The 49,002-nt window shown below is 50.0% G+C and carries 55 protein-coding genes (1 of these 55 running past the window's edge); all 55 read right to left on the bottom strand.

The genetic code is table 11. The annotated features are described in order from the left end of the window. Positions 1-53: 53 nt before the first annotated feature. Positions 54-266, bottom strand: coding sequence for a hypothetical protein (locus D5270_RS12095; protein ID WP_166544345.1), 213 nt, complete (start codon positions 264-266; stop codon positions 54-56). Beyond that, positions 263-1,966, bottom strand: a complete 1,704-nt coding sequence (locus D5270_RS12090) for a recombinase family protein (protein ID WP_166544344.1) — start codon at positions 1,964-1,966, stop codon at positions 263-265. The genes D5270_RS12095 and D5270_RS12090 overlap by 4 nt, the downstream gene beginning before the upstream one ends. 1 nt (position 1,967) lies before the next feature. Next, positions 1,968-3,629, bottom strand: coding sequence for a recombinase family protein (locus tag D5270_RS12085; RefSeq protein WP_166544343.1), 1,662 nt, complete (start codon positions 3,627-3,629; stop codon positions 1,968-1,970). A 159-nt stretch (positions 3,630-3,788) separates the two neighbouring features. Further along, positions 3,789-4,016, bottom strand: a complete 228-nt coding sequence (locus D5270_RS12080) for a DUF6870 family protein (RefSeq protein WP_166544342.1) — start codon at positions 4,014-4,016, stop codon at positions 3,789-3,791. Positions 4,017-4,465: 449 nt separating this feature from the next. Then, positions 4,466-4,660, bottom strand: a complete 195-nt coding sequence (locus tag D5270_RS12075; protein WP_166544341.1) for a helix-turn-helix domain-containing protein — start codon at positions 4,658-4,660, stop codon at positions 4,466-4,468. Beyond that, positions 4,660-5,052, bottom strand: coding sequence for a sigma-70 family RNA polymerase sigma factor (locus tag D5270_RS12070; RefSeq protein WP_166544340.1), 393 nt, complete (start codon positions 5,050-5,052; stop codon positions 4,660-4,662). The genes D5270_RS12075 and D5270_RS12070 overlap by 1 nt, the downstream gene beginning before the upstream one ends. 272 nt (positions 5,053-5,324) lie before the next feature. Further along, positions 5,325-5,672 (bottom strand): hypothetical protein, encoded by a 348-nt coding sequence (locus D5270_RS12065; protein ID WP_166544339.1) that lies wholly within the window; start codon positions 5,670-5,672, stop codon positions 5,325-5,327. 3 nt (positions 5,673-5,675) lie between these two features. Further along, entirely contained in the window at positions 5,676-6,593 is a 918-nt protein-coding gene (locus tag D5270_RS12060; protein WP_166544338.1) for a ParM/StbA family protein, read from the bottom strand. A gap of 117 nt (positions 6,594-6,710) precedes the next feature. After that, on the bottom strand, positions 6,711-7,772 hold the full coding sequence (locus D5270_RS12055; RefSeq protein ID WP_166544337.1) for a DUF3854 domain-containing protein: 1,062 nt from the start codon (positions 7,770-7,772) through the stop codon (positions 6,711-6,713). A 14-nt stretch (positions 7,773-7,786) separates the two neighbouring features. Continuing rightward, entirely contained in the window at positions 7,787-8,455 is a 669-nt protein-coding gene (locus tag D5270_RS12050; protein WP_166544336.1) for a hypothetical protein, read from the bottom strand. Further along, entirely contained in the window at positions 8,452-8,916 is a 465-nt protein-coding gene (locus tag D5270_RS12045; protein ID WP_166544335.1) for a hypothetical protein, read from the bottom strand. Before D5270_RS12045 ends, D5270_RS12050 begins: the two co-directional genes overlap by 4 nt. A gap of 12 nt (positions 8,917-8,928) precedes the next feature. Continuing rightward, positions 8,929-11,085 (bottom strand): SF1B family DNA helicase RecD2, encoded by a 2,157-nt coding sequence (recD2, locus tag D5270_RS12040; RefSeq protein ID WP_166544334.1) that lies wholly within the window; start codon positions 11,083-11,085, stop codon positions 8,929-8,931. A gap of 9 nt (positions 11,086-11,094) precedes the next feature. Beyond that, the gene (locus D5270_RS12035; RefSeq protein ID WP_166544333.1) at positions 11,095-12,129 is read right to left on the bottom strand and encodes a YqaJ viral recombinase family nuclease; all 1,035 of its coding nucleotides are present in this window, start codon (positions 12,127-12,129) and stop codon (positions 11,095-11,097) included. Further along, positions 12,129-13,265: a hypothetical protein gene (locus tag D5270_RS12030; protein WP_166544332.1), complete on the bottom strand. Its 1,137-nt coding sequence runs from the start codon at positions 13,263-13,265 to the stop codon at positions 12,129-12,131. Before D5270_RS12030 ends, D5270_RS12035 begins: the two co-directional genes overlap by 1 nt. A gap of 201 nt (positions 13,266-13,466) precedes the next feature. Beyond that, positions 13,467-13,841, bottom strand: a complete 375-nt coding sequence (locus D5270_RS12025) for a helix-turn-helix domain-containing protein (RefSeq protein WP_166544331.1) — start codon at positions 13,839-13,841, stop codon at positions 13,467-13,469. Positions 13,842-14,027: 186 nt separating this feature from the next. After that, entirely contained in the window at positions 14,028-14,609 is a 582-nt protein-coding gene (locus D5270_RS12020) for a Uma2 family endonuclease (protein WP_166544330.1), read from the bottom strand. Between the two features lie 128 nt (positions 14,610-14,737). Next, positions 14,738-15,289 (bottom strand): hypothetical protein, encoded by a 552-nt coding sequence (locus D5270_RS12015; RefSeq protein WP_166544329.1) that lies wholly within the window; start codon positions 15,287-15,289, stop codon positions 14,738-14,740. Positions 15,290-15,301: 12 nt separating this feature from the next. Further along, positions 15,302-17,536, bottom strand: a complete 2,235-nt coding sequence (locus D5270_RS12010) for a cobaltochelatase CobT-related protein (RefSeq protein WP_166544328.1) — start codon at positions 17,534-17,536, stop codon at positions 15,302-15,304. 54 nt (positions 17,537-17,590) lie between these two features. Next, complete coding sequence (locus D5270_RS12005; RefSeq protein ID WP_166544327.1) at positions 17,591-18,145, bottom strand: helix-turn-helix domain-containing protein; 555 nt, start codon at positions 18,143-18,145, stop codon at positions 17,591-17,593. A 20-nt stretch (positions 18,146-18,165) separates the two neighbouring features. Further along, the gene (locus D5270_RS12000) at positions 18,166-20,034 is read right to left on the bottom strand and encodes an ATP-binding protein (protein ID WP_166544326.1); all 1,869 of its coding nucleotides are present in this window, start codon (positions 20,032-20,034) and stop codon (positions 18,166-18,168) included. Further along, positions 20,015-20,752: a hypothetical protein gene (locus D5270_RS11995; RefSeq protein WP_166544325.1), complete on the bottom strand. Its 738-nt coding sequence runs from the start codon at positions 20,750-20,752 to the stop codon at positions 20,015-20,017. Before D5270_RS11995 ends, D5270_RS12000 begins: the two co-directional genes overlap by 20 nt. 88 nt (positions 20,753-20,840) lie before the next feature. Next, positions 20,841-21,305, bottom strand: a complete 465-nt coding sequence (locus D5270_RS11990; RefSeq protein ID WP_166544324.1) for a single-stranded DNA-binding protein — start codon at positions 21,303-21,305, stop codon at positions 20,841-20,843. A 187-nt stretch (positions 21,306-21,492) separates the two neighbouring features. Next, positions 21,493-21,951 (bottom strand): hypothetical protein, encoded by a 459-nt coding sequence (locus D5270_RS11985; protein WP_166544323.1) that lies wholly within the window; start codon positions 21,949-21,951, stop codon positions 21,493-21,495. Further along, the gene (locus D5270_RS11980; protein ID WP_166544322.1) at positions 21,948-22,505 is read right to left on the bottom strand and encodes a hypothetical protein; all 558 of its coding nucleotides are present in this window, start codon (positions 22,503-22,505) and stop codon (positions 21,948-21,950) included. The genes D5270_RS11985 and D5270_RS11980 overlap by 4 nt, the downstream gene beginning before the upstream one ends. Before the next feature lie 61 nt (positions 22,506-22,566). Further along, entirely contained in the window at positions 22,567-22,926 is a 360-nt protein-coding gene (locus D5270_RS11975) for a zinc ribbon domain-containing protein (protein WP_166544321.1), read from the bottom strand. Positions 22,927-23,084: 158 nt separating this feature from the next. Continuing rightward, positions 23,085-23,513, bottom strand: a complete 429-nt coding sequence (locus D5270_RS11970) for a PIN domain-containing protein (RefSeq protein ID WP_166544320.1) — start codon at positions 23,511-23,513, stop codon at positions 23,085-23,087. Beyond that, a complete protein-coding gene (locus tag D5270_RS11965; RefSeq protein ID WP_166544319.1) occupies positions 23,497-23,739 on the bottom strand; it encodes a hypothetical protein in 243 nt (80 codons plus the stop codon). Before D5270_RS11965 ends, D5270_RS11970 begins: the two co-directional genes overlap by 17 nt. 35 nt (positions 23,740-23,774) lie before the next feature. Further along, positions 23,775-24,344: a Uma2 family endonuclease gene (locus D5270_RS11960; protein WP_166544318.1), complete on the bottom strand. Its 570-nt coding sequence runs from the start codon at positions 24,342-24,344 to the stop codon at positions 23,775-23,777. Between the two features lie 119 nt (positions 24,345-24,463). Then, positions 24,464-25,153 (bottom strand): hypothetical protein, encoded by a 690-nt coding sequence (locus D5270_RS11955; protein WP_166544317.1) that lies wholly within the window; start codon positions 25,151-25,153, stop codon positions 24,464-24,466. Further along, positions 25,143-25,832 (bottom strand): YkgJ family cysteine cluster protein, encoded by a 690-nt coding sequence (locus D5270_RS11950; RefSeq protein ID WP_166544316.1) that lies wholly within the window; start codon positions 25,830-25,832, stop codon positions 25,143-25,145. The genes D5270_RS11955 and D5270_RS11950 overlap by 11 nt, the downstream gene beginning before the upstream one ends. After that, entirely contained in the window at positions 25,829-26,614 is a 786-nt protein-coding gene (locus D5270_RS11945; RefSeq protein WP_166544315.1) for a hypothetical protein, read from the bottom strand. The genes D5270_RS11950 and D5270_RS11945 overlap by 4 nt, the downstream gene beginning before the upstream one ends. After that, positions 26,611-26,835: a hypothetical protein gene (locus D5270_RS11940; protein WP_166544314.1), complete on the bottom strand. Its 225-nt coding sequence runs from the start codon at positions 26,833-26,835 to the stop codon at positions 26,611-26,613. The genes D5270_RS11945 and D5270_RS11940 overlap by 4 nt, the downstream gene beginning before the upstream one ends. Before the next feature lie 19 nt (positions 26,836-26,854). Beyond that, positions 26,855-27,475 (bottom strand): hypothetical protein, encoded by a 621-nt coding sequence (locus D5270_RS11935; protein ID WP_166544313.1) that lies wholly within the window; start codon positions 27,473-27,475, stop codon positions 26,855-26,857. A gap of 154 nt (positions 27,476-27,629) precedes the next feature. Next, the gene (ligA, locus tag D5270_RS11930; RefSeq protein ID WP_166544312.1) at positions 27,630-29,594 is read right to left on the bottom strand and encodes an NAD-dependent DNA ligase LigA; all 1,965 of its coding nucleotides are present in this window, start codon (positions 29,592-29,594) and stop codon (positions 27,630-27,632) included. A 349-nt stretch (positions 29,595-29,943) separates the two neighbouring features. Further along, positions 29,944-30,345, bottom strand: a complete 402-nt coding sequence (vapC, locus tag D5270_RS11925; protein ID WP_166544311.1) for a type II toxin-antitoxin system tRNA(fMet)-specific endonuclease VapC — start codon at positions 30,343-30,345, stop codon at positions 29,944-29,946. Further along, positions 30,342-30,572, bottom strand: coding sequence for a type II toxin-antitoxin system antitoxin VapB (vapB, locus tag D5270_RS11920; RefSeq protein ID WP_166544310.1), 231 nt, complete (start codon positions 30,570-30,572; stop codon positions 30,342-30,344). Before vapB ends, vapC begins: the two co-directional genes overlap by 4 nt. 67 nt (positions 30,573-30,639) lie before the next feature. Beyond that, positions 30,640-31,386, bottom strand: a complete 747-nt coding sequence (locus D5270_RS11915; protein ID WP_166544309.1) for a Fic family protein — start codon at positions 31,384-31,386, stop codon at positions 30,640-30,642. Between the two features lie 68 nt (positions 31,387-31,454). Beyond that, positions 31,455-33,389, bottom strand: a complete 1,935-nt coding sequence (locus D5270_RS17145; protein ID WP_166544308.1) for a PcfJ domain-containing protein — start codon at positions 33,387-33,389, stop codon at positions 31,455-31,457. Between the two features lie 12 nt (positions 33,390-33,401). After that, on the bottom strand, positions 33,402-33,887 hold the full coding sequence (locus tag D5270_RS11905; RefSeq protein ID WP_166544307.1) for a Cas9 inhibitor AcrIIA9 family protein: 486 nt from the start codon (positions 33,885-33,887) through the stop codon (positions 33,402-33,404). A gap of 43 nt (positions 33,888-33,930) precedes the next feature. Then, a complete protein-coding gene (locus tag D5270_RS11900; protein WP_207709377.1) occupies positions 33,931-34,227 on the bottom strand; it encodes a hypothetical protein in 297 nt (98 codons plus the stop codon). 327 nt (positions 34,228-34,554) lie between these two features. Next, positions 34,555-35,433 (bottom strand): phosphoadenosine phosphosulfate reductase family protein, encoded by an 879-nt coding sequence (locus D5270_RS11895; RefSeq protein WP_243150348.1) that lies wholly within the window; start codon positions 35,431-35,433, stop codon positions 34,555-34,557. A gap of 152 nt (positions 35,434-35,585) precedes the next feature. Then, positions 35,586-35,795 carry a DUF3791 domain-containing protein gene (locus tag D5270_RS11890; RefSeq protein WP_166544305.1) on the bottom strand — a complete coding sequence of 70 codons (210 nt, stop codon included), beginning with the start codon at positions 35,793-35,795 and terminating at the stop codon, positions 35,586-35,588. A gap of 2 nt (positions 35,796-35,797) precedes the next feature. After that, positions 35,798-36,037, bottom strand: a complete 240-nt coding sequence (locus tag D5270_RS11885) for a hypothetical protein (RefSeq protein ID WP_166544304.1) — start codon at positions 36,035-36,037, stop codon at positions 35,798-35,800. Further along, positions 36,030-36,533 carry a DUF3990 domain-containing protein gene (locus tag D5270_RS11880; RefSeq protein WP_166544303.1) on the bottom strand — a complete coding sequence of 168 codons (504 nt, stop codon included), beginning with the start codon at positions 36,531-36,533 and terminating at the stop codon, positions 36,030-36,032. Before D5270_RS11880 ends, D5270_RS11885 begins: the two co-directional genes overlap by 8 nt. A gap of 60 nt (positions 36,534-36,593) precedes the next feature. After that, entirely contained in the window at positions 36,594-39,065 is a 2,472-nt protein-coding gene (locus tag D5270_RS11875; RefSeq protein ID WP_166544302.1) for a hypothetical protein, read from the bottom strand. Next, positions 39,037-41,160, bottom strand: coding sequence for a hypothetical protein (locus D5270_RS11870; protein WP_166544301.1), 2,124 nt, complete (start codon positions 41,158-41,160; stop codon positions 39,037-39,039). Before D5270_RS11870 ends, D5270_RS11875 begins: the two co-directional genes overlap by 29 nt. Before the next feature lie 136 nt (positions 41,161-41,296). Continuing rightward, on the bottom strand, positions 41,297-41,743 hold the full coding sequence (locus D5270_RS11865) for an LPD11 domain-containing protein (RefSeq protein WP_166544300.1): 447 nt from the start codon (positions 41,741-41,743) through the stop codon (positions 41,297-41,299). Between the two features lie 406 nt (positions 41,744-42,149). Then, on the bottom strand, positions 42,150-42,956 hold the full coding sequence (gene srtB, locus D5270_RS11860; RefSeq protein ID WP_166544299.1) for a class B sortase: 807 nt from the start codon (positions 42,954-42,956) through the stop codon (positions 42,150-42,152). Positions 42,957-42,963: 7 nt separating this feature from the next. Continuing rightward, the gene (locus D5270_RS11855) at positions 42,964-43,794 is read right to left on the bottom strand and encodes a tyrosine-type recombinase/integrase (RefSeq protein ID WP_166544298.1); all 831 of its coding nucleotides are present in this window, start codon (positions 43,792-43,794) and stop codon (positions 42,964-42,966) included. Positions 43,795-43,847: 53 nt separating this feature from the next. Further along, positions 43,848-44,732 (bottom strand): hypothetical protein, encoded by an 885-nt coding sequence (locus tag D5270_RS11850; RefSeq protein ID WP_243150346.1) that lies wholly within the window; start codon positions 44,730-44,732, stop codon positions 43,848-43,850. A gap of 850 nt (positions 44,733-45,582) precedes the next feature. Further along, entirely contained in the window at positions 45,583-46,563 is a 981-nt protein-coding gene (locus D5270_RS11845; protein ID WP_166544297.1) for a hypothetical protein, read from the bottom strand. Further along, positions 46,560-46,721, bottom strand: coding sequence for a phosphopantetheine-binding protein (locus tag D5270_RS11840; protein WP_166544296.1), 162 nt, complete (start codon positions 46,719-46,721; stop codon positions 46,560-46,562). Before D5270_RS11840 ends, D5270_RS11845 begins: the two co-directional genes overlap by 4 nt. A gap of 203 nt (positions 46,722-46,924) precedes the next feature. Then, on the bottom strand, positions 46,925-47,920 hold the full coding sequence (locus D5270_RS11835; protein ID WP_166544295.1) for an ABC transporter ATP-binding protein: 996 nt from the start codon (positions 47,918-47,920) through the stop codon (positions 46,925-46,927). 19 nt (positions 47,921-47,939) lie between these two features. Next, positions 47,940-48,752: an ABC transporter permease gene (locus D5270_RS11830; RefSeq protein ID WP_166544294.1), complete on the bottom strand. Its 813-nt coding sequence runs from the start codon at positions 48,750-48,752 to the stop codon at positions 47,940-47,942. 10 nt (positions 48,753-48,762) lie between these two features. Next, positions 48,763-49,002 carry the final stretch of an ABC transporter permease gene (locus tag D5270_RS11825; RefSeq protein WP_166544293.1) on the bottom strand. It continues 567 nt past the right edge of the window, so the window shows 240 of its 807 coding nt (coding positions 568-807); the start codon falls outside the window, past its right edge; it ends in the stop codon at positions 48,763-48,765.

Raw genomic sequence — 49,002 nt, 5'->3', positions numbered from 1 at the left:
TCTAACATACATCAAAAAGAGGTAAGATAACACCCTCTGCAAAAAAGGTTACGTTATCTTACCTCAACAAAGTTGGTGCCAGTATAGCCGTCATCGCAAAACTCCCAGGACGGCATGTTGTTCAGCTCGGGCGATTCCTCCACATACTTTCGGATTATCAGCCGCTGGCTGTGGATACCGTTGCTCTCGTCTTTCAGGCTATTGGATTTGACATCTACGTCCTCCCGGGAAAGACGCAGATAGATTGCCAAATGTTTTTCCATCATGCAGCCTCCTCCTTCAGTTTTCTGCAGGCGTCCACTATTTTCTCAAACTCATCCACATACAGGAACTCAATGGAAATGCTGTTGTCTGCATAGAGAGTAATGCTCTTAATCATAGCCTCCACCATCTCTTTTGTAACTGTAATGGCATTGCAATACTTTTTGATAAGCCGCGCCCAGTGATGCTCCCCCTTTACCATCTTCTCCGCTTTTCTGCGGACACTTTTCAGCTCTGACAGATCTTGGCTCATACTCTCTATTTCAGCCTGGTATTTCCGCTTGGCATACACATACTCATCCTTGGTAAGAACACCGTCCTTATAGTCGGTGTAGAGCTCGGTAATCTGCTTCGTGCGGCGATTGATGACCTGCTGAATATTCTTCATCTTGCTCTCAGCAGCCCTTAAAGCTGCATTCACCTTTGCCGACTCCATACACTTCTTCAAAACTTTCTGTGTGTCCATGAACACATCCATCTGGGCACGCATAGTAGCGAGAACCGCCGCATCCAGCTCTGCTGCCCGGATACTCTTTTTAGGACAAGCGGCGTCACCCAGCTCGATATTATTGGGACATTTATAGTTAAAATAGACATGTGTACCGTCCTTGTTGTATGAATGTACCTGCTTGATGACACGACCGCAGTCTCCGCAGCACATACGCGCTCCATAAGGGTTTTCCCGTTTTGGTAGGTGGATGTACTTATCATAATGATCTTTGCTTGCCTGTTTGCTCCGGTTATTGACATCCTGTACCTGCTTCCACAAAGTCATATCAATAATGGGCTCGTGGGTGTTCTCCACAAAGTCCCAAGCAGATTCTTCCACCTTGTGATAGGGTATTCCACGGCATAAAGCGCTGGAGCTGCGTCCCTGAGCCAAGTGGCCGATATAGACCACATTTTTGAGAATATCGGAAAGCACATGGCGGTTCCATGGAAGGTCTTTCCCCTTCTTGTTGTTATTGGTAATGATTCCCCGTTCAAAACGCAACCGGCCAGGAGAGGGAATGTCTCTCTCATTCAGGATACGGGTCAGGCTGCCGATGCCCGTACCCTCTGCCCGCAGCCGGAATATCTCACGGACCGTATCGGCCACTTTAGGGTCAGGTATCAGATGGTTTTTGTCTGCCGGGTCTTTTAAGTAGCCGTAAGGGGCATAGCTGCCAGTGTACTCTCCCCTTTGGCGCTTGGCTTTCAGCGCCGTGCCAGACTTGCGGGAGATATCCTTGGCGTACACATCGTTAATCAGGTTTTTCAGCGATACTCCCAGCTCATCACTGGAATTTTGTGCCCCGCTGTCGTAGTTGTCATTGACGGCTATAAACCGAACCCCCAGGAACGGGAAAACCTTTTCCAGGTATTCCCCGGTTTCCACATAGTTCCGGCCGAGCCGGGACAAATCCTTGACAACAATACAGTTGATTTTCCCAGCCTGCACATCAACCAGCATCCTGTGAAAAGCCGGGCGGTCAAAGTCTGTGCCAGTGCAGCCGTTGTCGGTGTAAATCTCCGTTAGGCTGAGATAGGGCCGCTGTGCAATATACTCCCGTAGCAGAGCCTCCTGGTTTTCCAAAGAATCCGCGTCTTTCTTGCCGTTATCCTCTACAGAAAGGCGTAAATAAGCAGCCGTGCAGAATACGCCCGGAACCTCCTGCCGGGCAAAGATTTCCTGTCTTTCGCTTTTTCTTGATACTCGTGCCATATCAGCCCACCTCCCTTACCAGCTGCCTGTGTTCTGCCAGGAAATTCATAATGCTTTCAAATTGATCTGCTTGCCGGAACACCACCTCAATCTCCGCACCCTCATAAATGTTCACCCGCTCTATCAGGTTCACCACCACCAGCCTGCTGATTTCTGTGATATTCCTATACTGCTTAAACTGGGCAAGCCACCCTTGCTGCTGGCTCATGCCATGCTGGATATTACCCTTGTCCACATTAAGCTGCGCTATGATACCTTGTGCCTCATCGATGCGAGCGGTAAATTCCTCCTTCATAGAGAGAAACTCATCTTTTGTGAGTATACCGTCATGCAAATCCTCATAAATACCCAATCGGAGGGCGTTATTTTTCTCAATGATCTGATCCTGGTAACGGATACCCGCCTCAATTTTAGCCACCTCTGATGTTTCCCATGAGAGAGCGTCGATTTCGCTCATAGCTTTTTCCATCTCCAGGATAACCTCAATTTGCCGCTGCACAGTGGCAAGCACAGTTTCATCCAGCACGTTCTCTCGAATACTGTGCTTGCTGCACTGGGATTTATCTTGTTTGTTGGCGCTACACACATAGTAAACATATCGTTTTTTGCCGGTATTTACTGTCTTTCGGAACATCGGGCTGCCGCAGTCGCCGCAAAAAATCCTCCCGCAAAAGGGTTGGACAGCCCCTCCTCCTGCACTGGCCCGGGTATCCTCTGTCATCAACTGCTGTACAAGGTCAAATTGGGGGCGTGATATGATTGCTTCATGGGTATTCTCAATACGCACCCACTCGCTGGAGTCCCGGAGAATTGTCTTTTTCGTCTTGTAGGTAGGGGCCATACGCTTGCCCTGCACCAGAACACCGATATAAATCTCATTGGTGAGAATCCGCCGTACTGAGACATGGCTCCAGTACGCCTTAGCTCCAGACTGAAATGAAGTGGCAAAGCGGATACCTGCCGCCCGTTTGTATTCCGCTGGGGACAAGATACCCATTGTATTCAGTTTTTCTGCTATCTGTTCTGGGCTAAACCCTTCAACCTTCCACTTAAAAATATCTCGCACCACTTTGGCAGCATCTTCATCAATCAGCAGACTGTTTTTGTTAGATGGATCCTTGCGGTACCCATACGGCGCATAGTTGCCAATATAGTCGCCCTGCCTTCGCTTCACATCCAAATTCGTGCGAACTTTGATGGATATATCCCGGCTGTAGGAATCGTTTATAAGATTCTTAAACGGCACGATGATGTTATCTGAGCTGCTGCTCACCGCGGTGTCAAAATGGTCATTCAGCGAAATGAACCGAACCCCCAGCCGTGGAAACACCTTCTCAATATATTTTCCGCAGTCAATGTAGTCTCGGCCAAACCGTGAGAGGTCTTTTACCAGAACGCAGTTCACCTCTCCCCGCCGTATACTCTCCAGCATACGTTGGAAATCCGGGCGGTCAAAGTTGGTGCCGGTATAGCCGTCATCTTTAAATTCGTCATACAGATCCATTTCCGGGTGATTGCTGATATACTCCATCAAGAGTTCTCGCTGGTTATGGATGCTGTTGCTCTCCGATTTACCATTTTCAGAAAGCGAAAGGTCGCCATCATCCTTCGATAAACGCAGGTAGATGGCGACCTTAAACTTCTGTTCAAGCCGCTTGCTCATTGCGCTTCTCCTCTCTGTTTTCCCTGAAACCCGAGATAAACAAGAGGTACACCTAGGGCCTGCTAAGCAAGCACTGGCGTTCCTCTAAGGAGTCGCTGATTTTGTCCACTCTCATTATACTACGGGCCTCTGTAAAAGTCCACAGGAAAAATCTACCAGTTACAGGGAACCTAGCATGGTGCTGAAACTATCATTTAGTGTTTTGTCCTTACCCGCATAGGAAACGCGTACCTTTACATTACCTACACGGAAACAGTATGGGTCTTTGACCTGTTCCACATAGGAGCGGACGCGCTCCTCTAAAGGGAGGCTGTGGTCAACATGGACATTGCGGATGTCTACCAGTTCGTCCAGGGGCTTCGTTGCTATTCTTTCGTTTCCTTCCATTATTGATTGGCTCCTTTCTTTTCCTAATATTGCCAGTTTTGTGAGAGAATATGCGCATATTGGGACGTTGTTCCCATACCAAATACGCTATTATCACACTCACTTCTTACTAATTTTGCAACTTAAAAAGCAAAAATATCTTCCCCGGCGCTCAAGGCAACTGAGCCATAGGTCCAAGAGCAGCAAACTGCTCTCCCTCCCCGCCTTCATCATGGCCGGGCCGCGAATTACGGAAGTATCATTATCCCACCATGGGGTCATCGCGTTATGCAGGGGCCGCCTGCATATATGTACTCATGTCCAGTCTGTCAGACTGGGGATAGCCGCTCGTCCACAGGGAATGTACCGGGTTAGACTGTGAAATTATCAAGGTGCGGGCATTGGGGATGCCTTTCACTATATAAAAAGCAACTCCAAACCTCAAATCTCGAAAGAATTTCAAAAATTTTTCAATTTATTTTGAAATCTGAGATATGCACGGCAATGTGGATGAGCAAATGTTGCCGCAAATCTTCGTCAATATGGCCGTCAACACGGCTATATCGGTCAAACAGTGGTGTGTAGAGTTCGAGAATTTGTTCCAATGCATCTATATCTTTAGAAACTGCCCGCTGGAGCAAATCATGAAAATCTTTAGGTGTCATCAATTTTCACCACCTCCCTGCAATTCCTTGCGGAGCGCTTTCAGAGCCTGATACCGCTGGTCATAAATCTGTTGCGGTGTACAGTGCAGCAACTGTGCCACGTCAGCCGGTTTTCGTTCCTGTGCAATCAGCATGGTCAAAATGGCCTGTTTCCGAGGTGACAGCCGTGAAAACGCATTGGATAGGCGTTCCTCCTGGAAGTCAAAGCTGTCCATTCCTATCCTCTCATCAGTATTGGAGGCGATAGCTTCTACCAGGATCTCGTCTAGTGGGATCGTGGGGATATAGCTGTCTATTTTAGCTAAGTAATGTTTTCTGGCCCGAAATAGTGTTACCTCCATCCACCTGGTAAATCTTGCTTTTAGTTCGTCCTTTTCGTTCGGTTGATACATGGTATACCCCTTTCCGCCAGGGCATACCATCACGGACAGGGTACAAAAAATCCAGACACACCGGGATGGTATGCCTGGACAAATGGATTTGCTGTTAATCGATTACCATTTCTGGAATAAAAGCCGTGGCGAGCCAAAGTAAACCGATGCCTCGCCTACTTACCAAAAATCATGTAATTATAAACATTATATAACAATACGCAGCCGATTAGAAGGGCCTTTAAAGGCGAGAAGTATCCTTTAAGGTATAGTTTTTGAAAAAATCAGCGTTATCACTGAAATATCTCTACATTATCCAACATTTCCGACACGTTTACTTCAGTTTCTGTGCCATCAGGTTTACTGTCTGTTTGCAGTTCAATGCTTTCAAGCCGCTCCCGGACCAGATTTTCCACCAGCTCCTCTATCTGGGCTTTAGAAAAGGTCTGTGTTGTATTGACTGCAATCTTTCCCTCTGCATGGAGCAACTCCGGGTGGGCCGATAAAAACTCATACAAAGCCTGCACCACCACAGCACTTTTCCGATTCCCCAGCTTTTCCAGCAGCTCCCCCGCTTGGATCTGCTCCTCCGTTTCAGCCGGGAATTGTAAGGAAAAACGATACTTCCCATTCTTTTTCATAGCCTACCTGCCGAGCCGGGCCAACTGTTTTTCGCCCAGCATTTCATAGCCTAGTGCATTAGCGTTGGGGGAATCAATAAACTCTGCCTTGCCCGCCAGCGAGGATTCACTGAGGTAAGGCTGCAGGAGAATACTGCCCCCGCCGATGAAAATAGCCGGGTTGGTGCGCAAATCAACCTGCAGCTCCCGGAGCTGGCTTAGAATATCGTTGGCGTGGAGCTGGGCAGCGTTGAAAATTTCTGCTTTGACTTCCTCCGGCAAGTAGACCTCTTTGCCTTGCAGCACCGCAGAAATGTGCTCATCGTCGATCAGCATATCGTACTGAGCACTCACCTTGCGGATGACTTCATTGTTCATAGTGATGACGCCAGTTTCCAGCGAACGGCAGAACTGCAGATTGGGCTTGCCGTTTTGTAGGAGCAGGACGTCGGTGGTATAACCGCCGATGTCAATGATAAACAGCCGCAGCGTGTTCAGCACCATGCCGCTCTTGGGCACCACCGCCGCAAACGCCTGAGGGAAGACCATCACCTGGTCGATTTGGACAGAGTAGGGCTTGTCCCGGTAGGTGAATTTCACAACTCCGGGGCGCTTGAAATAGGCCGCAAACTTCTCCTTCAAGCTGCCAAAATGTTCTGGTGGCAGCCCCACTGCCAGATGAATACGCTCCATGGGGGAATACTGGCCTTTGCGCTCCAACTCCTTGGATATGGCGAACAGCGTCAGAATGAAGAAGCGGTCGTCCTGGGTCTTGTCACGCATATAGGGCAGACGCTTGGTGGCAAGCGTCCAGAATTTGCCGCCGTACTCTAAAATCTCGTCCGTCATGGGCGGCTTGACGGAGTGTTCGGTCAGCCCAGACACGAAGGTGAAGCGGGGTGTCTTTATGGCATAGTTGCCGTGGTCAATAGCTATTAACATGATAAGTACCTCCTGAATTTTGATTTACAGGCATTACACCTGTTACTCTGCGCATTTACAACTGAAATACGCATAAAATTTGAAAGAAAAAGGACGGTAATACCGCCCTTTCCCTTTTCAGCCAACTTTGGCGATCTCCTTTCGGAGCCGCGCCCAGATGTAGTCATCCAGGCCCTTGTACCGCGGGTCCCAGACGTAGGTTCCATAGCGGAACCCCATCCGGCCCAGCAGCTCCATAAGCTGCTCATACCCGCGCTGGACGTGCCAGTTTATGGCATAGTCCATGTCAAAGGCGGTCTTGATTTCTTCCAGCCCCTGCTCCCGGAGGAGTTTTAAGCTGTTTTCGAGCTTTGTCAGCGCGTTTACTCCTGGTACTGCCAGGACAGGCAGCCCGGTCAAGGCATGGATAACGTCAGCTTTCATGGGGCCCTCCGTCAGCACAATACGCTTTGACGGCGCTCCTGCTAAGTGCGTCCATGCCGGGGAGCCGGTGCCAGAGTGCAGGCCGGAGCTGGATATCCAACGGAACTTGCGCTTTTCCATGTTGTCCAGACGGAGTTGCAAGCCCTGGATCTGGCACAGTGCATTTCTGACAGGAATAAGTATCCCAGACTGCTGGTGTACAAACGACCACCAGCCCGCTTTGGTGCGGAAGAAACCCGGTACCCCGCGCACGTCGATATTGCTGTTTGTAAGCCGCCGTGTCATGTCAGAATTATGCTCCATAGGCATAGACCTATAACCCAGCTTGGCAATATCCCGGTCATTCAGCCCGCGGTTATGTAGATTTTCCCGGTGTGAATCGGACAGCGACAGCATGGAAAGGAGCGCAGAGTAGGTGTGGTGACGAACTGCTATGTCAGCGATGGGTGTTTCCACAGGCTGCTGAACCTCCCGCTGCTGGGGCAGCACAAGATGTTCGTTGAGGTGCAGCCGCTCTGTCAGCTCCCGCCGGACATTCTGCCGGTGGGCACCTGTGAATAGACAGTACAGGTCGAAAATCCCGCCAGCCACTCCGCACCGGGCGCACCGGAACACCTCTTTTCGGAAGTTGATGTTCAGGTGCCGCTCCTTCCCCTCGTCACAGCAGGGGCAGTGGACATAGTACGAAACCCGGCCGGTTTCTGGATGGGGAAGCCCCAGCAGTCCCACAACGTCTGTCATGCGTATCCGTTCCATGCGTTTCACTCCTTTTAGGCAGTTGTCTGTGCCAAGGCATAGTCCCTGATGTACTGGGCCGCCGCCTTGATCTCCTCACCGCCCGTGAATTTCTCCGCGATCCATTTAATAGCCCCCGGGTCAAGGCGAAGGACATCGCCAAGACTTTTGCCCTTGAATTTGACTATAGGACAAGGTACACTCATGGCCTGCTCCAGCTTTTCTTCCGGGGTCGGCTCAGGAGTGGCGGGCTCGATCACGGTATAGAACTCAGTTTCAGCGGTTGTTTCTGTCGGCAATTCCTCCTGAGCATTGGCCGGAAACTCGTCCCCGGCCATGGAGAATTGCAGGCCAAAACCGGCGTTTCTCAGCGCTATACCCACCGCCGCCGTCTGCGCCCACTCTCTGGGAGAAACGGACGGTTTTTCTTCAAGGAAGCTCCTGGAAGCCGTAGCTTCTGCCAGATAGCAGTCTGCCGGGTCTTTGTAGCTTGGATAGACCCTGGCCGTGGCAACAAAGCACTCCTTGCCTGGGCTGACCTGTACGGCTATGCGCCCCTCCGGGTACTTGAGCCGGAACCAGGCCATCTGGGCCATAACAGGCAGGCGCTTGCGTGTTTCGCCGGTGGTAAGGTCAGTGTAGTCTACTGCGTATTGTGCGGGATCAAAGCCTTCTATCTGATTGATTTTTTCGATTGCACTCATGATTTTTCCTCCTTCTTGGGCGTCAGGTTGATGTAGGTGTCCCGGTACTGCACCCACAACGGCATGATGGTGTTGATGTACTTGCTCACCGTTTCACTGTACTGCTCGGGCCGGCTGGGCTTGAAGCTTGAGAAGCGCTTGCGGCCGTCACTGACGGCCTTGCCCAGAGAGTTCAGAGCGGTTTCCCGGCGCTTCTTGCCGTTTTCGTCTGCCTTTGGGCCAAACTTGTGCTCTGTCAGGATGAACCCAACGCTGGCGTCCACCAACTGATAATGGTATGTTAATGGTTTCGGGTCCAGCGCCATGGGCGCGCCCTTGACGAACGCCTGGAACGTCTCCAGCACACCTATGCGATAGTTCAGCTCCTGCATGGCCAGGGAATCCTGGGGCAGCAGCGTGTGGGAAGCGATCTTGGCATTGAGCTCGGCCTGTTTTTTCTTATAAATCTGTAAAGCACTCATTCTGGAACCTCCTTATACTTTTTGTATGCGCTGGGCCAGACAAGTCCCGCGCTTTTCGGTGTCTGTACGGTTTATGGCTGTGTGCAGCGCCCGCTTTTCGCCCACGATTATCACCTTGTTTTTACCTCGGGTGATGGCCGTATAGACCAGCGGGCGGGTCAGCATGATATAGTGGGCCCGCTGAAGATTGATGATGACCGACTGGTACTCCGAGCCCTGGGACTTGTGGACGGTGGAGGCATACCCCCAGTCCAGCATGGAGAGCTGGGAGGAATCGTACTCTACCTCCCTGCCGTCACCGAAGTCAATTTTAACAGTGGTGCCGTCCTCCGACTTGAAAATGTCGGTAATATACCCCATGTCGCCGTTGCTGATGTCGTCCAGGTTCTTGGTCTGCATGACCTTGTCGCCCACACGGAATGTGCGTTTGCCGTGGGTGACCTCAAACTTGCCGGGAGCCGGCGGGTTCACCATATCCCGCAAGCGGAGGTTGAGGGCGTTTGCGCCGGTTTCCGTCTTTTTGCGGTAAGGGGTGAGCAGGGCCACGTTGTCCGGGCCGTACTTGGCAGCTTCAGCCATATACAGATCCACAATTTTGTCGGCGGAGGTTTCTGTATCGGGTGAATCCACGAACTGGAAATCCTCACCGTGCTCCAAATTGTGGCTGCCCTCGCGTATGGCCTTGGCGTTCACCGCAATCCGGCTGCCCGCTTCCTGTCGGAACACTTTATTTAGCTTTGTCACCGGCACCTTGCCGCTGGCGATTATCTCGCTGAGTACCGCGCCGGGCCCAACAGACGGGAGCTGGTCAGAATCTCCGATCAGCACAAGCTGCGCGCCCAGGTTTACGGCGTTCATCAAGTACCCCGCAAGGTACACATCCAGCATAGATACCTCGTCCACCAGGATCAGGTCTGCATCAAGGATTTCCGGCTCCGCATAGTTTCCATCTTCATCTGCTCTAAGGTTCAAAGCCTTATGAATCGTAGAAGCCGGACAGCCGGTAGACTGCTCCATTCTGCGGGCTGCACGCCCGGTGGGAGCGCAGCAGCAGATATTGCCGTTCGGGTTCTGGCGGCGGTATATGTTCAGGATAGCTCTCTGGATCATGGTTTTCCCTGTGCCTGGGCCGCCGGTAATTACCGACAGCTTGCTGCTCAGAGCCATCTTAACGGCCTGCCGCTGTTCCGGGGCAAAGCGGAGCTTTAGCTTTTCTTCTGCCCTGTCCAGCTCCATCTCAAGATTGGTGCAGGCACTGGCTGTCAAGCGAAGGAATTGCTTGATACGCTTGGCCAGCATATTTTCCGCATGGGCTGTCCTTGTGCGGTAAACGTAACGACCATAGCTCACAAGCTGTCCGCTGTCCACCAGCCGGGCAGCACGGTTCGCCGCCATGTCAAAGGACAGGTCCGGCGTGTCCAGCAGCCTGAGCGCCGCCCTTATGAAGTCGTGCTTTTCCATACACAGATGCCCGCTGCCCTCGGCGTCAGTCAGGGTGTAGAGCAAACCCTCGTCCACCCGCTCGGTGGAGAGCCGGTCAAATCCCATGCTGGCGGCGATTTTGTCGGCGGTCAGGAACCCGACCCCGGCCATCTCGCAGAGCCGGTAGGGGTGGTTTTTCACCACATTCATGGTTTCGTTGCCGTATTCTACATAAAATTTCATGGCCTGACGGGGCATTATCCCATGAGGTGCTAAAAATGCAATCACATCCCTGGCGCCCCGATTCATGGTGTAGGATTCCACGATTTTCTTCAGCTTGGCCTCGGAAATGCCTTTGATTTGGAGCAGCCGTCTGGGATCCTTGTCCAGCATTTCAAGGGTTTTCAGCCCGAAAGCGTCATAAATACGCTCGGCGGTCTTTTTTCCGATACCTTTGATTTGCCCAGAGGATAGGTAAGCGATCACGCCCTCCTTTGTGGGCACCAGAACCTCATTGTAGCTCTCCATTTTGAACTGGTAACCGTACTTGGCGTTCTTCACCCACTGCCCCTGCATATCAAACCGGAGCTTCTCCGCTGTCGGCAGGCAGTAGCCCACCGCCGTGATCTGGCTAAGTATGTCCCCTGACTGTGTCTTGATTTTTTCACAGGGGCGGTACTGAGCCACCATGTAGCTGCCGGGGCTGGGTTCGTGGGGGTAGATGAGCCGCGTAAATTCACAAAGCATTTTAACCTCCTATTTTGGCTGCACTGTCACTTTCACCTTCCGGCTCTCAGACGCTTTCAGCACCTCCGCGTACACGGCAGGATACTTTTCCTTCAGCGCCTTGGAATCCGGGCGGCGGGTGGTTCTCGTTGCAAAGTCGATGAGCAGCTTGTCGCTGGTGGTTTCCAGAACCCCGCGCTCATGCTGTTTCATCAGTTCTGCGATTTTCACAGAGTGGGCGGCAACCTCTTTTTCGTAAGTTTTCTTCTCAGCGTCACATTCCCGGATTTTGTCCTGCAGCACGGCAATGCGCCGCAGGGCTGGCTCATATTTGCTGCCGAACTCGATAGAAGGCAGAGCTTTCTGGCTGGGACCGTAGATTTTCGCTAACGATTCCAGCGCCAACGTGGGAGCAACATCCGCCATGGTGGGCGGCTGGTCGTGTTCCAGGCTCCATATCCACTGTTCTAAGCGCTCGAAAATCATGTCCTCCTTTGCCTTGTCCCGGGTGATTTCCGGCATTGCCATGTCGTAATCCGGGTTGTTGCCCCAGATCGCCGAGAACGCTCCCAGTTCCACGTCTGCAACCGCCATGTAGTACCGCAGCTGCAGCTCGTAGTAGACGGGGATAGCGTCATCTGCCCAATCCTGAGCTTTGTGGTAGGTGCAAGATTTACACTCTAAGATACCCGGTTCACCTGTAGGTTTCACAAAGCGCCGGTCGAAGTTCGCCAAAGCATAGGGGTGGTCGGCGTGCTGGTAGAGGTTGGTGTCGTCTATGACGGTGCTGCCGGTTTTCTTGCCGTACCAGTGGGCAGCTACCGGTTCCAGCAGGTGGCCCATCTCCATTTGTCCAGCGTTGGCGCTGACAGTGGGAGCCATCTGCCCTTTCTTGATTTTCCAAAGCTCCAGCGGCGTCACCCAGGGCGAAAGCCCGAAGATCGCCGCCACATCACTTCCGCCCACTGTGTAGGGAATGTCCCCTTTGGGGCCGTGCATACGGGCAGCCTGCCACTCTTTTTCAGTCATGCCAGCTGTGTTACAGAGAATAATCGGTTTTGCCATTACCAGTTCACCCCTTTCGCTAAGTCATAGTCTGACCAGCGCAGGGTCAGCGCCCGGGCCATGCTCTCCTGCACGGACAGCAGCTTGCTCTCCGGCGTGCCCTGGGTTTTGAGGATAAATGGGATCTCCTGCATGGCAAAGTAGACGTCGTGGGCCGTAGCCGGGCCGCTGCAGGCTGTCTCAAACATGGCGATAGCTTCAAGAGCTGCTTTCTTCGGCAAACCGAGCTTTTGACACACCCGGGTCATTGCGTTGACTGGGTAATCCAGGTCGATCTCCAGCAGCTTTTCCAGTTTGGCTACCAGGCTGCCAAACTGGGCAAAGAGCTGGTCGAGAGTCTTCTCAAAATCCTCCACAGTATGTCCTTTGCGGTGGTCTACGGCAACGCACTCCCCGATGAGGATGGGGAACTCCCCGCCCTCCAACAGTGCACTGACTTTTGCGGACGCCATGCCGGTGTCGGAGGTCATGAACCGTATACCGGGCGTGAGCTTCGCCGCAAGATGGGCTTTTCCTTGTGCCGCAAGCAGCTTGGAATAAGTACCCAACAAGTCCTCCTTTTGGTCGGGCATAAGCCATGCCGCACTGACAAGGGAGTGGTCGCAGTACCCTCCCTTGAACTCGTTACCCGGGAACCGGCTGTCCAGATTGTCATGGAGTACCATGAGCAACTTGTCCACAGGCAGGACAGCGTAATCTGTCGCGCCACCGGAGTGGACTGCGGAAACTTTTTCGTCCCGGATGAGCAGCAGCGCCTCCTCACCGTAGAGCTTCAGGCAGGCATTGAGGACGTTTGCCAGCACGTCACGCTTCAGTTTGGGGAGGGCGGTGCCGTTGATCCTGGCTCGGCCCAACAGGCTTTTGTAGGCGGTGTCACGGACGGGGTAGTAGCTGCCGTCCATCTTCATGGCAAGGCCCAGGTTGTGGGCGGTGTCCTGTACTGCCTCCGAGGTCACGCCAGGCGCGAACATAGTCAGATCGCTGTACAGAGGGGCGTCCTTGTCCAGAGGCTCAATGCGCAGATCTTTGACCCGGCGGCGCCTCCACTGGCTGTTTTGGCTTTGGCTCTCGTGATACCCGAGCATGGCCGGGTAGTCTGAGAAGGTGGTGAAATAGTTGTCCTTGCAGGTTGTCATGTTGATTCTTCCTTTCCTGATGAAATAGAAAAAGGCAGCTATCCCAAAGGATGCTGCCTTTTTGCCAGTATCGGCCGGATTCGGTTGTAAAGGGAAACAAAAAAGTGCCATTTGTAATCGCATAGCGCGACGCAAATGACACTCTGTAACTCTGCTACTTTGTCCGTTTTCCGAACCTGATACTAATATATATATATTCTATCAGGTTTTGGGTGTGTTGTCAATCCGTTCAGCCTCTGTTTTCTTTTGGCTATCGTGGTATTGCCGGATCATCACTTCCACCACTTCAAGAATGTTTGCCCTTACCTCTATTGGCAGGCCGTCCAAATTTTCCATCACTTTCGAGGAGTGATGATCCATGGATGCCTCCACCACATCACAGAACACTTCATCTGCGGAAATCCCCAGGCCATTCATCAAGATGACCAGTTTATCAAAGCGTGGGAAAGTTACTCCCTGCTCCACCTTAGAGATATAACCGACCGGCAGATTCGTAATATCTGATAGCTGCTGTTGTGTATACCCCTTCATTTTCCGACATTCCTTGAATCGGTAAGCAAACCTCAAATCCGGCATTTTGTAACCCCTGTTAAACAATTATATCTTACAGAGGTTAGTATATCCTGCTAAGAGCTATAAGACCAGACCTGTAAAGGGCTGATATATCCATTAAAGGGTTAGTTTACTCAAGAAAATTTTCCCATAGGAAAGGTTATCGGCAAACCAATATTACTAAGCGAGCGCTGGATTTTTTCATATTCTTTATTGGAATACTTTTCCCACCTCAATAAAGCATCCATCAAGGCTGTTGACCTTAGCAATGTCATTCGTTCCATAGTCCTCATATGGCTGGAACACCCCGCCTTTCAGTAGGAAAACCTGGATAGCCCGGTTAGCTGGGTCAACCAGCCACAGCTCCCCAACACCTGCCCGCTGGTACAGATCCATCTTCACCAACCGGTCATGACGCAGACTTCCCGGGGAAAGTATCTCGATGACCATATCCGGTGCGCCCTTGCATCCGCGCTCATCCAGCTTTGCTCTGTCACAGACAACTGTAATGTCGGGCTGGACTACCGTATCAACATCTTCCGGGGCGTCGTTGTCCTTTTCAAACAGCCTGACGTCGAAGGGCGCGGCAAATGCTTCGCAATTTTTGCCCTCCAGAAAGTTTGCCAACTGCCGGCTTATTTCCATGCTTATCCGCTGATGTGAGGTACTTGGCGCGGCCAGGAGCACAGTTTCGCCCTCAATGAGTTCGCATCGTTCTGCAGCGTTCCACTGAAGGTAATCTGCATATGAGTACCGTTCACAGTCCTTTTCCTGCGCGATGGGTGTTGTCATAAAAATGCCCCTCCTTGTGCTTACTGTAAGTTTATTATACCGCGCAGCGGCCTCAAAATCAACTGCAAGGTAAATGGAGGGCCTGAAAAAGCAAAGAGTGCCGGAATACGGCACTCCTCTTAACAAAACTAAATGTGATAGTCGAACAGAACCAGCGCCCACTCAGATGGTGCGGCATTTACTTTTTCCAGGGTCTGTTCTGTAATCCGTGCAGTATTGGCACAGGTGTCGTAGAAACACGAGTCAAAGGTATATTCCCCATACACCAGCTTGCCAATTTTGAGAAACATATATGGTGCCAGGTACTCCGAAAGGTTGTCCGGCGTTGAGTCGGCCCTTATGTTCCACAGATTATGGGCCATCTGCGGCACGTTTCCATTTTGCCAGGCAGCCAAACTTTGGATGCTCTCCTCCAGCTCATTTTTCTGAGCCTCTGCCGCCTCCAGCAGTTCTCGTTCAATCATACTTGTTCCTTCACTGCCCAGCAGGACATTTTCTGGGAAAATTTGGCTCCATCTTCCGGCGGTATCAGTCTCCCGCCAGTCAAAAACATAGCCTTGGTAGCCCTCGGTCATGTTAGCCGCATAGTCGCGGATATTCAGCACCATGTCTGCCCGGGAGCAGGCGATGTCCATAGGGACTTCTGGCACATAAACCAGTATTTTATGTAGTGCGTGCATAGTTTCAGCTCCTCATATTCTGATGTGCTTTTTAACCATAGCCGTCAGCTTGACCGGCAGCTGCTCCAAATCGGTTATATCCAGGAAAGAATCACCGTATATCCGCTGGATGCTGGGCTTATCATCGCCAATAGCCGCCGCCACAAAAGCGATACCCTTTCGCTGATATTCCTGCTTTATCCCCCGCAGGTCTTCCTCGGCGGCTGTGCCGTCATAGCCGCAATCTGCAGGCTGGCCGTCTGACACCAGGATCAGCAGTTTGACCTCCTCCGGGCGCTTGGATAATTGTTCTGCCACAAAGCGCAAAGCAGCGCCGTCACGGTTATTTCTCCTGGCGCTGACATCCATGAGCCGGAACCTGTCGTCCTGGTCGAAAGCGTCAAACTCGGCGTAAGAATACAACTCTACCGTGGGACCCCGACTTGATGAACCGGTAGAATGTCCATACACCATAACAGGAATTTCCAGGGCGTCACAAAAGTCGTGAAGTATGATCGCCGCCGCCCGGGCATAGGTGCAACGGTCAGAGCAGCCCATGGAGCCGGATTCGTCCAGCAGCAATCCCACCGCCAGCTCAGGAATATCTGTAGGCAGGGAATTTTTGTAGAACACCTTGCCGTCGTTGCGGCACAGGGCATGGGAATCCATGCGGCGGCCCATCATCAGGCCGGTCTGCTTACCGCCCTGGCGGTGCTCCTTTAACTGCTTGATGATACTTCGCTGTAACTGTTTTGAAATTGCCACCAGCCGGGGAGCAATATTATCGTACTGTTCCACAAGGTCGGGATCAACGTCCGTTATCCTTTTAATGGAGATATTCACACCCTTGTGAATGTCCCCGTAGGCGATGTTGTTGGCAACCTCGTTCAGCTCGGACAAGCGCTCATTCTCAAGCTGCCCACAGGCCGCCTTCTCCGCCATCTTGTCAAGAATACGGTCGATGTCAGAAGCGGCCTTGTCATACCGCTCTCGCTTATACTCCTCATCACGCTCCACCGTGCCGCCAACCGGCTCAGACACAGAATCAGTCTGGTGGTAGGGGATACGTCCGTCCTCGCCCTCACTGACTGGCTGCTTACCTTCATTACCAGCGGAGCCGGTGAGGAATCCTGTGCTGTCTTCGCCGTTATTACTGTCACTTTCCAGCTTCTCTTGTTCCTCATCATCACCCGCTGGTTCATCGTCTTCCTTTTCAGACTCCTCGTTTTCAGCATCATCCGAAGCTTCTGCGTGGCTGACAGCAGAAACGCTCCCTGAACCGCTGCCGGCAACCGGCGTACCACCAGTACCGGCGGCGGTCGTGCCAGCCATGCTCCCTAATGCCTTCCCGATACTTTCAGCCAGGGCCTCTGCCTCCTCCGTGCGTTTCTTCAGCAGTTCGCAGAATTCCTGGATATACTCCCAGCAGCGCACCAAAATGAGGTTGACTGTGTCCAGCCTGGTCTTAACTGAATAGTCGCTGACCGCCTGGTCAAGCTCCCGGATCAGGTCAAATGTGGTCTTTATCCGCAGGTCGCTCAGCGGCTCATCACCGTATTTGACCTCCCGGAACTTCACATAGGAAAGCATGACCTGCAGAATACTCTGGAAAACGGTGCTTTGCCCATCGTCTTCCAGCTCCTTTAGCCTAGTGACCGTGTGCATCTCATCCAACTGCTTTTTCCGTATGGTTTCCAGGCTGTAGCCCAGGGTTCCTGGAAAGTCAGCCAGCACACGGTTCTCGATGTAGCCGTCCTCCAACAGATTTCCAATGTAATCCGCTACTGTTCGGACAGCCTTTAGATTTCTCGGGTCAGCCTTGGTGTATGCCCACAGAGCCTTCTCGTTGGCAAAGTCGCTGCTGGTGCGCAACGCGGGCGGGGCCGGGTACCAGATACCCCGCTCCAGATTGTTGAGATGGGTCTGGGATGTCAGGAAATCGGTGTACAGCACATGGCCCAGCTCGTGGGCGAACAGCCCGCACACCATCCAGTAGCGGTTCTGGCGGCCCCGCTCATCCGTCACATATGGATTGCCCGTGTTGATGTAGATTTTCTGGTTGTCCGTATAGGCGGCCTCCTCGGACTTCGGGTTCCAGTCCAGCTGCACCCGCACCCGGCGGTCATACTTATAACGCCTGGTTTGGGCAGCCGCCATGTCCTCGAAGTGGCCCGCCAGCATACGGCTGGTGAAGAATTGCCGGTCAGTGATGTGGCTGCGCTTTTCATTCATCAGGCGCTTGACCAGTTTGTGATTCGCTCTTGCCATATTGTCCTCCTTATAGTTGAAAAGCCGAGCGTTTGCCCGGCTTTCCCTTTTGTTTTATCCCTCAAATCCGAACCCGGCGTCCGTCATGGCTTCCACAGAGCAGAAGGTGATGCGCACCCCTTTGGGCACATCGGTCATTCCTCTGTTGGAAGCAGCCCGAGCCAGGCTCAGCAAGTGGTACCGCATAGCGATGTTGACGTGCGTGCGCAGGCTGGCTCCCATCGTAGGGTCATAGGTTTCAATAGCCAGCAGCGCCCGCAGAAGCAGCTCCTGGGTCAAATCCTCAACCTCCATGTGGGTTCCGGCTACCAGGGGCCAGTTCTCCCGGATGATGTAACCGGGCAGATCCATGACCTTTTTCAGCAGCTCGTTGCGCTCGCCGACAGGTGTGCGCCTGGGCGGCTCGGTGGGGTAATCTTCCGCGTCAAGACCCAGCGCCCGGGCAATTTTGCCCAGCCTGTAGGCTGACGGCTTGTGCCGTCCCTGTTCGTAGTCCTTGATGGAATAATGGGAAATACCTGACCTCCTGCCAAGCTCACGCTGGGTCAAGCCCTGCTCGATTCGTGCCTGCCGCATTGGCTGATAATAATTCTGATTTATAGTAATCACGTTTTACACTCCTTTTTGTGTTAAGATGCTTTACGTTTTGGGGCGAAGATCGGCTCCAGAACAGAGCTGATAAGCGCCTCCCTGTCGTTCTCGTCGGCGGTTGCCTTGCTGATTATGGTATACAGCGCCGACTGGTACACATTGCCCGTTATCTGCGAGCTGACGATCCAGTCAATCAGGCTGCGCATACCATACGAACCGTCTGATATACTGTTTTTGCGGCAATACTCCGCCAGGTCGTTGACCACCTGCACCATCTGGCCTACCTTGTACTCGTCCGTTTCACCGGTGACGGCCATAGCTCTCTGCACCATTACCTCCGGGGTCGGAAGTTCCACGTCCCGGACAAGGCTCATTCTGTCAAGCACGGATTGATTCATGCCCCGACACCCCTCATAGCTGGTGTTGGTGGTGACCACCACAACAGCGTCCGGGTGACGGTGGATCACCTCGCCGGTGGGCAGTGTAATGCTGCCGGACTGCTCCAGCAGGGAGTTCAGTCCTACAAGTACACCTGGCTGGACGATGGTAGAGGGTTCTTGGATCTCTATCAGGTAGCCGTTTTTCAGCGCTTTGATGAAGTCTGTGTCCACATAGCGGTAGGTTTGACCGTGGGACTGACTTTCCTCTGTGCGTTTGGAGAGGGCCTGCACTTTGGCGGTCACCTTCTCCATGACGATAGCCATGCACTCCTGTGCGCTGGCAGTATCTTTTTCAAGGCCGGTCAGAGCATGGTAGACTCCGGCAGGGTCATAGTCCATGTCCTCTATGTCAGGCAGCCCCATGATTTTTGATACGTTTTCATAGGTAATACCACCCATCTGCTCAAGCTCCGCTTTCTCCCGGTCAAGGTCTGCGTCCCCGGTGGAGCCGCCCTCAGAGTCCGGGAAAATCATTCCAACAAAGTCAAAGATCTCCGTGTTGGCGGAGCAGGTGTATTTCATGTAGGGCAAGTGCAAGCCAGCGGCGATCGCTTTTGCCCCCATGGTCTTGCCGGTTCCGGCGGGGCCTCGCAGAAGGAAATTGCGCATAGGCACCGCCATCTCAGTGGTGGCCTGAGCGTGTTTGCACACGTCAACCACCTCGGGTGGGATGATGTACCAATCCGGCAGCTCTGGAATGAGCGCCTGCTCCTGCGTGTTGTACGAACGCAGATGAAGCTCATACTTGTCTACAAAGTCATCATGCTCCACCACAGTGCTGGCCTTTTTGATGGTCGCTGGGCCGGTGTTGGCAAAGATGGTAAACTCGCCAGCTGTTACGCTATGTGGCGTAAACGCTCCAGAATCCAGAGTGGTCTGGGTAATGCGCATCAGGTTGCCGGATTTTTCCACGTTTGCCTTGATATGCACCGGACAAGTTGTGTCTTTTACCCGGCGGTACACGTTGTCGCAGAGCACTGCCATGACGTTCGTGGCTGTGGGGACGTCTGTGAAGCCTACGGTGTACTGGTCGTAGTAGGTCTGGAAATTCTCCGCAAACTCCTTATCTTGACTGAGAAACGGGTACATGGCCATCATCACCGCGGCACCGTCCCGATTCGCGCTGTTAAGAACGTAGCTCTCAGAAGTCTCAGTGCTTTTGTCATACACCGAGGCGAGGATATTGCCGGTGGAATTGTCGTACACCACCAGATGGTAGGCGTTAGGCCCAACCGCTGACTTATACTCCGCAACGCTTCTATGGTCGATGACCCCCACGGCTCCCTCGCCGGTGCCATTCATACACCCGCACACGGCGTTGAGCCCTTTGATGACCGTTGCGCACAACGTAGCCTGGGTGCCATCACCATACATTGAGGAGAGTGGCATTTTTTTGTTGGCAAGCGTATCGAAGGGCGGCGGCAAAGTCCGGCCGAAATTGAACAGATTATTCAAGGCTGTCGCCATCGTCTTCATCTCCTGTCAAAATAATTTTTATGCCTTCCGCAAGACATTGAGTGTGGTTATAGCCGATGCCGGCGAGCTGCTTGCAGATATCCGGCCAGCTTTCGGGTGCAGGCAGCTCCGTTTCTGTCAGGATCAGCTCGGTGAGGTTGTTTTGCAGGGCCTCCCTGCACCTGTCGCTCAGGTCAGACTGGTGGGCATCGACCCACTGGAACGCCAAAAGCTCGTAGTTGTCCTGGGGTTCTTCGGGAACTGGCTGTTCGTCTGTTTCTACATTTTTGTCAACGGCAGTTTCATACGAAAGCCCTATGACCTGCAAATTCCGAACGTGCACCTGCGCCCGGCGGTAGCCGCCGGCACGGTTAAGGAGGATAAACAGCTTATCCCCATGGCAGAGCCGTGACCAGGTATCCGGGGTTTCCCACACCCAACGGGCTCCGGGGTGATCCTTCAAAACCTGTGCGTTCACTTTCTGGCACATTACCGAATAGGCAAGGCTTTCCAGGTCCTGCGAAGTCGGTGCTTGATTGGGTTCCAGCTCGGGAGGAGCTTGTTCTTCTTGCTCATTTTTCTTCTGAACTGCGTTCTGAACGATTTTGACAATGCCATAGCCGATTATGAAAATCAGCAGGGGCCAGAACCGGCAGACATAGCACGCCGCGATTAGTAGGCCAATGATTTTCAGGCTGTCCTCTAAGGGCAGCTTTTTTGTTTCCTGCATGGAGAACTCCTTTCTCATGGGCGCAAAAAAGCGCACAATAAGTATGAATACTCATTGTGCGCTCATAACGCCAGATTTCATTTTTGCCTCAGTCGAAGAATGAATCTCCGCCGAAACACTCGTACCCGGTAAACTCACCGGGGGCCTCCTCGGGCGGCGGGGCTGCCGGCGCTGTGAAAGCCCCATAGGCAGCCTGCTCGCCGCTGTCATTCTCCTTTTGCTTGCCGCCGCCTGCATACTCGATGTCCTCAGCAACGACCACCAGGGCTCTCCTGGTTTCGCCGTTCTTGGTCTCCCAGACATCCTCGTCCAGCCGGCCGCGAATGTTGATGAAAGACTTTTCCTTGAGCTGCATCTTTTCCACACGGCCCGGGATATCCCCGAAGCCCTTGACGGAAATGTTGATCCAGCGCTGCTTGTTTTCGGCATTGGGGTCGTACACCTTTTTGCCGATCTTGAAAAAGGCCGCTTTGCCTGAATCCGCGAACCGGATGGCGGGTTCGTCTTGATACCCTGGGGACACACAGGCCCCGGTGATGAGAACTGCTAACATTGTGATTGCTCCCTTCTGGCGTTTTGCCATAAAAATTTTAAGCCCCATGGCTTTCCCGGAAACAAAAAAGTGCCATTTGCAGGCTCGCTTAATGCAAGCGCAAATGACACTTTGTAACTCTGATACTATGATTCCAGGGGAAACCATGAAACTTATGCTTATAATATATCACAGTTTCTTCCTGCCGTCAATGATTTTTTGTGGGGCGCTCGATAGCAAGGCAGGCGAATATGCGGTAAGTGCCTTCCTGCTCATAAATTGGAGTTGCGGGTGAGAGGTATAGAGTGAGATGGTCGCCCTCTGTTATGTTCTCTATCCTCTGAGTAATGGGGAACTGCACCGTCCTGCCCTCAACCGCCAGACATAGACTCTTAGGCTTTTTCCGTATGCTGGTAAGTTCAACCGTTGTCACCATGCCGGTAATGCGGATATAACTGTCTGAAAGACAGCGCAACCCAAGTAAGATGCCACTGACTAAAAGGAAGGCCGTCAGAGCAAGTCCTGGCAGAGCTAATATGACTTCTCCGGTTATGATCCATAATATGATAGAAAGCAACAATATAACCGTTCCCAGGCCACAGCGTATTGTCACTTGCCGCCGCAGCACATCCGGCAGCTGCTTAAATTTTCCCCAAATGCCTTTCATATTAGCACAAGCCTCTTTTTCTTCAGCAAGCTCTCCACTGTTTCCACCACCAGATCCCGGCATGGTACTGATTCCATCTGCTGCTCCAATAGGTTGTCCGCGATGTTCCAGGGGTGATAGATCTTTTCTACAAGTGCCTGACGGTTCCCCGCCCTGAGCAGGTCGCGGGTGGGCTTTATTCCCTCGCTTTGCAAATATATCAGTTCCGCCACCGTAATGCGAAGCCCGGCTTTCTTCAGCCAGCAGAGTATCGTTTTCTCTTCGGGAGTCAGACGGGGAAGGGGAAATGACCGCGCCGGACAGAGGGTGCAGTAGGTCAGCATCCAGTATCTGACTGCTGGAGCGTCTGCTTTTTCGGTTTCTATCAGACCAAGCCGGGTCAAGTCCTGCAGGGCAAGCTCCTCATCTTTTGTGCCAGTCGTTGCAAATCCAGACTGCCCACGCCGCCACAGTTCTGCGCGGAGGCCCGAGAGGTGGACGGCCTTCCCGCAGCGGGCCACGGTAAGCCCTCCTTTGAAGTTTCGTTTGCGAATGCCTTTGGATATATAGATCATGATGCATCTCCTTTACTTTATGATTTCTACTTATTACACAGCCGGTATTTGCTCATTGCAACTAAATGACATATAAAATCGCAAGGCAAGCGCCGATCACTACCATAAGGCACAGTACAAGCACCGCCACTTTCTTGATGATCCCCTTGTCCATTCCTTCCCGCCGGTGCCCCTCGTCTATGGGGAGGCGGTCATCGTAGTAGCCGTCATAGTCGTCCACAGGAGGCGGGTCGGAAGTTTCTTTCTTCTGGGAGGGCCTGGGCTTTTGGGGTTTCTTCTTTTTGGCGGGCCTCCTCTCTTTGACCGGGGTTTTTTCTTTTTGCTTGGGTGTCGTGTCAATTTGCAGGCTTTCCCCACATTCAGGGCAAAATGAAACGGTGCCTTCCGGCAGGGAGGCACCACAGTAGGGGCAATATTTCATCTTTCAGCAACCTTTCTATAATATAATAGAAAAGCTGGCCTCACGCTCTGGGGCCAACTTTTCACGCTACTATTATAGCAGGTTCGTTTTCGTATGTCATCGGCGCTTACTATGCCATTTTTGTGCCATTTTATGGGCATTGCTAAAAACTTGCCCAATTATGTTGCAAAATTGCGAAAATACGTTTCCAACAAATCCTCCGGCAGCCAAATATTGACGCCTGCATATTTATAATCATCGGGGTTTCTGGTCACGATACCATCCATCTCACCGGCTTGGGAAACGGCATATTGTACGGAATCCTCAAAATCAAGCCAGTCCAAATCTAAAGCGCACTTTATTTCCTGTTCCGTTACGGCGGCGATGGATACTACCTTGAGCAGCCGGCCCAGCAGATCTTTCACAACAGCCCGGTCTTTTATTTGCCGGCTGGCAATATAGTATATATCTGTTATTGTTGACGCAGATACATACTCCATTATATTCCCCTGTTCCACCAGGCGCAAAACATCTGCTGCGGCGGTGTAGAACGGGGCGCGTTTCAGCAGCACGTCCAGCACTACATTCGTATCAATCAGCAGTTTCATACCTTTTCAGCCTCTCCTCACGCAGCTCCTCCAGGGATAATTCTGTGCCGGGGATCGCCCCCACCAGCGAATCTATGATACCGCTGACCTCATGGGCCTGGTACTGCTTCTCCGGTGCGTCCGTAGGGAACACCAGGACTTCCAATGTGCGGTTTCTAAAAGTTTCCGGCAGGGACATGACGCTCATCAGGCTTTCTGCGTCAACAAATTTGCGTACCATTTCCATTCAAACCGCCTCCTTCGTTTATTAAATTTGGAGTATTAGTCAGAAAACACCTTGGACAAATCAATAAAGCAGCCATTCAAAGCATGAACACGCATGATAGAATCTTTCGTCCCCAGCTCTTTTATGACATACACTCCATTTTCCAGCGCAAAGGACTGGATGACCTGGTTTGCCGGGTCGGCGATCCAGTATTCCTTTACTCCTGCCCGCTGGTATAAATTGAATTTCACCATGCGGTCATGACGCTGGCTGGACGGCGAAAGGACCTCGACCACCAAATCGGGCGCGCCCTTGCACCCCAGGTCGTCCAGCTTATCCGGGTCGCACACTACGGAAACATCCGGCTCCACCATGGTTCCTGCTGCTTCTGGGCTGTCATTATCTTTTTCAAAGAGCCGGACAGCAAAGGGTGCGGGATATACCCGGCATTTTTTGCCTTCCAGGTAATTCCCGAACTGGCGGGTCAGTTCCGAAACGATCTCCTGATGGACTCTTGAGGGCGTAGCCAGCATGACCGCCTCGCCGTCCAACAGCTCATACCGTTCGGGCCCGTCCCAGCCCAGCACATCCGCAAACGTATAACGGACATTTTCCGCTAATGGCATCGTATCACATCCATTCTGCACATCTCTAAATTATTATATCAAAAGTTCCGGCGGTTAGCAACCCCATACACAAGAAAAGCGGCGCAGCCCGAAAGCCACACCGCCATAAAAATGTTGTTTTAGAATGGGGACATCACCGCATATTCCGGCTGGGCGAAATGCTCCGGTTCCGCCACATTCTGCTGAGGTTGTGCCTGCACACGCTCCAGCTTAGGCTGACAGCCTTTCTTGGGCCGCTCAATCTGCTCCCCATACCAAGCCGCCAGCCATGCCTCATAGTGTGCCTTGGTCGTAAGCATAAGCCCTGAGAAAGCCTCCCAAGTCATGCTTACCGAGACATGATTCTCCGGCTGATTGCCAAATCTCGGCACTATAAGCCCAGTCTTGTTGGTCTCTCCGGGGCCGCTGTTGGCTACGAACAGGAAGTTGCCGTTCTTCCCGCACACCAGGTCTGCTGTGCGGGACAGGCTCTTGCCATCTGGGCGAGTCCTTCCCAGGCGCTGCAGCTTTTCCGCTGACGTGCCACCCAGGTATTTATAGAGTGCGGACTTGTCATTCTGCTCTGCTCTCTGGCGCATCATGTGCCGCAGCTCACCTGTCACCAGCTTCTGGCAAAGCTCCAGGAACTCGTCCACCGCTATGTAAATGTGGACGGAATCTGTCTGCCGCTGGCCCGCCGGGCGCTTCATGTCGTAGCTGGCAAAACAGAAATGTACCTTGCCATGCTCGAAGAAGTCGCTCAGAGTCTCTACGAAACAGTTGCGGGCATCTTTGCGGATGATTTGGTGGATGTTGCGTTCATCGTCCATTTTGTCCCTCCGTTCCTGCCAACCTTTGCAGTTGGCTTATCAGAGATGAGATGTTTTTTCGGTACTGCTCCAGGAATGGCTTTCCCAGGTCATAATCGGAGAACTTGTACCACAGGTACATGATAATGGCCCGCTTCCGCTCTGCGTCAGGGACTTTTCCCAACAGCAGCGCAATTATCGGTGCAAAGCTCATGTCCATCCGCATAAACTCTCTGTCTTCTGGGAGAAAGTTATGCTTCATCCAACGCCCGCTCTGGACTTGTCCTCCCTTGAAATGATGGCCTCTTTCCAGGCTCAACAGGTACTTATAACGGCCATCCGGTGTAGGCTCTACCGAAAACGGATATAACCGGCACGCTCTTGGCTTGGCCTGCTGGATCGTACAGCGGTTGTCTTTGAGAAAAATACAGGCATCATCCGGGCCAGTGGACTTGAGCATGAACATAGAGAAGCCAGACTCATGCAGTATGACCGGCTCGGCATATTTGGCGAACACCGTATCCAGATTGTCAATAGGTTCGCCGCGCCCGCGAAGGTATTTCGCCAGCCGCCATGCGTCCAGGGTGTCCAGGGGGACGGTCTCACGCACATGGCGGCAGCAGGCCCCGCAGCATTTGCAGTGGAAGTTTACCCGCTCAGATGAGGAAACCGGCCTGGTGTTGGGAAGTTGAAAACTCATGTTACTTCCCCCTCTTTCTTGTTCAGATATGCCGTCATATCACTGACCGCCCACATCAGCTCCTCGGAAAAGAGCTTCCATTCTTTCATAAGCTCCATCAGCTCAGCTGACGTCATCAGGTGCGCGCCCTCCAACGAGAAAAACTCATAGTTTTCCCCATCGAAGCCATCATAAGGCAAGCTCAGCACGCCTTCCTTGACCAGTACCAGGAACCGCCCCAAATGTTTGCCTTCGGCAAGCGTATATGGCCAGCACAGGTCGTTTTCATACCGTCTTTTGTAGCCCTCGCAGAACTCCATGAGGGTGGCATGGTCGCAAGCACCCTCTTTGAAGAAATCTAACAGATCATCCTTGGATCTCAGGTCGGCAAAGCACAGGTTTGTGCCGCCAATAGACACGGTTTCATTTGTGGTTTCCTGCCCTTCGCTCACATCCAGCAGCCATAAGCCGTCACGGGCAGTCAGACGGTGCGCCCAAGTGATTTGCAGGTTCCGGCGCAGCAGCGCCTCGCCTAATTCCCAGCTTATATCGCCTATCTCGGTTCCCCCCTCATCGGGCAGAGCCGCCTCCCATTCCTCTACAGAGGAATGGACAGCTTGCAGAACTACACAGAGCTCCACCAGAGTTATGGGGTCAGCAAATTCACCGCCCCAATAATCAATGTCCTCCGGCTTGGTGACGCACCGCACTGAGCGGCCCAGTATAGAGCTGATCTCCTCATTGATGATCGCCCCAACCTGCGGCCAGGTCAGCATATAGCAGTTTTTTTGCGTGTACTTCATCTTTTTACCGCCTCCATAAAATTGTTGTGAACAGGCGCCACCCTCAGCACATACTTGGTGTTCCTGGTTTCAAACCGAATCTCGCTGGCAGACATCCGCCGCACGTCGATCACAGGCGTAGTGTGGCGAAAGCCGTCTGCCTGTCGAATGATCGCCCGCTCACCGATAGTGATATTTCCCACCGGGCTGCCGGTGATTATTTTGCTGATTTTTGTTTTCATCCATACAGCCTCCATTCTATTAGCATCCATGACACTCATCACAATCTATCTGGCACCATAATTCCTCGCCATCCTGGTAGCACCAGCTTTCGCCCCAACAGCGAGCATAGTTTGCGAGGGCAGCGCTGGAACCAGTCTCATGATAGTTTGTGATAGTTTCGCCATTGCCTTCGTACCTTGCATACCCGCTGTTGGCTCCACAATTCTCGTCTGCCCACCAGTGCTCAATGACAGCGTCAGGGTACATCGCAGCTAACTGTGAAACAACTGGTTCAGGGGCGTTCCATGCAGTTTCAAAAGATATAGTATCCTCATCCTGTTCCTCATAAGAATAGGAGTTCCATTTGGAGCCCCAGTTCATAATGCACCAGTAATACCAGCTTGTCGCGCCATAAAGAACTTTGTTGGTAATATAGGCAAGTCCCAGCTTGCATAGTTCATCCTCTGACATGGCATTGTTTTCAATGCAGCGCTGGTACACATCATCTCTCATGTTAGGCGTAATACATGAACGCAGTGGGGCGCTCTGAGGGGATGCCAGCTTGCGCAGTACAACCTCAACGGCAAGATTCTCTATAGAGCCGGATTCCATTTGCAGCGTCTCCGGCATGGGAATGATTTTATTGAAATCAAAAAACATTTCGCCATCTTTGTGTGAAAACAACGGTAGCTTGGTTATACCCTTCATTTTCAAGATATTCTTAACATGGTTCGGCATATTTTTCTCCTTCCACATATTGCATTTAATGTAGAAAAATAGCGGAGCAGTTTCCTGCCCCGCCACTTGTGCCGGTTTAGCCAGCCATTTCCTCAAACTCCTCCTCGGTCAGCGTAGGGATGCCCAGAGCGTGAGCCTTGACCAGCTTGCTACCGGCCTTCTCGCCAACGATAAGGTAGTCGGTATTCTTTGTCACCGATGATGCCGGCTTAGCTCCCAGCTCCAGGAGCCTGGTCTGGATTTCGTCACGGGTATAGTTCACCAGCTTGCCGGTGGCTACCACGGTCTTGCCTGCGAAGGGGTTGTTAGGGTTTGTCATAGTTGCATTCTCCTCTGTTTTAATAAATGTAATGTGGTCGAGCAGCGGACGCCAGAGCTTTTCTTCCTCTTTGTCCGCATACCATTTGTAGATGTTATCGTGCATTGTCTCACCGAAATCGTGGAGGATGGTAAAATCGAAGCCGTCTTTAATTGCATTTTCAAAAAGCTCCCAGGAACCTTTACTGGCGCGGTCAATGATACGCCCAGCGTGGCGGCCCACCATGGGGATACCCAGCCCGGCAATGAATTTTGCCAGAGTACAGGTTCGGCTCCTGTCGATGGACGCCTGCAGGCGCTCGTAGGATTTTACGCCAAAGCCCTCGGTGTTGATGATCTCATCCCGGTGCTTGTCCAGCGTGTATAGATCGCCGAAGTTGCGGATCCAGCCGTGGCCGATGAATTTCTCCAAGGTGGTATCGGAAAGCCCCTCAATGTTCATGCGGGTCTTTTCGCAGAAATGAGCAAACTTCTGCACCAGCTTGGCAGCACAGTGTGGATTCTTACAGTAGAGCTGCCGGGTGCCACCAGAGGTTTCCTCCACCACCAACGGTTCGCCGCAGCAAGGGCAGGTGTCGGGCAGCCGGAACGTGCCGCTCCTTGTGAGATTTTCGGCAATCTGTGGGATAATCATGTTGGCCTTGTAGACCTGGATGGTATCTCCCACACCGAACTGGAACTTCTCGAAGATGTCATAGTTGTGCAGGTAAGCCCGGCTGACGGTTGCGCCGTCCATCTCTACCGGCTCGAACAGGCCGGTGATACTCACCATGCCGGTACGAGTGGTGGCAAGCTCCACGCCGAGGAACTTTGTCTCAAACAGCTCGTCTTTCCACTTGAGGGCAATCAATCGGTTCTCATGGTGGCCGGTCGCGCCCAAGCTCTTGCCGTAGGCGACATCGTTGTACTCCATGATGAGGCCGTCCACCGGGTAGCTGAACTTACCAGGGTTCATCTCTTGCACCGCTAGGTCAACCTCCCGGTGATTGGGAGACAACAGCAGAAGGTGGGGAACAACGTCAAAGCCATTTTCAGCCAGAAAGTCCATCTGCTCAGTCTTTAGGGTGTAGGGGAACTCCGTCACCAAGTCAAAGGCTATGAACTCCAGCAACCGCTTTTTCGATTCTTCAGAATCCAGCTTGCGGACGCTGCCCGCCGCCAGGTTGCGTGGGTGGGTGTAAGGTTCGTCCAGCGCGTCGTTGATTTTCTGGAAATTCTCCCAGGAGATAACGCCCTCGCCACGAACCTCGAAGGGCTCTTTGGTGGGGACGGTCAGCGGCACATTGAGGAACGTGCGTACTGTGTGGGTCACATCCTCGCCGATGATCCCCTCACGGCCACGGGTGATAGCTTGTTGCAGCTTGCCGTCACTGTAGCGCAGTACCAGGGTCAGGCCGTCTAATTTCCAGGACAGCACCACGTCCCGGCCGCCGGCGAAGCGCACCAGGTCGTCCATAGACTTGGTCTTGTCAGCAGACAGCATGGGTCTGGTGTGGCGGACTTCGGCAAGGCTCTCCAAAATTTCTCCCGGCACCGTTTGGGTTGGGGAATCGGAGAGAATGACGCCGGTTTTCTCCTCCAGCTTTTTGAGGCAGTCCACCGCTGCATCATAGTCCCGGTCGGACATGATGGGCCTGTCGTCCCGGTAGTAGGCGACGTCTGCCCGCTTGATGGTGTCAATCAGGCCGCGCATCTGGTGAATTTGTTCGTTCTGATTTTCCATGTTTGAACTCCTTTCGGGTTTGATTATATGAATGGGGAAGCTCCCCAGGAATAAAGTTATTGGAGCCATTGACTCCGATATATATGAAAAAAGCGGGCAAAGATTTCTCTCTGCTCGCTTTTGTTGCCAGAGCTGAACCGCATGGGTCAACTCATAGGGCCAGATATTCACTTGTAGCCGGATTGTCCGGCAGAAACGCAAAAAGCGCCTGGGAACAGTGGTGTTCTCAGGCGCTTTGATAACTCGGATAACTGTGTTTGCATAAGGCAAACTTGATACTATGGTGCTATTATAGCAGGTTTTGGTTGGGAACGCAAGGGAAAATAAAAGGAAAATCTATTTTCCCACTCTATTCAGCCCAATTTTCCACTTTCAACTCCGGCACCCTGGCAAATTCACGCACATTGTTCGTTACCAGAACAAGCCCTTCTGACCGGGCGTGTCCGGCTATGAGTGCATCTGCGGTTCCGATTGGAGTACCATTTTTCTGGAGATAGGCTTGGATTTTTCCATATTCCACAGCAGCTACGTCGTCAAATGGGAGCACTTCAATGATAGTCAGGAACTTTAACAACGCCTCTGTGTTCTGAGCTATGCGCTGGCTTTTTTGGACTCCATGCTCCAGTTCAGCCAGCGTAATGGCGGAAATGCACAGGCCATCATCCATCCTTTCCCGTATAGCCTGCTCAACTTGTGGTGGATGATTTTTCATCGCGTATACGCAGATATTGGTGTCTAGCATATACGTCATAGTTCTTCCCTCACAGACGGCAGCTCAGGTTCACGTCCGTTCTCCATAAAATCATCGGAAAACCCATGCAGACCCTCAAGAAATGTCTTCCATGCCGAATCTTTCGGTACGAGTACAACCGCATCCCCAAGACGCTGAACCAGCACCTCGCTGCCCTCAAACCGATACTTCTTGGGCAGCCGTACAGCTTGGCTTCTGCCGTTTTCAAAAATCTTTGCTACTTCCACAGCGGTCACCTCCCACTACTTAATATATACCACGATATCTATTCTGTGTCAATGCCTTTTTGAATATTCAATTCATTTTTGCAATTTGCTTTTCCCACGTCTTTTCAGTCTGAGCCATGAGAAACGCCCGCAGCGCCTCCAATTCCTGTTGACTATCCCACGCCTCCAATGCGTTGTAGTAATCCCGCCTGTCCTCCTCGTGAATGACGATAGGCGGGTGGTTGTTGAGCACCAGCAGGTAATTCATGGCCAGCCGGCCAACTCGCCCATTCCCGTCAGCAAAAGGGTAGATATTCTCAAACTTAGCGTGAAAATATGCTGCCGCCGTCAGGGCTTTCTCAGGTACAACGTCCTGTAGCTCTTCCAGCAGTTCTGCCATCTCAGCGGCAACGTCTTCCGGGGCGGCACCCACCTCACTTTGACCTGTCACATAATCGTGATGCTTATACTCGCCCGGACGTTCTCCCAACTGCCATCTGCGGGGATCGTAGGTGTTCTGGGTCAGCGCATATTGCATCTCCACGATAAGCGTTTCATCCAGAGGACGCTTATCCCGAAAGGTACACAGGAACAGCTCATATGCGTCTTTTGCGTTGCGTATCTCGAACAATGTGCGCAGGTCGCCGGTATACCCGGTCACGCCATCATGCTCGAATATCTCCCGAGTGTCGTGGTAGGTAATATGCTCATTTTCAATTTTCCCGGAGTGGTACGCAAACGCGATGCTGTGGCTGCTCAGGGCCTCTGCCAGCTCGGCGTCAGTCTGGATATTTTTGCGCCGCCAAAGCTCCAGCGCCTTTTCGTAGTTCGTCATAGGCGGCCTCCTTTGTGAAGTCTTTTATCAATATTATAGCACGCTTTGGCTAAATGTACAACGTGGTTTTAGCTGGCAAGCGTCTGTACATTTCTCCACCGGCACACAGACTTTACGAAACCTTCTACAAACGCCCTCACCTCTTTCGGCGCGGAGCAGTCGCCAAAGCCGTACAACTGACGGATGCGCCCACTTTCCACGTCAATTTCAGCAGTAAAATAGGGCTTATTCGGTTGGCCGGTCCTGCGGATAAAGAACACCATCTGCTGGCCTTTGAGGTGCCGCTCATAGTATCCATAGTTACCCACGCAGTGGTTCAAACACTGCCCTTCCGTGAGAAAGTCCAGGCGTTTTTGCGGATATACCACCGTAAAGTCCTGGTTCGCATATGCCTGCGCCCACCAATATACGCTTTGGTCGATGGGCTTGTTTAACTCTTTTTGCCGTTCTTCTTCCTTTTGTTCGTTGACCCTTGCGGTCAACAGGTCGTGCTGGAACTTCAGATCCTTGGGTTCAAGAACACCTCGCTTTTTCATATCGCTTTTGAGTTCGCTGGCGCAGTTAAGGTAGTCGCGGTATAGCGTAACAAAATAATCTTTTTTTCGTTTCTTCAGAGCACCGGCAGCCTGTGCATACTGTTTATTCAAATATCGCAGGACTCGACCAAGCGAGTTATACTGCGTGGTTTCACTCAATGTATGTAGGGTATAGCTGTCCATGTTCCGTGCACAAAGCTGCCTGACAGTATCCTCCGGCACCCAGCGCCCTGCTGCTGAGATAACATCGATTTCCAGCGCATTGGCTTGCGTTTCCCGCAGTATGGGCAGATATTGTTTGCTGACCCCAAACAGTTCTGTAAAAGTATTTCCAGACTTATTACGCAAGCTGGGCTCTGCTGCCAGAATTGGCAGCCCCGTCTTGAACAGGTACTCCGCCTGTGGAGAAGCCCGTAGGTTGTCCAATAGATTCCGGAATTTCAGCAAGCGGTGGATCCCCTTCAAGCCAGCGGCCAGGTCAACATTGCAATACTGGCTCCCGAAAACCCGCCGCAGATTTCTTGTGTAAACGTGGGTTGTATCATAACATTCCTCACCATTTTTCAGTCGGCTCCAGCCCCTCACATAGTATGGCCACCAGTAATAATAGTAGGCGTAGCACTTCCCGCTTGGGGTTCCGGCAGGATAAATGTTGAGGAAGTAGTCAGAGAACTCATAGTCAGGTCTGACACTGTCTGCTGAAATCGTCCGCACTATGTCTACATAGCGAAGGATCAGCTGCCCCTTCGCCTTTTGTGCGATGCAGATTTTCGCCTTGTGCGTGATCTCGCCCTTGACCCACTGGCCACGGAACAGCACCGGTGTGCCGCATTTGGGGCATACACCGACGCTGCCTGTTTTTGTGGAGCGGTCAAGAGGAAAGCACTTTCCACAGTGTCGGCAGCTTCCCCAGCGCTTGCCCTTTTCCAACTTGGAAATATACACAACAGAGTCGGTGAACACATTGTACTCGCAATATTTTTCCAGGTCAGCCGGGTATTTCGGGAGCATGGCAAGATGTTTTTCCATCAGTGCCATTTTTGCCTCCCATGTTTTCCTCTTTTTCTCCCATGCTATATCAGAAATGAAGCTACAGACTGTGTTGATAATGAAGCTGTCGTCCCGGGTCGATATTGAAGCTGCTTTGATAACCGAACGCACGATATCCTCAGCTCCAGACTTAATTGCAACTCCTGTATGCAGCGCCGGGAACGAAAGGAATGGGTTCCGCCGAGTCCAACTGCCAGGTTCCAGCCCCATGTCGAGCTGTCCGACCAGCGTGATATAGTTTTTGCCATCGGTGAAAAAGCGGAACTGGAGCTTGCTTTTTTCATACACATCAATGGCAAGGATTTCCCCGCAGCGTTTTGGTGTGAACGTTGCTACGCCAGCTGTAAAGCTGCATTTCTTTTTGGCTTTTGGGCCTGGGGTCAAGGGAAGATTCTTCAATTCGTTTTTAATAAGCACAACGCCACCTCCTTAAAACAGCGAAAGCTGAATGATTTCAGGCTGGGCAGGCGGCGCGGGCTTCTTGGGTTCGGCCGTCTTTCGAGCTGTCTTCGCTGCCATCGGTTTAGAGGCCGGCTTTTTAGGTTCTTTCGCCATCTCCTCCTCACTGGGTGCGCTGCCGTTGATGGATATGTTCATCAGAAACTCCACATCGGCGTTGGGAAAGTAAGCCTTTACAAGACCGCGGTACACATCAATGTCTGAGATAGACGTCCCACAGCCTTTGAGCACCTCGGCACAGCAGTCTGAGAGGGTGCGCTTTGTTTTGTAGACTACCTCGGCAAATACCGGTGATTCCTCGCAGAAGTGGGTCACCTGGGCTGCGGCAGACTTTGAGATACATACTTCCTTTTGACCGCCTGCAAAGTTTTTCAGCTCGGCGGCAATTTTTTCTACAGCTTGGGCCTGGTAGTTTTCGGGCTGGTAGTCGTTAAGGGTTATGATTTTTTCTGGCATATTATTTTCTCCTTAAATTAAATTATCAGCGTTCTGAAGAATGTCAATAGCCGATGGGTCTGCCCGGATCTGGCGACCACAGCTGTTTTGCATTGTCATCTCGGTAAGCCCGGCAGAGGTAGCCATAGTAATCCAGCTCAAACTCGTACTGTGGCAGCGCTGCCCGGAGTTGTTTTGCCAGAGTATAGTGGGCTAGCTTGCCAGGTACATCCCACCAAGCATCACAGACGCCTTCTTTCTTTACCATCTGGGCAAATACCTCGACTTTGCCGGGTTTTGCAAAAGTTGTGCCCATGCACATATTGTGTACAAGGGATCTTTTTCTCATCTGACTGTTCATCTTTTCCTCCTTTGCCAGCCTAAGCTGGTAGTTTATTTTGTGGGGTATTGTACCCCGGTATATAAATGAAAAGAGCACGCAAAGGATTTACTCTGCGTACTCTTTTTGCCTAAAGAAAGGCTGGTATTAAATTGTGGCGGGATTCCCCGGTAGGAACGAAAAAAGCGCCTGGAAGATAAACCTCCAGACGCTCTGTAACTCAGATAACTGTGTTTGACTGCTTCAAACTTGATACTATGCTGTTAGTATAACAGATGCAAGGAGAAAATGCAAGCAGATTCCATCACTTTATGTCATCATCAAAGTGCATTATGCGCCCAAGCATAGTCACAGGTGTTTATAGCCCCCAATCTCGCCGCCCCAAATGTCGAGCTGGCCTTCCAGGTTCTTATCCTCCATCCACCAACGAAATACCTCATCGGCAGTCTGCCATAGTCTATCTTTACCTGTTGCTATTCTGCCTTCAAGCATCCGAACAAAGGCGCGGCGGTATAGTTGCTCATACTTAGGCCAGAGCTGAAACTCTGTGTAGCGGCTTTTGCTCGCCATAGGACATCCTATGCACCCTACGCGCCGCAATCCCATTGAGTAACAGGGATTCACTTCTATCCCTGCATCGTGCAGGAAAGCCCACACGTCCCGGTCAGTCCAATCCACAATGGGATGGACCTTCAATTTTGCTTTAGCTTGGCAAACGGCAATCACCCGACTGTCACCGTTATCCATGTCAAAGGTGATTTTCTCACGCCTTGTCTTCCCCGGAAGTTCTAAAACACCAGAATCCGCCCGGCTAATGCTCTCAGCGCTGCGGACTCCAAGGACAATGCACCGGTGAGGGTTTGCCACTTCTTTCAGATATGCGCAGCACCACCTTATTTTCCGGGTGGGTGGAATAAGCTTTTGAGGTATGAGTTTCCACATACTGGTGGGATTACCCTTATAGAGCGGAGAAAGAATAGCGCAGGGAACGCCCGCAAGCTCTAAGCGCCGAAAAGTTTTCCTAACGTGTCTTACCGTTTCCGGCGCGTCGGCAGTGGTCAGGTTGTGTACAACTTCAAAGGGGATTCTTGCCCGTCTGCACAACTCTAAGCAAACCTCACTGTCCTTCCCACCACTTACCGTGACCAATAATGGTTTCTGGTAGTATTTCTCACTCATCTCAGCTGCCATTCTCAGGCGTTCGATTGCTTTGTGTTCTAAGTCCATGCGATTCCTCCATTAACATCATTAGTTGGCTTTGATAAATGAAAAGAGCACGCAAAGCTTTCACTCTGCGCGCTCTTTTTGCCTAAAGAAAGGCCAATGTTTGATTGTCTTATATTTGATATAGTAGTTTCAAGTCAGATGCGCAGGCCCAATTACGCTCGTTTGCCCTGCGATTCAATATACTGGCCTATGTCTTCTACTATATACTGTCTGCCCGTGGTATGAAGCGATTCATAGAAATCACGGATATAGCCGATCACCTGGTACTGGTTGAAAAGGTCAATGACCTCACGGCCTTTCAGATTTTTCGCGGTTTTGTACTGTTCTATGCAGTATACCACGAATCTGGTTTTTTCATCCATGGTCACGCCTCCTCCGGGTAGGTGATCTCTCCTGTCCGCTGTTCCTCATCCCATAGGGAGTACAAAGTCGGCACGCTCAGGTGCCAGAGCTTGGTTCCTTCCTGCTCCAGCCTGCTGTACAGCTCTGACTGATAAAGCCGTGTCAGTGCCTCGGTTTCGGACAGGTCATAGCCGGACATGATGGCGCTTACGAGTCTTGGCACTATCAGCTCCAAGGGAGCCTTTATCCCTCTGCTACTCATGATTTGCCTCCTCTCCATCAAGCGTTCCCACAAAGCGGAGTGTTTCCAACGCTTTTTCCGTGGAGAAAGTCATCTGATTATAGAGCTTTTTCACTTTCAAGCGGCTCACCGTTTCCTCTTTTGTCAGTATGCCATCCTCATAAGCGGCAAATGTACGGTAAATGGTATCATTTGCCACCGGGCCCAAAACAATATCATATTTGGGGCCCAAATAGCTGCCGCTCCGGTTCTCAAAGACAAAGTCCAGCCACGCCTCATCCGCTGCAGCAAAAACTCTCACCAGAAGTGATGCCATCAAAGAAGCCACTTCCGGGACCGCATACACGCTGACACAAGGCGTTCCCACCCTCCTGCGAGCGGCGACCTTTTCAGCAAAGCTGACTGCCTGCTCCAGATTGGTTGTTGTATAAAAGCCCGATCCAAAATCCAGCGTCCGGCTCTGTTGGATCAACCGAGGTTTTTCTACGATCATGTTGCTTCCATGATATAAGGTCATGTTCTATTCTCCCTCTGGTTCTGACGGTTTTTAATAATTATATCACATTTCTCATAAAAATCAATCCGTTACCCGCTTTGCCAAAAACGAGTTAGCCACATAGTTTCCCTCGTCAGATGCCGTTGCCTGTCCACCCAAGCTGTCCAGGTACTGCCTTCCGGCCTTTGACTTGGAAATATACAGGCTGAGCCGGGTTCTGACAAACGCATCTGTAACAGCATCAAAGTATTGGCCGCTGACCACCAGCATGACGCCCATTTTCTCCGCTTTCTGTTCGGCGGTATGAAGGAGCACTCGGATGATGTCTGCCGTCTGCTTCGGGTCAGCATGGCTGATATAGGGCCGCTCCAGGAAAAGCACAGGCTGCTCTGGATTTGAGGCTGGTTCTGAAGCACCTGTAAGACTCTCCAGATCCACAAAGGTCAGCCTGTTCTGGCCTTCATGCTGACCGCCGTTACCTGTCCATGCTTTCGTCAAGCGCATATAGGCGCGGCCCAGAGTTTTGCCGTTTGATCCCGCATAGAGCAGCTTTTTATTGGAGTCGAACCCAGCCAACAGACAGTCACGGTACTCGCCGTTCTCATATGAAAGACAGGTACGCTGTGGAATGGTTCCAGCCAGCATAGTGGAGATGAAGTCGTCCCGTTCTTCTATCTGAATGTTTGCGTGTGAGGTTTGTGTATTGTTCTTCCAGATCTCTATGCTGTGTTCCGGGAGTTGGATCGCCAGTTCCCGGCTCAAGTCACCCTTGTGATACTTCAATTCACGGAATCTGCCCATCAGCTCGGCCTTTATCACCCGCATATATGCGGCCTTGTGTTCATTGTTCAGGCATTCCATATACTTCATAGCTATGTTCGCGCCGTCCTGGCAGAGGAAAAGGAGAATGTTGTCTTTGTTTTGATTTTGAAACTCCTCTGACAACTCCATCTTTTCTGCTAAATGACCCCAGTTCGGGTCTGTCCGGGTAAGATCAGCTTTCAACTCCTCTATCGACCCAAAGCCGGTGAGAGAATCCAAACTTCTCAGCGCTATCAGAACGTCCAGCTGTGTTTTCATGCCGGGCAGCAAATGTCTGCACTGGTCCCAGTGAACCAACAGCCGCACTGCTTCTTTAGCCTGAAGGCCGTCGATATGGCTAAACTCTGCCTGCATCCAGTCTGCCAGCGGCTTTTGGGTGAGCTTTACTGCCAAGGCTGCTGTCTCATTGTCATCCAATCCGTCCAGCAGGGTACGCTTACAAACCTGCCGGAACACCAGCAGCCGGTAGTCCTGGCTGTCTGAAATGAGAGCGTGGTAGAAATTCCAGTACAGTTCTGGTCTGCCGTGCAGGGCTTGTATCTCCGGAAATGTATATTGCCTGCCATGCGCATAAAACCCGGGGTGAAACCGGCTGACGACCATTTTTCTACAGGCGGCCAGATCTCTTTCCGTAAGCTCATTGAGGTTAAAGTGTTCTTCATAGAAAGGCTTATCCAAAAGAATTGAGTTGCTTGGTAAGCTGCAGAACGACTCTGCGTGCTCATCCACCAGCCGAATAAAGTGATTCTTGTTGTGAATGATGGCATATAGCAAAATTGTTTCTTCTTTTGAATCCATTTCGGAAAGGTCTATGGTTTTGAACTTAGCGCCGTACAGCGCGTTGGTATACCCGACCCGGGTGGACAAGGTGTGTTCCCAGTCTTCATTCGGCCTGGCTGCCAACAGGCGTTTCATAGCTTTCAATTCATCGGGTTTATATCCGTTTTGCTCCCAAAAGACAAAAAATGGACGCAGCGCGGGCAGGGGCAAAGTGATGACTATCTCCGTTATAAGCGCGGCATGATCTGCCCCCGGTTCAGCGAACTGCCGGTACTCATTCATCGTCAGGAACCCATCCACTTGCTTCTCATAAAGCAGCCGGGTCAATGAAAGCAGGTCTGGGTGGTCAGCCAAGAAGTTGAACACTTCCGTGAACGGTGCGGAATGGCACAGCTCGCAGCGCCCCACAAAAGGTTCCTGCAAAAAGTCCTTCTGCTCTTCGGTGAGAACAGCAGGGACTTCTATGCAGTTTGAAAGACTTTTGACAACAAGTTTCACAGCGTCTTCAGTCAGCCCAGCACCCGCAAAGTTATCCAGGTAGATCAGGCGGTTGGATTCTTCGATGGGATCGACACCCATGGCCTCCAAGAAGTTGTCGATAGTGGACTCCGCTATATCCCGTCCCGTGGACCAAAAGGCAGGCAGGAACCGGCCGATCTGAACTTGCAGATGAACAGAACTAATTTCTCCGTTGGCAATAGTGCTCAAAAGTTTAGTGTAGAAATCCGCAAACAAAGGGTTTTGGATAAACTCCCGCTGGAAGTTGGCTCCAACTCCTACCTGTCTGCCTAACGACTTCTCTATGCGGCCGCAGCTTTCCAGCAGCGTTTGCGTGTCGAACTTCTTAAGCCACTCCAGGGGCAAGTCTATCTTATTCATTTTAAGTATGACTTTTACCCGCTCCGTCATTGTTGTGCCCACCTCAGCAGGCTTTGTTACAGTTGTTGTCATTTGTTACTTCCTCCTTTAGCAATTTAATGTAATCCTGCATCTCGTCAATTTGCAGCGCTCCGTTCTCTATCAGTTTGCCGCACACCTTCAGAAAGCCGCCCATGCCCTCTCTGTCCAAGCAGTATCCGGCAGCAGAGAGCAACGCATCCAGCTGTTCCCTCACTACTGTACAGGCAATCTGCTCGTCCCGCAGTGAATAGTTGTTCCGGTCCAGGAATTTGAAAATCTTGGGGAAGGTATGCTCCATATCTTGAAACCTAGTGCGTATTTCGGATTCCCGAACCGCTTGGGCCTGCCGTTCCATTTCTAATTTGGCTGCGGCTTCTGCCTCATGTTCTGCCTCAAGCTCCTCGGAAGTGAGATACTGCTGCTTTAAGTAATTTCCATGATATCCAATCAAATTCTTTTGGGTGATCAGCTGGTCAAACAATGTACGTTGCTCAGATGGGGACAGCAGGTGCGCTGCATCTTTATCCCTCAGGACTAAAAGTGCGAATTTCAAATACTTTTCTGGCTCAAATGTAAAGATGAAGTCCTGAAGCCACCCCAGAAGGGTGCGCTGCATCTCCTCGTCCAGGAAGTTATTGCACAAAGTCAATTTGTCCGAATAGTAGCCATCGATGCTATACACATTGCGGAACAGGCTGTTGCGGTTGTACCCCAAGAGTTGTTCCAGGCTGTACATATCATGCCCGGCAAAATATTTTTCGCAAAACCGAAACACCGATAAATTGAAGTCGGCGCACAGGTAGCTCGTAATGTTTTTCATCACATTTCGATTTGCAGCTTCTCCATTCTGGTCCAGACAGCCGCAAAAGCTGTCCCAAAGGTCAATGGCACCTTTTTCAACCAGCAGCTTCATGCCGTACTCATCCGTTTCCAGGCACTCAGATACATAGCTCGCACCGGTCAGCGTGTCGTACCTGGCAATGCGGGACTGTATCTCCTCTTTGGACATATCATTGGAAAGATGATCCCGAAACAGTCTTCTGTATTTTTCGTGCTCGAAAACCTCTGCCAGCTTATCCCACTTTGTGTCCATGATGTCAAAGCAGGCAAAGATATCGTGATTCAGGCCAGCCGCATCTGCAAGCCAGATAAAGGTGTCCACATTTTGCAGCACTGCCCGTTCCTCTATGGCGTGGATCAGGCTGTGGGTCCCATAGCACAGCTTGGGAAACCGTGCGTATTGGCGATAAATGCTACTCAGCCAGTCGTAGACCCCCGGCGTGCATAACTCTTTCTGTGAAACCACTTCCTGGAATAGCTGCACCACGATTTTTGTCGTTACGACAGAATCGGTACGCAAAACCGTGTCAGCTGCCTGTGACTGCACACACATCATGTTTGCGTAGGCAATCTCAAGCGAGGTGTAGCCGCTTGCTGTCAGCTCATTGAACTCCCTGCTGCCCGGCTTTACGAACATCCGGGGCAAAGCACAAAGAGCCCGGAATAGCGCCGCATCTTTCCCGCGGTATCCTTTCAGTATGGGAATGATCCGCACGATGAGCCAGTCCAGGAGCTTGGTATTTCCCAAAACCGGCAGGGAGCGCTCTTTTCCCAGCAGGCGCAGCAGGTGGGGTTTAAAGTGGCTGAAGGACTGGGCGAAATCCGGGCACAAACTTATAATAAAAATAAGTTCTTCTGTTGAGCAGTACTTCCGATTGTAAAAAGAGTTTTCCCATTTCGGCGTGTCATCCCCGAGCAGGCAGAGCGCACCAGCCAGGAAAATGTCATCTTCCGCTTTGGCTCTCACTTTGTCCAGGAACACATACTTCTGTTTTCCCACGAACATATTGGCTGTCAGAAGTTCGCTTGTGAACCCAAGAGCCAGGGCAATGGCCCGCAGGTCTTCGTCCGGCATCCCGAAGCGCTCCTCATAGCGCTCCAGCAGTTCACCCAGATACAGGAAACCGTACTGCTCCTGCATGGTTTCTGCCACTGGTTCCGCTGTGCGGAGAAAGCAGCGGTTATTCAGCTCCCTGATTTGTTCAAGCGAAACCTTTGCGGTTTCCATGATAAAGTCGGTAACTTGGTTGAAAAGCTCAAGGTTGAGTTTTTGGGCAATAGATTGCATTTCTGATTTTGGCAGCATTTTGTCCTCCTTTGTCAGCCGAAGCTGGTAGATTTTTTTGTGGGGAACTTTGCCCCATTATATTAAAAAGCACGCAAAGATTTTTCTATGCGCGCCTTTTTGCACCGTTTGGAACCTGATATTAAGTTATAAACGCCTATTTGCTTTCACACATCTTTCTCTCATAGTCCAGTATCTGTTCCCATGATAGCCATTGGGGTTTCTCATCCTCGGCAAATTCCAGCCAGATTTTTTTCATGGCTTCAATGTGTTCTCTCTCATCGTGTCCTGATAGCCCGGCCTGACTTCTGTTTCCATATCCAAGATAATAGTCACAGTCGCTTCTTAGCCGGTCCAGCATCATATACTGAAAACTTTTATCCACCTTGACTTTATCACGGATAATGATAAACTCCTGTGCTATAGGATATTCTGGCTCACCATCAAAATCATTGTTTACGACAGAATATAGGGAGGGGATTTCTGAATCACCGCAACTTATATCCTTCCACAGGTGGTTGTGTTGATCTTTGTACACGGGGTGCGACCAGAAATCATCCCCTATATACTTCAATTTTAGCTTTTCTTTTCCTTTCTGATTCATTTTTATTCTCCTTGTATTATAGAGTAGTAGTTATTAAAGCCCCTCTCCAAGGGCTGAAGGTGCCACACTGTATCGGAGAAATAAATATTCTCGACTACGTATTTATCAATCCGAACACCGTGGACAGTTTTCATCTGTTTTCGGAAAGAACCGCTGCTGTAAAGCCCAGGATATAGCTAGAGTAGGGCTCGGGGCCACCGGGCAGTCCAGCTATAACCTTTCATAACTTGTTTTTACATTATGCTCTGATTCCGTTATGAAAAAACAAAAAAGCGCCTAAAAGCACAAGGCTTTAAGACGCTTTGATAACCCGGATAACTATGTTTGCTAAAGACAAACTTGATACTATAGTGTATAGTATAGCATATTTGAATTGTAATTGCAATAGGAAAACAAATTTTGTAAGTCAATTTTGTATGAGCTTGCTCAGAAGCACAAACCTCGCGTTGTAGAATTCATAGCTACACGTAGAAAGAGTAACAACACGGTCGCTTGCGGTCAGCGCAACTGAGTTTGAAAACAGAGAACGCTCTTTTGCAGATAAAAGCCACTGGGCAAACTCCTCCTCTGATGTAAAATCCGTCGGCCAAGCATCATCGTCCACATTAGCAACATACCCGGCAAAAAACTCCAGCTTAAAGCTGCCCTCCAGCGTAATCAGCTTGCCCGTGGGGTGCCGCTCATAGAACTCCTGGCTTTTATAGTGCATAAGATTCTGGAACATGGTGCCGTTATCCATGTTGTGGCCATAGATAATGCTGTTCTCGTTGGAAAAATCCGGGCTGTTCCGGTTGTCCAGGAAGATACACCCGGAGCTGTTCCACTCGCCGGTGAACAGGTGGTGCAGATAATAATCGTTGTCTGCGTGTTGGGCGATGGGGTAGTCGATATCGGTGCCGTCGATGGTGAGCCAGCCGACAATCTCTGGATTGATTGCTTTCAGAGCTTCAAAGTCAATTTCGGCCTGTAGCTGTTCGGTGGTATCTTCTTGGGATTGTTCAAAGTCTGGCTGCAGTTCCAGTTCCAATGTTTGGCTGACATCTGGCCGGGTAGTAGGAGTTACCCTATATTGATGTATGTGCTTCCGCAAATCTTCATATGACTGTACACTCTCATTATCCTCTTGGATGGGAATGTAGACCTGCCATGCCGCCACACCGAAGCCCATGAGCAAAAGTAGCACTATAATTATAAAGATGATATTTTTTCTCATTTGTACCTCACAGCTTATTTGCCTTTTCTTTCATGGCCTGGGCGGTGGGGTTGGCATAAATCAAGGTGGTCTGCACATTGCTGTGGCCTGCCTGGTTCGCCACCTCATGGATGGAGTATCCGCTTTCCAAAGCATGGGAGCAGAAAAAGTGACGTAATTTGTGGGGCGTGATGGTGTCTGAATATCTGTTGAAAATCTGATTGATACGGCTGGGGGTCAGTTTCTCGCTCTGCCTGCTTATAAATAGGAAAGGACTCGCGGACTGGCGTTCCTTCAGGTACTCCCGCAGGGCGTGGACGGTCTTATCGTTTAGGTACACCAGCCGCTGCTTGTCACCTTTACCAGTCACACGGATTTCCTTAGAGGTCAAATCGACTTGACTCAGCTTGAGGTTCACGCATTCATCACGCCGGATGCCGGTGTATGCGCACAGGGTAACAATGGCATAATCCCGCTTGCTGCCGCTCTCCAGGATTCTCTGTCGGAAAGCCTCCACATCTTTCTTGGTCACGGTACAGGGGCTGGCGTACTGCGTTTGGACTTTCATGAAGTCGCTGGGCAAAACTGCCGCTTCGGTCTGCTGGCCGGTTTCTATGAGCCAGTCGCAGTAACAGCGCAGGGATGACAGGTGATGATTGATTGTCTTGTGACTGTAATTCTTTAGGTTGCGCATATAGGAGATATATTCCAGCACATTAGCGCGGTAGATCTGAGCGGGCGGCTCACCAAAAGTTTCCTCACACCACTTGAAATAAAGGGTCATGACCCTGCAATATGCAGAAATTGTCCTGGAAGATTTCCCTTGCCTTTGCAGATATTTTGAAAATTGTTTTAACATAAAATCGCCTCCATCCTGTATTACACAGGACAGAGGCGGTTTTGCAACTAATTTTACGAATTATTTTCCAGCATCCGGGCATACTCGGCCCGCTCGTGCACCGGGATTTTAAGAGCTTCCATCGCCTGGTCCACAGAAAGCGACAGCGTTTCCATCAGGTTCTTGATGGATTGCAGGAGGCTCTCTTGGGTCCCTTGCTTTATGCCTTGCTTCATGCCTTCTTCGATGCCTTTTGCTCTGCCCTCTTTTAATCCTCTCTCTAAAACGCCTTTGCTCAGATTACACATACCAGACACCTCCTGTTCAAAGCTCTGCGATATGGGTATGGAAAACTCGTCCTCCAACACATTCTTCTTTATTTGTGGCTGAATATCTGTTGCCAGCAGCACATCCAGCATCCTCAGTAGGCCCTCTGAGCGGTCTGAATCACCCAGGCAAATCATCAGGGTGGTAAGCAAGTCGTAATTTTCCGGCTTTTCTTCTGCCTTGCCTACCAGGTGCTCCTCCGCCATGCGGTAGCGGTTGATGGTATTCTCCCGGTACTTGGGCGGGTTCATGCCGATCCAGATGGAGTAGACTTTCTTCACCTTGCCGTACTGCTCCGGCGGGAAGTCTACACCGTACTGGGCGGAAATCAGCCTGCTGCAATAGTATATTTCCCGCTTAATAAGCGGATAGCCGGGGTAATACTCGTTCTGCGCCTCAATATTGATGATAAGCTCAATATAGCCGTCCAGCCTGGGCGCTATGGCTCGGAACCGGATGTCGAAAGCCACTGTGCCTTCCCTGATAGTAGTGTCCTCGTTGGTATCGCCTTTGATTCGTGGGGTGCCATCCGCCAAAACCGGCGTTTCACCAATTTCTGGCGTGCCTTCGATATACTTGGTTTCTATGTCCTCTACTGGCACATCCCGGAACTCCTCCAGGCACTCTTTCATAATGCGGGCCAGAATGGCTTTCTCCGAGAGCAGGCGCTTGCAGGCAGCCGGCCATGTCCGTTGCGTCTAGGCCCTGGCCGATAGTCGTGGCAGGTTCCATGCGTATCACCTCTTTGATATTATCATACCATAGGCGGCGGGCTTTTTCAAGATAATTCGTAGGCGGGCGCTCCATGGATTTTATTGTGTTTAACTCATTTCCTTTGGATTTGACTTTGATTGTGTTTAGCTGGAGCGCTTCTTTTGGGGCTAAATGTCTGTTGGGTTAAACACAATCACTATTAAACAAAACCCGCTGACGCGGAGGTATTCTAATGCAAGCAACTTTCCTGTAAACCAATGTAACAGCAATACAGCACAATCCCCAAGGAAAAAGCACGAGGACCCCTCGATGGTGGCCAGCGAGAGAATCAATCCAGGTGTAAATACCGGAACGAGAGCCACATCTGCACGGAGTTTTAGCCACACTCTGCCGCGAGAGCCACAAAGAAGGCAGGTCCACAAAAGATAGACCTGCCAGCAGAAACAAGATTAGGAATTGAAAAGCCGGAAAGAAGAATGGATCAGATTGAGATCCCCATCACCGTCTTTAGAGAAGATGTTTTTCCTTTGAGGAAAATGTTTTCTCTAAAGACGATTGGGGTGACTTGGTTTTAATCCACTCGTCCTTACAATTTTTTGTCTCATAATCCCGTTCTATTTGGAGGAGTATGTTTTCCTGCAAGCTCCTCTTTTTTTACTGTGCGGCTCCCTCCGGCGCACCACGGCCCTTTCTCCGTGCAGATGCGGTTCTCGCTCCAGTATCTATAACACGCAAATAAATTCATTCGCTCTGTACTCAATACGAAGCTTATGTTATGATAAGCTTCATAAATAGGCTAGAAACCCGAAAAAAGCTGTTACGGGATAAATCACAAAGATCTACAAATTGTTTGTTTGTTGTATCATCAAAGCGATTTGACAAAAAAGATTTGGAAATCAAAAAAAAGAGCTTTTCTGTTGACTCGGAAACTTCCCTTACAATATTAGTAGAGGATTCATCTGCATTAATCTTCAAATCGTCACACAGGATTTCAAACCGAAGTTGCATAAGCTTAGCCGCTTCACGCAAAAAGTTTGAAACTTCATACCACCTTGCTAATAATCTATTATTAGCATTCGTTGATTCTATATTTCTTAAAAATGAATCCAGTGCTCCTATTCCATATGAATCCAAGTTCCCGACAGTGAGGCCATCTTTAAGCTTTAATAATTCAAGATAAACTTTTGAATATGAAATCTCATGTGAAATATTGTCATCAAATTTAAATGCCAATAATCCATCACTTTCACGAGAATTTGGGTTACTGTACAACTCAATTCCTTTGGATAAGCTTTCATATGTAATTTCAAATGGAACGAAAGAATGTCCCTGGAAGTCTTTACACATAAACATTTTTTTATCTGGGTCAACGCCATATATCATCATCCGATGAGTAGCATTTGATGAATCTTGATAAAAATCAATCACTCTTCTCGCAATGGGCACACTAAGATAATACCCATCCCTTATAAGACTAATAAAGAAATCTATGTCTTTTCGCATTCTCTTCAACAAATCAACAGGAAGAAACACTCTTTTTAACCCATATATACTTTCATAGTCAATCAGATTTTCAAAGCGGAATACAACTTCATCATTTGATCTTAGATGTATCGCATAAAAGTTAATATAGTTTTCCATAACAAATTTTCTAAAGAAATCTGATTTTGAATCAATAGCTGAAAATATCATGGTATCATCTGGGATTGTTGAAATAAATGGATCATAAATCGGATTTTTATATATCACAAACCTCCCTCCCCATTATTTTGCCTTGTGCTAACGATGATATCCTTTAATCCTGAAATCGTATTCGCTTCTGACATAATAAGTTTGTCATCAGGAAATTCAAAGTCAAATGCATCTTCCAAGGAAACAACAAGAGAAACGAAAGTGATAGAGTCCATACCAAATAAGAAATCATCTCATCGATTTCAGCGATACTGGGTATTTTATTTTCACATAAATCATTGCCAAAATACACATAATCAAGTTTTTGATTTTGATAAAGTTCTTTTATGCGGGATAAACCTAGGTTATTTTCGAAAGAATGCTCCAAGGTCAAGTGCAATCTTTTAGTACTTTTTGTGTAAACACATAATTGTTTCATTTATGTATCCTCTAAATGCACACTGCTATAAATTTTTCTCACAATCTCTTCTATGCTTTTTTCTGAAACATACAGATTTATTGGATCAAACCTATTTATCAATTCAATCATAGCTTCTTTTGACGAGTGGGTAGGGGGAACGCCAATAATCCACTGATGGTCATTTTGGTCGATTATTTCAAATGCACAATCATTCTGCCAAATCGGTGCTGCCCCTTTTTCAAATTCAAGTTTAAAAATTAACCCATCATCGTATTTCGTTCTAAATTCTCTTAGGCTACCATCAAATAACTTTTCGCCTTGATCAATCAAAATCAGCCTATCGCAAACCGCTTCAATGTCATCCATGTCATGGGTGGTTAAAATAATCGTGGTCTGCTTCAATTTATTAATTGTTTTTAATGAGTCTCGTACAATTTTTTTGCTCGTCAAATCAAGCCCAATCGTAGGTTCATCTAAGTACAATATATCTGGTTCATGTAGGAGCGCAATTGCAATATTAGCTTTCATTTTTTGTCCCAAACTTAATTGTCGAACCGGTTGATGCATAAACTCATTCAACCCAAAAAGTTCTATGTAAAAATCACAATTTTTTTTAAAGCTCGTATATGGAATCGGATAAAGATATTTATATAAATCCAAAGTATCGGATAACGGCAAATCCCAATACAACTGAGATCGTTGTCCAAAAACAACACCAATATGTTTTGCGTTTTCTTTCCGTTCATTATAAGGAATAATCCCCCCAACTGTTATGGTTCCACTTGATGGAATCAGTATACCTGAAAGCATTTTTATTGTGGTAGATTTACCTGCACCATTAGGGCCAATATATCCAACACTTTCTCCCTTCTCTATCACAAAAGAGATATTATTCACAGCTTTTTTTACAGTATACTTTCGATGGAATAAAGACTTAATTGCTCCACTAAAGCCTTTTTCTGTTTGAGCAATTCGATATTCCTTACACAAATGATCTACAACGATATAGCTCATCTTAAAAACCTCGATTTCTTTAAGATCCGGTACTCTTATAATGTGACAATCCCCAATTCCATAGAAAAACGCTTAAGCTTAAGGCAATTAATCCAATAATGGGACTAAGATAAGGTAGAAATGTTGGAAAACCTTCTGGCAAAGATTTATTCAAAAGGGTAGAAGCTGGATAAAAATTCATCATTGCAAACGGAAGAATAAATGTCAGAATATATTGAATACCTTTTGGAAATATGCCAAGCGGATAATTAGTAAATTCCTTGACATCATACATGATGAAATCAATTAAAGGGTTATTTCCTACTGTAAAAAATGCCATAGTCGAAGAAGCGATAAATGCTGCAGCTTGAATCATGGCCCCAGAAAGGATTGCGAAAATAATAAATACGCAGTTAACAAATGACATAGAATAATTTAGGGATATGAGGGAAAAAACAAAAACCATAATTGAAATTGAAATATGACTGATGTAGCAAACATTAAAACCGCTTGATAAAATCGCATGTGCTAGAGGGGGAATTGGTTTTGTCAAAGAATCATCAAACTCGCCAGAACGAATGCGACGCGAAAGTCCTGTTGAAAAATTAAATAGAAAAATTCCTCCTATAGAGTAGGAAAGTAAAGACATACTATAAAGTACCATTATTTCCGATCCGTTCCATCCATCTACTTGTCCAAAGTTTGTTGCTAAAATATAAAGTGATATAAATGTTGCTCCATAACTAATCCACTGTCCAATAATTCCTGACAAGAAAGTAGCTCGGTAAGCAGTTTCTCTTTTGAATGCAATCACCATAAATGATTTAACAAGTAAAAATGTGCGTTTCGCCATAAATGAATTTTCATCCTCCATTAATACAAAGCTTTTTCAATGCAAATCTCCAAACAAACCTGTCGAAAATACATAACAGAGCCAGCCAAAATATTGCAATAAATAACGGCCAAAATGCATCTTCAACTGTAGTTTTACAAAGAAAAAAATTTATGGGTTCAAACGTGATATAGCGAAAAGGAAGCAAATAACTTAGTTGTGCAAGCGATTTAGGATAAAACCATATCGGAATCTTCGTTCCACCAAAGAA

It is taken from the genome of Acutalibacter sp. 1XD8-36, assembly GCF_009917525.1.
Lineage (GTDB): Bacteria > Bacillota > Clostridia > Oscillospirales > Acutalibacteraceae > Acutalibacter.
Note: the sequence above shows the minus strand (reverse complement) of the source record. Positions and strands in the feature narration are given on the sequence as shown.

Coding starts and splice junctions, on each gene's coding strand:
- D5270_RS12095 (WP_166544345.1), bottom strand. CDS start 266: ATGATGGAAAAACATTTGGCAATCTATCTGCGTCTTTCCCGGGAGGAC.
- D5270_RS12090 (WP_166544344.1), bottom strand. CDS start 1,966: ATGGCACGAGTATCAAGAAAAAGCGAAAGACAGGAAATCTTTGCCCGG.
- D5270_RS12085 (WP_166544343.1), bottom strand. CDS start 3,629: ATGAGCAAGCGGCTTGAACAGAAGTTTAAGGTCGCCATCTACCTGCGT.
- D5270_RS12080 (WP_166544342.1), bottom strand. CDS start 4,016: ATGGAAGGAAACGAAAGAATAGCAACGAAGCCCCTGGACGAACTGGTA.
- D5270_RS12075 (WP_166544341.1), bottom strand. CDS start 4,660: ATGACACCTAAAGATTTTCATGATTTGCTCCAGCGGGCAGTTTCTAAA.
- D5270_RS12070 (WP_166544340.1), bottom strand. CDS start 5,052: ATGTATCAACCGAACGAAAAGGACGAACTAAAAGCAAGATTTACCAGG.
- D5270_RS12065 (WP_166544339.1), bottom strand. CDS start 5,672: ATGAAAAAGAATGGGAAGTATCGTTTTTCCTTACAATTCCCGGCTGAA.
- D5270_RS12060 (WP_166544338.1), bottom strand. CDS start 6,593: ATGTTAATAGCTATTGACCACGGCAACTATGCCATAAAGACACCCCGC.
- D5270_RS12055 (WP_166544337.1), bottom strand. CDS start 7,772: ATGGAACGGATACGCATGACAGACGTTGTGGGACTGCTGGGGCTTCCC.
- D5270_RS12050 (WP_166544336.1), bottom strand. CDS start 8,455: ATGAGTGCAATCGAAAAAATCAATCAGATAGAAGGCTTTGATCCCGCA.
- D5270_RS12045 (WP_166544335.1), bottom strand. CDS start 8,916: ATGAGTGCTTTACAGATTTATAAGAAAAAACAGGCCGAGCTCAATGCC.
- recD2 (WP_166544334.1), bottom strand. CDS start 11,085: ATGCTTTGTGAATTTACGCGGCTCATCTACCCCCACGAACCCAGCCCC.
- D5270_RS12035 (WP_166544333.1), bottom strand. CDS start 12,129: ATGGCAAAACCGATTATTCTCTGTAACACAGCTGGCATGACTGAAAAA.
- D5270_RS12030 (WP_166544332.1), bottom strand. CDS start 13,265: ATGACAACCTGCAAGGACAACTATTTCACCACCTTCTCAGACTACCCG.
- D5270_RS12025 (WP_166544331.1), bottom strand. CDS start 13,841: ATGCCGGATTTGAGGTTTGCTTACCGATTCAAGGAATGTCGGAAAATG.
- D5270_RS12020 (WP_166544330.1), bottom strand. CDS start 14,609: ATGACAACACCCATCGCGCAGGAAAAGGACTGTGAACGGTACTCATAT.
- D5270_RS12015 (WP_166544329.1), bottom strand. CDS start 15,289: ATGCACGCACTACATAAAATACTGGTTTATGTGCCAGAAGTCCCTATG.
- D5270_RS12010 (WP_166544328.1), bottom strand. CDS start 17,536: ATGGCAAGAGCGAATCACAAACTGGTCAAGCGCCTGATGAATGAAAAG.
- D5270_RS12000 (WP_166544326.1), bottom strand. CDS start 20,034: ATGGCGACAGCCTTGAATAATCTGTTCAATTTCGGCCGGACTTTGCCG.
- D5270_RS11995 (WP_166544325.1), bottom strand. CDS start 20,752: ATGCAGGAAACAAAAAAGCTGCCCTTAGAGGACAGCCTGAAAATCATT.
- D5270_RS11990 (WP_166544324.1), bottom strand. CDS start 21,305: ATGTTAGCAGTTCTCATCACCGGGGCCTGTGTGTCCCCAGGGTATCAA.
- D5270_RS11985 (WP_166544323.1), bottom strand. CDS start 21,951: ATGAAAGGCATTTGGGGAAAATTTAAGCAGCTGCCGGATGTGCTGCGG.
- D5270_RS11980 (WP_166544322.1), bottom strand. CDS start 22,505: ATGATCTATATATCCAAAGGCATTCGCAAACGAAACTTCAAAGGAGGG.
- D5270_RS11975 (WP_166544321.1), bottom strand. CDS start 22,926: ATGAAATATTGCCCCTACTGTGGTGCCTCCCTGCCGGAAGGCACCGTT.
- D5270_RS11970 (WP_166544320.1), bottom strand. CDS start 23,513: ATGAAACTGCTGATTGATACGAATGTAGTGCTGGACGTGCTGCTGAAA.
- D5270_RS11965 (WP_166544319.1), bottom strand. CDS start 23,739: ATGGAAATGGTACGCAAATTTGTTGACGCAGAAAGCCTGATGAGCGTC.
- D5270_RS11960 (WP_166544318.1), bottom strand. CDS start 24,344: ATGCCATTAGCGGAAAATGTCCGTTATACGTTTGCGGATGTGCTGGGC.
- D5270_RS11955 (WP_166544317.1), bottom strand. CDS start 25,153: ATGGACGATGAACGCAACATCCACCAAATCATCCGCAAAGATGCCCGC.
- D5270_RS11950 (WP_166544316.1), bottom strand. CDS start 25,832: ATGAGTTTTCAACTTCCCAACACCAGGCCGGTTTCCTCATCTGAGCGG.
- D5270_RS11945 (WP_166544315.1), bottom strand. CDS start 26,614: ATGAAGTACACGCAAAAAAACTGCTATATGCTGACCTGGCCGCAGGTT.
- D5270_RS11940 (WP_166544314.1), bottom strand. CDS start 26,835: ATGAAAACAAAAATCAGCAAAATAATCACCGGCAGCCCGGTGGGAAAT.
- D5270_RS11935 (WP_166544313.1), bottom strand. CDS start 27,475: ATGTTTTTTGATTTCAATAAAATCATTCCCATGCCGGAGACGCTGCAA.
- ligA (WP_166544312.1), bottom strand. CDS start 29,594: ATGGAAAATCAGAACGAACAAATTCACCAGATGCGCGGCCTGATTGAC.
- vapC (WP_166544311.1), bottom strand. CDS start 30,345: ATGACGTATATGCTAGACACCAATATCTGCGTATACGCGATGAAAAAT.
- D5270_RS11915 (WP_166544309.1), bottom strand. CDS start 31,386: ATGACGAACTACGAAAAGGCGCTGGAGCTTTGGCGGCGCAAAAATATC.
- D5270_RS11905 (WP_166544307.1), bottom strand. CDS start 33,887: ATGCCAGAAAAAATCATAACCCTTAACGACTACCAGCCCGAAAACTAC.
- D5270_RS11900 (WP_207709377.1), bottom strand. CDS start 34,227: ATGAACAGTCAGATGAGAAAAAGATCCCTTGTACACAATATGTGCATG.
- D5270_RS11895 (WP_243150348.1), bottom strand. CDS start 35,433: ATGGACTTAGAACACAAAGCAATCGAACGCCTGAGAATGGCAGCTGAG.
- D5270_RS11890 (WP_166544305.1), bottom strand. CDS start 35,795: ATGGATGAAAAAACCAGATTCGTGGTATACTGCATAGAACAGTACAAA.
- D5270_RS11885 (WP_166544304.1), bottom strand. CDS start 36,037: ATGAGTAGCAGAGGGATAAAGGCTCCCTTGGAGCTGATAGTGCCAAGA.
- D5270_RS11880 (WP_166544303.1), bottom strand. CDS start 36,533: ATGACCTTATATCATGGAAGCAACATGATCGTAGAAAAACCTCGGTTG.
- D5270_RS11875 (WP_166544302.1), bottom strand. CDS start 39,065: ATGACAACAACTGTAACAAAGCCTGCTGAGGTGGGCACAACAATGACG.
- D5270_RS11870 (WP_166544301.1), bottom strand. CDS start 41,160: ATGCTGCCAAAATCAGAAATGCAATCTATTGCCCAAAAACTCAACCTT.
- D5270_RS11865 (WP_166544300.1), bottom strand. CDS start 41,743: ATGAATCAGAAAGGAAAAGAAAAGCTAAAATTGAAGTATATAGGGGAT.
- srtB (WP_166544299.1), bottom strand. CDS start 42,956: ATGAGAAAAAATATCATCTTTATAATTATAGTGCTACTTTTGCTCATG.
- D5270_RS11855 (WP_166544298.1), bottom strand. CDS start 43,794: ATGTTAAAACAATTTTCAAAATATCTGCAAAGGCAAGGGAAATCTTCC.
- D5270_RS11850 (WP_243150346.1), bottom strand. CDS start 44,732: ATGAAAGAGTGCCTGGAGGAGTTCCGGGATGTGCCAGTAGAGGACATA.
- D5270_RS11840 (WP_166544296.1), bottom strand. CDS start 46,721: ATGGACTCTATCACTTTCGTTTCTCTTGTTGTTTCCTTGGAAGATGCA.
- D5270_RS11835 (WP_166544295.1), bottom strand. CDS start 47,920: ATGAGCTATATCGTTGTAGATCATTTGTGTAAGGAATATCGAATTGCT.
- D5270_RS11830 (WP_166544294.1), bottom strand. CDS start 48,752: ATGGCGAAACGCACATTTTTACTTGTTAAATCATTTATGGTGATTGCA.